The sequence below is a fragment of the Streptomyces sp. NPDC058653 genome (genome assembly GCF_042716895.1).
Lineage (GTDB): Bacteria > Actinomycetota > Actinomycetes > Streptomycetales > Streptomycetaceae > Streptomyces.
The window spans coordinates 57,672-114,344 of the sequence record NZ_JBHXRM010000025.1 but is presented as its reverse complement, the minus strand read 5'-3'; the positions used below and the strand labels follow the sequence as shown (position 1 = coordinate 114,344).

Sequence of the window (56,673 nt, the reverse complement as noted above, 5' to 3'; positions counted from 1 at the left end):
TGGCTGGAGACGAAGATCGTCCGGCCCTGGCTCGCGAGGGTCTTCATCAGATTGCGGATCCAGTGAATGCCCTCGGGGTCCAGACCGTTCACCGGCTCGTCGAACATCAGGATCTCGGGATCACCGAGAAGGGCCGCCGCGATACCGAGCCGCTGCCCCATACCGAGGGAGAAACCCTTCGACTTCTGCTTGGCCACGGCCGTCAGACCGACGGTGTCGAGGACCGCGTTGACCCGGCTCACCGGAATGCGGTTGCTCTGCGCGAGACAGAGGAGGTTGTTGTACGCGCTGCGCCCCCCGTGCATCGCCTTCGCGTCGAGCAGGGCGCCGATGTACTTCACGGGCTCCGCGAGTTCGCGGTAGTGCTTCCCGTCGATCCGGACCGACCCCCCGGTCGGGATGTCCAGATCGAGCATCATCCGCATGGTGGTCGACTTACCGGCCCCGTTGGGCCCCAGGAAACCCGTCACCACCCCCGGCCGGACCTGGAAGGAGAGGTGGTCGACCGCGAGTTTTTTCCCGAAACGTTTGGTGAGCCCTTCGACCTCGATCATGCCGACAACCTAGAGGCGCGCAAAGCCCCCCGCCACTCCACTGGCGGGGGGCTTGCACGATCGTTACTTACGGAACGAAGCCGTCAATCGGCCGTACACCGGCCGTCCACGAGGTGGCACCTAGCGCGACTGCTGCGCCGGGACCCCGCGCGAGATCGGCTCGTCCTCCGCCGGCGTACCCGCCGCGGCGACGGCCGCGCCGGTCAGCGTGGCCAGCATCTCGCGGACGTTGGTCAGCTGGGCGTTGATCGAGTCGCGGCGGTTGGTGAGCGCCGCCAGCTCGCGCTCCGATTCGCTGCGGATCCGGTCGGCCTTGGCGTTCGCGTCGGCGACGATGTCCTCCGCCTGGCGCTGCGCGGTCTCCACCGTCTGACGGGCGCGGCGCTCCGCGTCCGTACGGAGCTTCTCCGCCTCCAGCCGCAGCTGCTCGGCGCGGTGCTCGATCTCCGCCAGGCGCTTCTCGGCTTTCGCCTGACGCGAGGCCAGGTCACGCTCGGACTGCTCACGCCGCTTGGCGAGGTTCGTCTCGAAGTCCGCGGCGGCCTGGGCGGCCTTGGCGCGGGTCTCCTCGAAGAGCGCGTCGGCCTCCTCGCGCTTCTGCTGCGCGTCCTTCTGCGCCTCGGAGCGCAGGGTCTGGGCCTCGCCCTTCGCCTTCTCGACGATACGGACGCCCTCGTCCTCGGCCTTCGCCTTGCGCTCGGCGGAGAACGCCTCGGCGTCGTTCCGAACCTGCTGGGCCGCCGACTCGGCGAGCTCGCGGTGCTGTTCGGCCGCGCGACGGGCCTCTTCGCGCAGGTCCTTCGCCTCCTCCTCGGCGAGGCGGAGGATCTTCTCAACGCGCGCTCCCAGACCGGCGTACGACGGCTCCGCGTCGCTGACCTGGGCCTGGGCGTTCTGCGTCTCGAGGTGGAGTTCCTCGATGCGCTTCTCCAGTGCGGTGATCCGTGCGAGAGCGCTGTCACGGTCGGCGACGAGCTTGGTAATGCGGTCATCCACCTGACCGCGGTCGTAACCACGCCGCACGAGCTCGAAGCCGAATGGGGAGGAAGTGTCGCTCATGGGGTTCCTGTCGAATGAGACCGGTGAGGTGATAGGGGGAATCCTAGGGGCCAAAGCGGCGTGTCATCGAGCGGATGCAGGTTTGATCTGGAGAATGTCCAGCCTTTTGAGTGGCTAACTGTCGGACGCCTTGCCACCCGAACGGGTCACACCCGCCGCCGCACCTGCCTTGACGCTACTCCCGCCGGCCCCGCCACCGGACCCGGACTTACCACTCGCGCCCGGGGTCTCGAAGGATTCGAGCGCTTCCAGTACGTCCTGGACACGCGAGATCTCGGTCTGGATGTCCTCGCGCCTGCGCACCAGGACATCGAGTTCACGCCTGCCCTCCTCGACGATCCGCGCGGCCTCCGACTCGGCGTCGGCACGGAACTTCTCACCCTCACGGGTCAGTTCGGCCTTCTTCTGCTCCGCTTCCTTCAGCAGCGCCTCGGCCCTCTTCACCGCCGCGATCCGGACCTTGCTCGCCTCGGAACCCGCGTCCGCCACCAGGTCCTTGGCCTTCCGCTCGGCCTCCTGCTGCTGTTCGGTGGCCGCCTTGACGAGCTTGTCGACCCGTTCGCCGGCGTTCTTCATCTGCTCGGACGTCTCCCGGCGGGCCCGCTCGTGGAGTTGGTCGATCTCACCCTCGACCCGTGCCCGCAGCTCCTCGGTGCGCTCGCGGATCGCGGTGGCGTCCCGGCGCGCCCCGACGAGAAGTTCGTCGGCGTCCGTACGGGCCTTCTCCACCAGGGAGTTGCCCTCGACCGTCGCGTCGGCCTTGATCCGCGCCGCCTCCGAGCGCGCGGCGCCGACCATCGCGTCGGCCTGTGTCTCGGCCTCGGTGGCGGCGCGCAACGCCTCCTCCTGGGCCTTGTTGATGAGCTGGTCCGCCTGCTCGGCCGCGTCGCCACGGCGCTTGGACGCGTTCGCCCGCGCGTCGTCGAGCAGCCGGTCCGACTCCGTGATCGCGTCGCTGACGGTCCGTTCGGCCGACGCCTCGGCGTCCGACCTGATCTGCGCCGCCTCCGCGCGCAGCCGCTCGGCCGCCTGCTGGGCCGAGTTGACGGTCTCCGCGGCCTCGGCGCGCATCCGCTCCGACTCGCTCGTCGCCTCGCCGATGAGCCGGTCCGCCTGCTCCGCGGCGTCGCCCCGGATGCGGTTGGCGTCGTCGCGCGCCTCCTGGCGGGCACGGGACGCGTCCTGCTCGGCGGCGGCCAGCGAGTCCGACGCCTCGGTCCGTACGCGCTGCGCGTACTCGGCGCTCTCCGCGCGCAGCCGCTCCGCCTCCGCGACCGCCTCGCCCACGGTGCGCTCGGCCAGTGCCTGGGCGGCGTCCGTCTCCTCCTGGGCGCGGGCACGCAGCCGGGCCGCGTCCTCCGAGGCGCGCTCGCGCTCGGCGTACGCGTCGGCGCGGACCCGGTCGGACTCCTCCCGCGCCTCCGACTTCGTCCGCTCCGCGGCGTGTTCGGCGGCGGAGCGCAGTCCGGAGATCTCCTGCTCGGCCTGGTCGTGCAGTCCGGCGACCGCGTCCCGGACCTGCTGCGCGGTCTGCTCGGCGGCCGACACCATCTCGGTGGCGCGGAAGTCCGCCTCCTCGACCAGCCGCGCCGCCTCGGTCTGCGCCTCGTCGACCCTCTTACGGGCGGAGGCCAGCAACTCCTCGCTCTGCTCCCGGGCCCGCTCGCGCTCCTGGTCCGCCTCCGTACGGGCGGCGCTCAGCAGCTCCTCGGCCTCGCGGCGGCGGCGGGTCGCCTCCTCCTGCGCGGCGTCCAGCGCCTCGGCCGCCTCGGTCCCCACCCGCTCGGCCGCGGCGGCGGCCTCGGCGCGCAGCCGGTCCGCGCTCTCCTGGGCCTCGAACTTGATCCGCTCGGCCTCCTGCGTGGCCTCGTCCCGCAGCCGTACGGCGGTCGACTCGCCCTCCGCGCGCGACCGGCCGGCGTCCTCGGCCGCCTCGTCCCGCAGCCGCTCGGCCTCCTGCTCGGCCTGGGCCTGGAGCGTACGCAGCCGCTCGGCGGACTCCGCGCGCAGCCGCTCCGTCTCCTCGGCCGCCTCGCGACGGATCCGCTCGCTCTCGGCGCGGGCGTCGGTGAGGGCCGACTCGGCGCCGCTGAGGCGCTGTTCGGCCTCGCTGTGCAGCCGGGTCAGCTCGTCGGCCGCCTCCGTCCTGCGGGCCTCGACGCCGCGCTCGGTCTCCTCGCGCAGCTCGGCGGCGGCCCGCTCGGCGGCGGTCTTCACCGCCTCGGCCTGCTCCTCGCCCTCGGCGCGCAGCCGGTCCGCCTCGGCGCGGGTGCGCTCCAGGGTCTCCTCGGCCTGCTTGCGCAGGGTCGTGGCGCGCTCGATGGCCTCCGTACGGACCCGCTCGCTGTCCGTGGACGCGCTGGCGCGCATCTCGTCGGCGTCCGCGCGGGCCTTGGTGAGCAGATCCTCGGCGGTGCTGGCCGCCTCCTCGATCTGCTGGACGGCCTCACGGCGCGCCTCGCCGCGGATGCGCTCGCCCTCGGCGACGGCCTCGGACCGCAGCGTCTCGGCCTCGCCCCGCAGCCGGCGCGCCTCCTCCTGGAGCTCGACCGTCTTGGCGCGGTACTCCTTGGTGTCGTCCTTGGCCGCGCCCTTGAGCTGGTCGGCCTGCTCGGCCGCCTCGCCGCGCAGCCGGTCCGCCTCGGCCTCCGCCTCACGGCGGATCCGGTCGGCCTCCTCGCCCGCGGCGCGGGTGGTGGCCCTGGCGTCCTCGGACGCCTTCGTGAGGACTTCCTCGGCCGTGCGGGCGGCCTTCGCCAGCTGGGCGGCGGAGTCCTCGGAGGCGGCCGTACGCGCCTTCTCGGCGGCCTCGGCGACCATCTTCTCGGCCTCGGCGCGGGCGTCGGCGAGCGCCTGCTCGGCCTCCGCCTTCAGCGCCTCGGACTCCTTCGTCGCCTCGCCGACGAGCCGGGCGATCTCGGACTTGGCGGTACGGGTGCGCTGCTCGTACTGGGTCTCGGCGCCGGCCAGCCGCTTGACCGCGGTCTCCTTGGCCTCGGCGACGAGCTTCTCGGCCTCGGCGCGGGCCTCGCGCAGCCGCTCGTCCGCCTCCTGTATGCGCGCCTCGGCGGACCGGCTCAGCTCGCCCGCCTGCTGGCGCGCCTGGTCGGACTCGGCCGTCGTCGCCGAGCGGAGCTGCTCGGCGTGGCTGGTGGCCTCCTGCGCCTGTGTGGACGCGGCGTTGAGCAGCCGCTCGGCGTCCTTGCGGGCGCGCTGCAGAATCGCTTCGGCCTCGGCACGGGCGGTCTCCGCCTCGGCGCCGAGCCGGCGGCGGGCCTCCTCGGCGACCCGGGTGGCCTCGGCGCGGGCGGAGGCGAGGGACTTCTCGGCCTCGGCGCGGGACTCGTCCAGCAGCCTGCGGGCCTGTGTCTCCGTACGGCCGCGCAACTGCTCGGCCCACGCGACGTTCTCGTTGACGTGCGACTCGACGGTCTGACGGCGCTCCGCCAGCTCCTGGTCGAGCCGCTGACGGCGCTGGACGGCCTCGGCGTGCAGCTCGGCCTGGAGCCTGGCCTGGTGTTCGGCGTGCTCCTGGAGGATGCGCTGGGTCTGGGCGCGGGCGTCGCGCAGCTCGCGTTCGGCGTCGGTGCGCAGCTGGTCGGCCTGGATCTGCGCGTTGCGGAGCATCTGCTCGGCCTGATAGCCGATGTCGGCGTTGTCGTAGGAGGGCCGGGACGCCAGGTTCCGGCGCGCCTCGTGCAGTTTCGCGCGCAGTACTTCGACCTGGTAACCGAGGTCCTCGGCGTGCTGGACGGCCTTCTCCCGCGCGGTCTTCAGCCGATCCATCTCGGCTTCGAACCGCGAAAGGTGGTCGTCGTCAGCTCGGTGGCTCTCCTGGCGTTCGTAGCCCCGCACTGCGCGGTCCCATCCGTCCCCTGGTCGCAACTCAGCATTCGGTACCGCCCGACGGGCGAACGGCCCCCCGGGGAATGGTGACAGATCATCGGCCGAGGCGCCGCCCCGACCCGGCCCCGGCCCGGAGCGGCCCACTCTACCGGGCCGGGAATCGTTCGGGTCAGTGCTCCTGAGGCTTCGCGGCCGAGGTGACGAGTTCCGTCAGGACCCCGTGACAGTCCTTGGGGTGCAGAAACGTGATGCGGGACCCCATCGAGCCGATGCGCGGCTGCTCGTAGAGAACCCGTACACCCTTCTCCCGGATCGCCTCGGAGTCGCCGTCCACGTCGGCGGTCCCGAAGGCGATGTGGTGGACGCCCTCGCCGTTCTTGGCCAGCCATTTGCCCACGGCCGAGTCCTCGCGGATCGGTTCGAGCAGTTGCAGGTACGAGGCCCCGCCGTCGGACGTCTCGTTGATCTTGAGCATGGCCTCCCGTACGCCCTGCTCCTCGTTGATCTCGGTGTGGAAGACCTCGAATCCGTAGGTGGCCCGGTAGAACTCGACGGTCGCGTCGAGGTCGTGGCAGGCGATTCCGATGTGATCGATACGCGTCAGCATGCGCACAGTGCAGCGCCAACCGAGCGGTTACGCAACGTGCGCGCCGTCACACTCGCGGCCAGGTGACCCGGGACCTGTGCGCTCAGTACATTTGGTGAACCCTCGTTAACCATCGATCGTCAGGCAAAGGGGTCGCATCTCATGCCGGATTCGCACACCACCACTTCCGTCGTCGTCGCCGGGGCGCGTACGCCCATGGGCAGGCTGCTGGGATCGCTGAAGTCCTTCTCCGGCGCCGATCTCGGGGCCTTCGCCATCAAGGCGGCGCTGGAGCGGGCCGGCGTCACCGGCGAGCAGGTGCAGTACGTGATCATGGGCCAGGTGCTCCAGGCCGGGGCGGGGCAGATCCCCGCGCGGCAGGCGGCGGTCAAGGCCGGCATCCCGATGAGCGTCCCCGCGCTCACGATCAACAAGGTCTGTCTCTCCGGCCTCGACGCGATCGCGCTGGCGGACCAGCTGATCCGCGCGGGCGAGTTCGACATCGTGGTCGCCGGCGGCCAGGAGTCCATGACCAACGCGCCGCATCTGCTGCCGAAGTCCCGTGAGGGCTACAAGTACGGCGCGATCGAGATGCTCGACGCGATGGCCCACGACGGGCTGACCGACCCGTTCGAGTCCATCGCGATGGGCGCCTCCACCGAGAAGCACAACACCCGGCTCGCCATCGCCAGGCCCGAGCAGGACGAGGTCGCCGCCGCCTCCCACCAGCGGGCCGCCGCCGCACAGAAGAACGGATTCTTCGAGGCCGAGATCACCCCCGTCGAGATCCCGCAGCGCAAGGGCGACCCGGTCGTCCTCGACCGGGACGAGGGCATCCGCCCGGACACGACCGCCGAGTCCCTGGCCAAGCTGCGGCCCGCGTTCTCCAAGGACGGCACGATCACGGCCGGCTCCTCGTCGCAGATCTCCGACGGCGCCGCGGCCGTCGTGGTCATGAGCAAGGAGAAGGCGGTCGAGCTGGGCCTGGAGTGGATCGCGGAGATCGGCGCGCACGGCAACGTGGCGGGGCCGGACAACTCGCTCCAGTCGCAGCCCGCGAACGCGATCAGGCACGCCCTGAAGAAGGAGGGCATCGGCGTCGAGGACCTGGACCTCATCGAGATGAACGAGGCCTTCGCCGCGGTCGCCGTCCAGTCGACCAAGGAACTGGGTGTGTCGCCCGAAAAGGTGAACGTGAACGGCGGGGCCATCGCGCTCGGCCACCCGATCGGTATGTCCGGCGCCCGGCTGGTGCTGCATCTGGCCCTCGAACTGAAGCGGCGCGGCGGCGGCGTGGGGGCCGCGGCGCTGTGCGGCGGCGGCGGGCAGGGCGACGCGCTGATCGTGCGGGTGCCGAAGGCGTAGCCGCGCCGGCGGCGTCGGCAGGCAGGAAACCCCCAGCGAGCAGGAACGGAGCGCGGTACGGATGACGGTGGACGTCCCCCAGTTGGTGGCCCTGGCACGGGAGGGCCGGCCGAGGGCGGTGGCCCGGCTGATCTCACTGGTCGAAGGGGAGTCGCCGCAACTGCGCGAGGTGATGGCGGCGCTGGCGCCGCTGGCGGGCGGCGCGTACGTCGTCGGCCTCACCGGGTCCCCCGGGGTCGGCAAGTCGACGTCGACGTCCGCGCTGGTGGCCGCGTACCGGGCGATGGGCAAACGCGTCGCCGTGCTGGCCGTCGACCCGTCGTCCCCCTTCTCCGGGGGAGCGCTGCTGGGGGACCGGGTCCGGATGTCCGACCACGCGTCGGACCCCGGCGTCTACATCCGCTCCATGGCGACCCGCGGCCATCTCGGCGGGCTCGCCTGGTCGGCGCCGCAGGCCATCCGGGTGCTCGACGCGGCCGGCTTCGACCTGATCCTGGTGGAGACCGTGGGCGTCGGGCAGTCGGAGGTGGAGATCGCCTCGCAGGCCGACACCTCGGTGGTGCTGCTCGCGCCCGGAATGGGGGACGGCATCCAGGCGGCCAAGGCCGGAATCCTGGAGATCGGTGACCTCTACGTCGTCAACAAGGCGGACCGGGACGGCGCCGACGCGACCGTCCGCGAGCTGAACCACATGCTCGGCCTCGGCGAGGCCCGTGCCCCCGGCGACTGGCGCCCGCCCATCGTCAAGACCGTCGCCGCGCGGAGCGAAGGGATCGACGAGGTCGTCGACGCGCTCGACAAGCACCGCGCCTGGCTGGAGAAGAACGACGTCCTCACCGAACGGCGGGCCCGGCGCGCGGCCCGCGAGGTGGAGTCCATCGCGGTCACCGCGCTGCGCCGGCGCATCGGGGACCTGCGCGGCGACCGGCGCCTGGGAGCGCTGGCGCGGCGGATCGTCGCGGGTGAACTGGACCCGTACGCGGCGGCGGACGAGCTGGTGGCGGGGCTGACGGGCGGGTAGCGGACCGGCCCGGCGCGACGTGCCGGTGGCGGAGGAGGGGGTCGTCCTCCGCCACCGGCCGCCTCGCCCGGCCGCCCGGTGGCTCGCCCGGGCTTCGGGCGCGCGCTGCGGGACGTCAGTCGTCGTCCCCGTCGTCGTCACCCCCGCGGTCGTCGTCGTTGTCGTCGTCGGAGTCCCGGCCGTCGTCGTCGCCGTGGTCGTCGCCCCGGTCGTCGTCCTTGTCGTCGGCGCGGTCGTCCCGGCGGTCGTCCTTGCCGTCGTCGTCCCGGCCGTGGTCGTCCTTGCCCTCCACGCGGTCGTCCCGGTCGTCCCGGCCGCCGTCGTCGTCCCGGTCGTCGCTGTCGTCACCACGGGCCGCCGCGACCGCGCCGGAGGCCATGTCGACCGTCACCGCGTGCGTACGGCCGTCGTCCCCGCGCACCGTCACCTCCCAGTGGCCGGCCTTGCGGTCGTCGTCGTCCGCGTCGACCGAGGTCACGGCGCCGGGGTGCTTCCTGAGCGCCGCCGTGGCCGCCGCCGAGGCGTCCACCGCCGCGCCGTTCACGGCGGCGCGCTCGTGGTGGTCGTCGTCGCTGTCGTCATCGTCGTCGTCCACGCGGACCGAGCCGGTCGCGGCGTCGACCCGCAGCTCGTGCCACCTGCCGTCCTGGCCGATGATGTCGACCTCCCAGTGCCGGCGGACGGACGAGCCGTCGTCGTCGCCGTCGTCGTCCAGGTCGATGGACTCCACCTTGCCGGGGTGCCGCTTCAGCGCCGCCGCCGCGGCCTGCTCGGCGGTGAGCCTCGCCGTCGTCGCGGAGGTGTCGTCCTTGCCGTTGCCGTTGCCATTGCCGGTCCCGTCGTCCCGCCCGCCGTCGTCGTCCCGGTCGTCGTCACCTCCGCCCGCGCCGTTGACCGGAGAGGCCGAGGAGACCGGCTCCGGCACCGCGCCGTCGCCGGCTCCGGCGCCTCCGGCGACCGCGGTGTACGTACCACCGCAGATCAGGGCCGCGGTCGCGATGCTGGCGATGACAAGATTGCGCTTCATGAGGGTTCCTCCCCGTCGGGCCGTTTCGCTTGACCTCAATCTGGCCGAGGGAAGCTGAAGGCAGCCTGAAGCCACCTGAAGCTTTCTTCAGGTTCGGTTTGGGAGGCTGTGCGCATGCGCCTGTTGATTGTCGAGGACGAGAAACGGCTCGCGGTGTCGCTGGCCAAGGGCCTGCGGGCCGAGGGCTTCGCCGTGGACGTCGTGCACGACGGCCTCGAAGGGCTGCATCTGGCCGGTGAGGGCACCTACGACCTGATAGTGCTCGACATCATGCTGCCCGGCATGAACGGCTACCGCGTCTGCGCGGCCCTGCGCGCCGCGGGCAACGACGTACCGATCCTGATGCTGACGGCCAAGGACGGCGAGTACGACGAGGCCGAGGGCCTGGACACCGGCGCCGACGACTATCTGACCAAGCCGTTCTCGTACGTCGTGCTCGTCGCCCGGGTCAAGGCCCTGCTGCGCCGCCGGGGTTCGGCCGGCGCCTCGCCCGTGCTGCGCGTCGGCACCCTCACCGTGGACACCGCGACCCGCCGTGTCCACCGGGCGGACACCGAAGTCGCCCTCACCGCCAAGGAGTTCGCGGTTCTCGAACAGCTCGCGGTCCGGGCGGGGCAGATCGTGGGCAAGCCCGAGATCCTGGAGCACGTCTGGGACTTCGCGTACGACGGCGATCCCAACATCATCGAGGTCTACATCAGCGCGCTGCGCCGCAAGCTCGGTGCCGGGACGATCCAGACGGTGCGCGGCGCCGGTTACCGGCTGGTGGCCCTGTGAGCCGCCCGTTCTCCTCCGTACGGTCCCGGGCTTCCCTCGGGGCGACCGCCGTGGTGGCGGTGGCGCTGGTGGCGGCGGCGTTCGCCCTGCTCTTCGCGCTGCGCTCGAATCTGACCGGGCAGGCGGCGCGGGACGCCGACCAGTTCTCGCTGGAGGTCGCCCAGCAGATCGCGAACCGCGTAGCCCTCGCTGAAGTCGATCTGCAGGGCGGCCAGGACCACCCGACCCAGGTGCTCGACGGGAAGGGCCGGCTGGTCCTCGCGAGCGAGGACATGGAGAGGATCACCGGTACGGGTGTGGCCGCCGTGAGCCCCGTCCCGCCCCCGCCCACCGCGGCGCCGACCCCCACCCCCGCTCCCACGCCGACCGGTGACGACGACGATGACGACGGTGGTGACGACGACAGCGGCGGGGACGACGACAGCGGGGACGACCACGACGACGACAGCCAGGCCACCGGGACCCCGGCCGACGGCCTGGTCTCCCCTCCCGGGGACCACCGCACCGGAAGCGCCACCGTCGACGGCAGGTCCGGGGACTACATATTCTCCGAGCGCCGGGTCACCCGGCTTGAGGGCGGCCCGTACACCGTCCTCACCGGCTCCTCGCTCGGCCCGCAGGAGAGCGCCGTCCGCTTCGCCACGATCGCGATGAGCGTCGGCGTACCGGCCCTGCTGGTCGTCGTCGGCGGGGTGACCTGGCTGGTCACCCGGCGCGCGCTGCGGCCCGTGGAGGGCATCCGCCGGGAGATGGCCGCGATCACCGCGTCCGAGGACCTGACACGGCGGGTGCCCGAGCCGGCCACGCACGACGAGGTCGCCAAGCTGGCCCGTACGACGAACGAGACCCTCACCGCGCTCGAGGCCTCCGTCGACCGGCAGCGCCGGTTCGTCGCCGACGCCTCGCACGAGCTGCGCAGTCCGATCGCCTCGCTCCGCACCCAGCTCGAAGTGGGCGAGGCCCACCCGGAGTTGCTGGACGTGCCGGGCGCGGTCGCGGACACCGTACGGCTCCAGCAGCTCGCCGCCGACCTGCTGCTGCTCGCCCGTCTGGACGCGGGGGAGCACGCGGGCAGTACACGGCTCGATCTGGGCGCGCTGGTACGGGAGGAGGTCTCGCAGCGCTCGACCGACCGGATCCCGGTGACGCCGGACATCCGGGGCAGTGCCGAAGTGGCGGGCTCGCGGGGCCAGTTGGCGCGGGTGCTGGGCAATCTGCTGGACAACGCGCAGCGCCACGCGGCGGGAGAGGTACGCGCGACGGTGCGCCGCGAGGGCGGCCGGGTGGTCCTCGCGGTCTCCGACGACGGGGCGGGGGTGCCGGAGGCGGAGCGGGAGCGGATCTTCGAGCGGTTCGTACGCCTCGACGACGCCCGCAGCAGGGACGACGGCGGAGCGGGGCTCGGCCTCGCCATCGCCCGGGACGTGGCGCACCGGCACGGCGGCACGCTGGAGGTCGGACGCGCCGAGGCGGGCGGTGCCCGGTTCGAGCTGCGCCTGCCCGCCGTCGGCGGGGAGCCGGCCGGGCCGGTCCCCGCCCCCGCGTCAGCTCTTGGCGCGCCGCCCGCGCAGATGCTCGGCGACCGGCGTCAGTGACCTGTTCAGCGCGTCGAGCGCCTCGGGCGGCAGCAGGTCGATGAAGTGCGCCCGTACGGAGGCGACATGGTGCGGAGCGACCTCCTGCATCGTCTCCATGCCGTGGTCCGTCAGGACCGCGAAGAGGCCGCGGCGGTCGGACTCGCAGTTCTCACGGCGGACCAGGCCCGCGTTCTCCAGCCGGGTGATCTGGTGCGAGAGACGGCTCTTGGACTGGAGGGTGGCGGCGGCGAGGTCGCTCATGCGCAGCCGCCTCTCCTCCGCCTCGGAGAGGTTGACCAGGATCTCGTAGTCGTTGTTGGTCAGCCCGAAGGGCTGGAGGTCCTTCTCCAGCTGGTGCATCAGCAGCCTGCTGACGTCCAGATGGGTGCGCCACGTGCACTGTTCCGCGTCACTCAGCCAGCGGGTGGCCGTCTCGGTCTCCATATATGAATTCTACCTAAGAAGTTGAAAATTGGACGAAGTCGGCGAGTGTGACCCCGGGCACAGAAAAGGCGCACACGTTCGAGGTCACACTCCGCAGACTACCGCTCACAGCCCGAAGCGCCGCTGGAGGTCTCCCAGCTGTCCCGGCATCCTCGGGACACCGCCCGGCTGTCCGGCGGGCTGTCCACCACCGCCGCCGCCCGGTACACCGGGCTCGTTCGGCACCACACCGCGCGCCGTCTCCGCCATCAGGGCTTCGCTCGACTGGAGCAGCACCGTACCCGCCCCGACGAACTCGAACTGGTGCTCCTCGCCCGACGACCCGCCGAGCCCGCTCATCGCGCGCAGCCCGCCCATCACCCCGGTCATGTACGCGTGGTCGTAGTGGTGGCACGGCGAGGGGCAGTCGGCCCAGCCCACCAGCGCCTGCGGGTCCACCCGGATCGGCGGCTCCATGAAGACCACCGGGCCGTTCGACGCGGCCACGAACTTCCCCGTACCGATCAGGGTCAGAAAGCCCGGCACGATCGACTGCTTGAGCGCCAGCGACGGCTCGTACGCCAGCAGATTCCCGGACCGGACGGTCAGATTGCCGTTCTCCAGGTCGAAGGAGTTGACGTCGAAGGCGCGGTCGGCCAGCAGCATCTTGCCGCTGCCCTCCGCCACCACCCAGTCGCCCGCGTGCAGCGGCGAGTGGAAGCTGCTGCGCACCAGCCGGTCGAGCCGGCCGTGCCCGATCCCGTTGAAGTCGATCCGCCCGTAATAGGCGATCATCTTGCCCTTCTGGAGGAACCACTGGCTCCCTTTGAGTTCCACACAGAAGGTGTACGGGTTGACGTTGTCGTCGCTCGGCAGCGTCATCGGGTCAAGAACCACGGGCGTGCTCACAGCTTCTCCTCCGACGCCTGGACGTACACCGCACCGTTGCCGCTCAGCTCCAGCTGGAAGGCCTCGCCCGAGCCCCGGCCCACCATGTCGCGCCAGCCGACGGCGGTCGAGAGCTTGTTGCGGACGTCGCCGTGGTGGGCGACATAGGCCTGAGGGTCGACATGGACCGAACGGCCCTGGCCGATCGGCAGCTCGATGATCCCCCCGTGCGCCATCACGGCCGCCGAGCCATGGCCCTTGAGGGTCGTGGTGAACAGGCCCTGGCCCGTCACCTGGCCGCGCACCATGCCCATGACGCCGCCCTGCGCGCCCATGAACATCGTGCCCTGCTCCAGCGTCCCGTCGAAGGCGAGCAGCCGGTCGGCCTCCACGTACAGGGTGTCGCCGCTCAGCTCGATCACCTGGATGTGATGGCCGCCGTGACCGAACAGCACGGTGCCGGACGGGGTCCCCCCGGGGCCGCCGGGCCCGAGGGGAACCTCCACCGTCATCAGCGGGGCGGCCTCACCCGCCACGCGCCGGCCGATCATCGACATCAGACCGCCCTGGCCGCCCGCCGTGTTCGGCGTGAAGGTGACCTCGCCCCGGTAGGCGAGCATCGCGCCGCGCTGGCTGAACATCTTCTGGCCGGGCGCCACCGTCGCCTCGACCATCTTCGAGTTGATCTCCCGGAACGGCATCAGACATCGCCCCCGACGGTGTTGCGCTCGCTCGGCTGGACGTAGACGAGCCCGTCGCCCTCGAAGCGCAGCTGGAAGGCCTCGCCGCCGCCCTCGCCCATGACGGTCCGGAAGTTCACCCCGGACTGGAGATTCTGCTGGAGGTTGCCCTGGTGCGCCACGTACGCGCCGGGGTCGACGGAGAGCGGGTACTGGGGTGTCACCCGCAGCACCACGGCCGTGCCGTCGGACATGATCGCCGCCTGGCCCGTGCCCTCGACGGTCGTCGTGAACAGGCCGGTGCCGCTCGCGCCACCGCGCAGACCGTTGAAGCTGGTGCCGGTCCGCAGTCCGCCGTCCGTGCACAGGAGATTGCTCGCCTCCACGTACAGCTTGTCGCCGTGCAGCGAGACCAGACTGATCTGGCTCGCCCGGTCCGCGAAGAAGCAGGTGCCCTCCCCCTTCACCTCCATCATGACCATCTGTTCGCCGGTGAGGCGCCGGGTGACCATGCCCCGTATGCCCTCACCGCCACCGGACAACTTCTTGAACGCCATCCGGCCGTCGTAGGCGACCATCGAGCCGTTCTTCGCCCGCACGGAGTCGCCTGTCATCGAGACGGCGAGCACCTTGCTGCCTTGGAGTCGGAACTGAGCCACAGCACGAAGGTATCCGGGCCCGGATAAAAATCGGGCAAAGCCCGGTGTCACAATGGGACGTCGCTTGTGCGCGCGTTCACAAGATGATCATGCGCCCAGGGTGAGCCGCGGTGATCCCGCGCGCGCGGCGATCACGGTGATCACCCGGCGACGACCGCGACGCCCCCCGACGACGAAGGTGCCTGCCCCGTGGACATCAAGACCGCCTCATCCCTCCACCGTCTCCGCCTGGTATCGGCGCCGGAGGCCGTGTCGTTCCTGCTGCTGCTCGTCTGCTCCGTGCTCAAGCGCACGACGGACTTCAACGCCGTCCCGGTGATGGGCGCGATCCACGGGCTGCTCTTCGTCCTGTACGTGATCTTCTGGCTGGACGCCTGGAAGCGCGTCCGCTGGCCGCTCGGGACCGCCGCGCTCTACTTCGTGCTGTCGGTCCTGCCGACCGGCGGCTTCTTCGCGGACCGCAGGCTCAGGCGTGAGGCCGAGGACGAGGTCATCGCCTCCCGCGCCCGCCGCGAGGGTACGGTCAGCGCATGATCGTCGCCTTCTCCATCACGCCGCTCGGTGTGGGCGAGGACGTCGCGGAGTACGTCGCGGACGCCGTCCGCGTCGTACGCGAGTCCGGGCTGCCGAACCGCACCGACGCCATGTTCACCTCCGTCGAGGGCGAGTGGGACGAGGTGATGGACGTGGTCAAGCGGGCGGTCGCCGCCGTCGAGGCGCGCGCCCCGCGCGTCTCGCTCGTACTGAAGGCCGACGTACGGGCGGGGGTCACCGACGCCCTCGACTCCAAGGTCGAGTCGCTGGAACGGCACCTCGCCGGCTGACGGCGCCCGGGCGCCGGATCCGCCGTCAGATCCGCGATCCCCGCGGCCCCTTCGGCGCCCCTTACTGCCACTCGCACGGACGACTCCAGTCGACACGCCGAGGTATATCCACTTTTCTGGGGATATCGACCTCGCTCAGACGCTGGAGTTGCTGGAGGCACCGTGCGGCCGGAGGGCTACGACTACGACACGTACAGCTGTCTCGCCGGCCCGCTGACCGAGCCGGACCGGACGATCGCCTACCAGGTGCGGTACCGGAGTCTGCTCGCCCGGGAGCCCCACCGGGTGCGCGCGGTCGCGCTGATGGTCCTGGCCCCCCTGCTCTCCGGAGTGCTGCTGGTCTATCTCGTCTGGCCCACCCACTGGACCGAACGCGAGGGCGCCGCCCGCTGGCTCATCGCCTTCGACACCGTGATGCTCGTGTCGATCGGGCTCATCGCGTTCTTCATGCTCGTCAACGTCGCCTCCATCGCACACGCGACGCTCGTCGCCAGGGACCCGGTGCCGGTCGTCGCCGAGGTCGGCACCCGCGTCGCGTTCGTCACCACGTACGTCCCCGGCAAGGAACCGCTCTCCATGCTGCGGGGCACCCTCGAAGGAGCTGTACGGCTGCGGCACCGGGGCCCCCTCGACATCTGGCTGCTGGACGAGGGCGACGACCCGTCCGCCCGGGCGCTCTGCCGGGAGCTGGGGGTGCGTCACTTCAGCCGTCTGGGCGTACCGGAGTGGAACAGGAAGAAAGGCGTCCACAAGGCCCGTACCAAACACGGCAACTACAACGCCTGGCTCGCGATGTACGGCGACGACTACGACTTCTTCGCCTCCGTCGACACCGACCACGTCCCGCTGCCCAACTTCCTGGAGAGGATGCTGGGCTTCTTCCGTGACCCGGACGTCGCCTTCGTCGTCGGACCGCAGGTCTACGGCAACTACGACGCCGCCGTCACCAAGGCCGCCGAATCCCAGCAGTTCCTCTTCCACGCGCTGATCCAGCGGGCCGGCAACCGCTACCACGCGCCCATGTTCGTCGGCACCAACAACGCCGTACGGGTCACCGCCCTCAAGCAGGTCGGCGGCCTCTACGACTCGATCACCGAGGACATGGCCACCGGCTTCGAACTGCACCGCAGGAGGAACCCGCAGACCGGACGGTTCTGGCGGTCCGTCTACACCCCCGACGTCCTCGCCGTCGGCGAGGGCCCCGCCTCCTGGACCGACTTCTTCACCCAGCAGCTGCGCTGGTCACGGGGGACGTACGAGACCATCCTCCGGCAGTACGGCAAGGCGGTCTTCCGGGTCCCGCCCGGCCGGCTCCTCAGCTACACGCTGATGCTCGTCTACTACCCGATGACCGCCGTCAACTGGCTGCTCGGCATCCTCAGCTGCGTCCTGTTCCTGTGGCTCGGCGCCTCCGGCACACAGGTCTCCTCCTCGCTCTGGCTGATGCTCTACAGCGACGCCGCCGCCTGCCAGATCGGGCTCTACCTCTGGAACCGGCGGCACAACGTCTCGCCGCACGAGCCCAGCGGTTCCGGCGGGCTGGCGGGGATGGCCATGTCGGCGCTCTGCGCGCCGATCTATCTCATGTCGCTGGGCTCGGCGGTGCTGCGCACCAGCGGCCGCTTCGTGGTCACGCCGAAGGGCGGCGAGAGGAGCGCCGACCGCGTCATGACCTTCCGGGTGCACCTGTGCTGGGCCGCCGTGCTGACGGGTTCGCTCGCGGCGTCCGTGTACTTCGGCAACACCCATGCCGCGATGCGCACCTGGGCCGTACTGGCCCTGGTCATCTCGCTCGCCCCGGTCGCCGTCTGGGGCTGGACCACCCTGCGCGGGCGCCGCGACGCGGCCGGCATCCCGGTGCAGCCGATCGAAGACGGGCCGGAGCAGCCGGAGCCGGCACTCGCCACCACGACAGGAGGGAACTGACCCATGGCCTACCGGCCCTCGCACAAGTTCAAGAAGACGCTCCTCGGTGGCGGGGCGGTGGTGCTGCTGATGTCGCTCAACGCGCCGGCGGCCATCTCCTTCGCGGAGGACAAGTACCACGCGTACAAGATCGCGCAGCCCGGTTACAAGGCGCGCTACGGCTCCTGGGAGGTGCTCGACGTCCCGGAGGAGTACCGGACCAACGCCATCCACGCCGCGCTGCTGCGCACCGGCAAGGTGCTGCTGATCGCCGGGTCCGGGAACAGCCAGCAGAAGTTCGACGCGGGCACCTTCGACACCGTCCTGTGGGACCCGTCCGACAACTCGTACCGCAAGATCCCCACCCCGGAGGACTTCTTCTGCGCGGGCCACTCCCAACTGGCCGACGGGCGGCTGCTGGTGGCGGGCGGCACCGCGCGCTACGAGGTCCTCCGAGGGAAGGTCGACCGGGCCGGCGGCGGGATGCGGGTGAAGAACGAGAGCCCGGACCGGGCACGCACCTTCAAGAAGGGCACCCGCTTCCGCTCCCCGTCGGGGGTCGAGTACGTGAGCAAGTTCGATGTCACCGTGCCCAAGGCGAAGCGCGACTTCAAGATCACGTACGCCAAGGGCGGCCGGATGCTGCCCTGGAAGACCAAGGTCACCGCGGGCGAGGCGCGGGTCTTCGTGGAGGCCGTCGACAAGGGGCCCCGGGCACTGACGACGGAGGCCGCGCAGTACGAGATCGTCGGCCTCAGGGGCAAGGAGGCGGACAACTACTACGGTCTGGCGCAGAAGCTGACCACGGAGAAGCAGGACTTCCAGGGCATCAAGGCGGCGTACGAGTTCGACCCGGTGGCGGAGAGGTACATCCGGGTGGACCCGATGAAGGAGGCCCGCTGGTACCCGACGCTGGTCACCCTCCAGGACGGCCGGGTGCTCGCCGTCTCGGGTCTGGACGACGTCGGCGCCGTCCTCACCGGGGAGAACGAGATCTACGACCCCAAGTCCAAGAAGTGGTCCAAGGGCCCGACGCGCTACTTCCCCACGTATCCCGCGCTCTTCCTCACCAAGGGCGGCAAGATCTTCTACTCGGGGTCGAACGCGGGGTACGGCCCCGCCACGGCCGGCCGTCAGCCCGGCCTGTGGGACCTGCGGAGGAACATCTTCACGAAGGTCGACGGGCTCGGCCAGCTGGACCAGACGGAGACCTCGGCCTCACTGGTGCTGCCTCCCGCGCAGGACCAGAAGGTGATGGTGCTCGGCGGCGGCGGGGTCGGGGAGTCGTCGAAGTCCACGGCCCGTACGGCGATCGTGGATCTGAAGGAGGACAGTCCCGCCTTCCGGGCCGGGCCGGACCTGCCGCAGGGGACGCGCTATCTGAGCAGCGTGATCATGCCCGACGACACGGTCTTCACGAGCGGTGGTTCGTCCGACTACCGGGGGCGCAGCGCCAGCGACATCCTCAAGGCGCAGTTCTACGACCCGAGGACGAACACCTTCCGGAAGGCGGCCGACCCGACCGTGGGCCGCAACTACCACTCCGAGGCGCTGCTGCTGCCCGACGGACGGGTGGCGACCTTCGGCTCCGACCCGCTCTTCGACGACGCGGACAACACGAAACTCGGCAGGTTCGAGCAGCGGGTGGAGATCTACACCCCGCCCTCCCTGGAAGGCGAGGGCGCGAAGCGGCGGCCGGTGCTGGAGGAGGGGCCGGCGGAGCTCGACCAGAACGGGCGGGCCACCTTCCGTACGGACCGTCCGGACCGGATCGCGAAGGCGCGGCTGATGCGGCCGAGCGCCGTCACGCACAGCACGGACGTGGAGCAGCGGTCGATCGAGCTCGCGATGACCAAGCGGGGCGGCTCGCTGACGGTGGACGTGCCGTCCGACCCGACGCTGGTGCCGCCCGGCTGGTACATGCTGTTCGTGACGGACACGGCGGGGGTGTCGTCGGAGGCGCGGTGGATCCAGGTGAAGGAGGAGGCCGGGTCCTGAGTCCGCGTCCGACACCGCCGGGTCCGCCTCAGTTCCCGGCGCGGCGGGCGAGTCCGAGGGCGTAGTCCGGCCACCAGGTGCCGGCCGCGGGGCCGCCCCGGCAGGGGCCGTCCGAGTCGCCGGGCCGTTTGATCCACAGGTAGGCGTCGACCAGGGCGTCGCCGGTCTCGGTGGTCGGCGGCGTACCCAGCGATCTGCCCGGCGGGTTGCACCAGGCCTCGTCGCCCCCGTCGGTGAGGGGACCGGCGCCGTTGCGGCTGGTGTCGACGGTGAAGTGGGCGCCGTCGAGGAGTCCCGACAGCTTGGTGCCGAAGGCCTTGACCGCCTCGTCCGTCTGGAAGTTGGAGACGTTGAGGGAGAAGCCGTCCGCCCTCGCGACCCCGGCGGTGCGCAGCGGCTCGGCGATCTTCGCCGGTTGCTTGATCCAGGCCGGGTTGCCCGCGTCCAGATAGACCTTGGTGGCGGGCTGCCGCTTGAGCCGGTCGATCGCCTCGGAGAGCAGTCGGCTGCGCTCCCCGTGGTGCTCGGCGGGGGTGCAGCCGTCCACCAGATGGGAGACGGCGTCCGGTTCGAGGATCACCAGGGCGCGCGCCGTGCCGATGGCGTCGGCGAAGGAGTCGATCCAGGCGAGATAGGCCTGGCCGTCGCGGGCGCCGCCGGCGGAGTAGAGGCCGCAGTCACGGTGCGGGATGTTGTACGCGACGAGGACCACCGTGCGTTTTCCGGCGGCGCCCCGTACGGCCCTGCGGATCTCGGGCGCGGGGTCGTCACCGGCGGGCCAGTCCGCCACGGGGCGTTCGGAGATCCGCTTGAGGGCCTTGGCGTCCTCGGTACGGCCCTGGGCCCGCCACCGCTCGACCTGGCGCGCGGCATCGCTCCGGGGGTCGACCCAGAAGGGGGAACCGGCGGTCGGGGCGGCCTCGCCCCGTACGGCGGCGGCCCCCTCCTTGTCCCGTTCGGGCGCGTCGGAGCCGGAGGAACAGCCGGCGAGCGCGCATACGGCGGCGGTGGCGATGGAGACGAGGCGCGTGGTGCGGCTGGACATCCAGCCCCCTTGAACGACCGGAGAAGCACAGGACCGGGCAATCGTGGCATATCGGTCACCCTCCGTGGTGCTACGACACCGCCAGCGCGATCCCGAGTGGTGTCCGCTCGTACAGCACCTGGTGCGAGTGGCGCCGCGACGTCAGCAGGCCCGCGTCGCGCAGCACCGACAGATGGGCGGAGACGGAGGAGGGGGCGAGGCCGAGCCGGTGCGCGAGCGCGGTGGTCCCGGCGGGTTCGTCGAGCGCGCACAGGACATCGGCGCGGACCCGGCCGAGCAGCCGGGCGAGCGCGTCCGGCGTACGGTCGGCGGCCTCCGTCCACAGCCCGCCGATGCCGCGCGCCGGGTAGATGACGGCGGGCTGGTACGGCGGCTCGTGCCCGCCGATGATCTCGGGCCAGGTGAAGACGCTCGGTACGAGGACGAGCCCGCGCCCGTCGAGGACCCGGTCGTGGTCGCCGCGGGTGCCGAGAACGGTGAGGGTGGAGTCCGCCCAGACCAGCCGGGGGCTCAACTCGCCCAGCAGCCGCCCGAATCCGACCTCGGCGAGGCGTCGCGAGTGATACGCGATGTCGGCTTCGAGGAGCGCGCGCAGCCGGGGCCAGTCGGGCTCCACCAGCCGCCGCCAGACCTCCTCCAGCAGCCCGGCCAGCTCCCGCACCGCCCGCGCCGGGTCGGCCAGCATCGCGCGCCCGGCGTCGCTCCCGGCCGCGCCGGGCGTCTCGGCGAGCGTGAGGGCCAGGTCCCGGTGGGCGGCCCCCGGCCGCGTGGACCGTACGAGGGCGATCTCGTCCGCGAAGGTGGCGACGGGGCTCTCCGGCGGCGGGCAGAGGAAGTCCGGATTGTGGCCGGTCCGGGGCATCAGCAGCCGCAGGGGCCGCAGATCCAGCCCGTCGGCCGCCGCCCTGACCCGCCGCAGCCACGGCAGGTGGTACCCGTGCCGCTCGGGCCGCGCGAGGGTGCGTACGGCCTCCTGCGTCTCCCACAGGGGCGACAGGGCGAACCGGCACCGGAGCAGATCGCTCTCCCCGAAACGCAGCTGGAACACCATGGAGTCCCTCGCTCCCGTAGGCAAGATTCGGCTGGTGCCGAAAGTCTAGAGCCGGGACCCGGCCGCGACGACGCTGTGCCCATGCCGACGCCGGACCCCACCACCACCCCACCGCCCGCGCCGGGCCCCCGGCGCACACCGACGCCCGCACCTCCCGGGGGAGAGCACCCGGCCGGGGCCGGCGCCACCGACGGGGCGCCGCCCATCCCGCGCGGCTATCGCGCGGTCTTCGCCGTGCGCGAGTTCCGCGCCGTGTTCGCGGCGCACCTGCTCTCCCTTCTCGGGGTCGTCGTCACCGAGATCTCTCTCACCGTCCTCGTCTACGACCTCACCGGGTCGCCCCTGCTCAGCGCCCTCACCTTCGCGCTCGGGATGCTGCCGTACCTCTTCGGGGGGACGCTGCTCGCCGGGGTCGCCGACCGGTATCCGGCGCGGCGCGTGCTCGTCGTCTGCGATCTCGTCTGTGCCGCGTTCGTCGCCGTCATGGTGCTGCCCGGGACCCCGGTCCTCGGGCTGCTCGCCCTGCGGTGCGCCGTCGCCGCCGTCGCGCCCGTCTTCACCGGGACCCGGACGGCCGCGCTCGCCGACATCCTCGGGGAGGGGGACCTCTATGTCCTCGGGCGCTCCCTCCTGAGGATCGTCTCGCAGAGCTCGCTGCTCGCCGGGTTCGCCGTAGGCGGCGCGCTCCTCGCCGTCGTGCCCCCGCGCGGCGCGATCTCCCTCACCGTCCTCACCTTCCTGTGCTCCGCCGCAGTGCTGCGCCTCGGTACGAAGGACCGGCCCGCCCGCCTCCTCAAGAAGGACGGCGGCGCGAACCTGCTCCGGGACTCCCTCGGCGGCGCCCGGCTCGTCCTCGCCGACCGGCGGATCCGGGCGCTGATGCTGCTCTTCTGGGTGCCCGCGATGTTCCTGGTCGCGCCGGAGGCGCTCATGGCGCCGTACGCCGACCGGATCGGCGCCGGTCGGGCCGCGCTGGGGCTCATGATGTGCGCGATGCCGGTCGGGCAGATCGCGGCGGAGCTCGTCGCCGGCTCGGCGCTGAGCCCCCGCTCACGCTCGCGGATCGTGCTTCCCGCGGCCGCCGCCGGGCTGCTGCCGCTGCTCGTCTACGCCGTCACCCCCGGCATGACCCTGGCGCTGATCGCCCTCGCGCTCTCCGGGGCCGGCGCCGTGTACGTCATCGGCCTCGACCAGTGGTTCGTGGACGCCGTCCCCGACGAGCTCCGCGGCCGGGCCATGACCCTGATGACCGCGGGACTGATGACGATCCAGGGCCTCGGCATGGCACTGGCCGGTCTCGCCGCCGAGTTCCTCCCCGTCCACCAGGTCGTCGCCGGCTCCGGTCTGATCGGAACCCTCTGCTCCGTCCTTCTCGTACGCGAGGTGCGGCGAACCGGCCCGGGCAAACCGGGAGTAGGGGCAGACCGCCCCCTGACCACTGGGTAAGGTCGTCGGCGTGTCCAAGCCGCTCAGCCTCGCCTTCGATCCCATCGCCCGAGCCGACGAGCTCTGGCAGCAGCGCTGGGGGCCCGTGCCGTCGATGGGCGCGATCACCTCGATCATGCGGGCCCACCAGATCCTGCTCGCCGAGGTCGACGCGGTGGTCAAACCGTACGGACTGACCTTCGCCCGGTACGAGGCGCTGGTGCTGCTGACCTTCTCCAAGGCCGGTGAGCTGACCATGTCCAAGATCGGGGAGCGGCTGATGGTCCACCCGACGTCCGTCACGAACACGATCGATCGTCTCGTCAGATCCGGCCTGGTCGACAAACGCCCCAATCCGAACGACGGCCGGGGCACCCTCGCCTCCATCACCGACAAGGGCCGCGAGGTCGTCGAGGCCGCGACCCGTGACCTGATGGCGATGGAGTTCGGCCTCGGTGCGTACGACGCGGAGGAGTGCGCCGAGATCTTCGCGATACTGCGCCCGCTGCGCGTCTCGGCCCAGGATTTCGACGACAGCTGAGTCACCCGGTCGGCCCAGCCCCCGTCGTACCCCCGGCCCCTGGCGTCCGAGGGGATTTTTCGGGTCGTTACGCTCAGGGCATGAAACAGAGCATCCTGACCCGCTACCGGGTCATGGCGTACGTCACCGCCGTCTGGCTGCTGGTGTTCACCGTCGCCATCGTCATGAAGTACGGCTTCGACGCCGGCGACACCATGGTGATCTCCCAGATCCACGGTGTGCTCTTCATCGTCTACGTCGTCTTCGCCTTCGACCTGGGCTCCAAGGCGAAGTGGCCCTTCGGCAAGCTCCTGTGGGTGCTGGCCGCCGGCTGTATCCCGGTCGCCTCGTTCCTCGTGGAACCGAGGATCACCAAAGAGGTCCAGCCGCTGATCACGCCGGACGAGACCGCCACCGTCGAGGCCTGAGTCCCGGCTCCTCCCACCGCCGCGGGAAAACTCGTGGCGGTGAGCGTTCGACATTTACTAGGACGTCCAAGTAAATTCGGAGGCATGGACCCTCACGCGCACGCCGACACCGCAGGCATCGAGGAGGGCCGCCAGCGCTGGCAGGCCCGTTACGACAAGGCCCGCAAGCGGGACGCGGACTTCACCACGCTCTCCGGCGATCCCGTCGAGCCGGTCTACGGGCCCCGTCCGGGTGACACGTACGAGGGATTCGAGCGGATCGGCTGGCCGGGTGAGTATCCGTTCACCCGTGGTCTCCACGCGACCGGATACCGGGGCCGTACGTGGACGATCCGCCAGTTCGCCGGCTTCGGCAACGCGCGCCAGACGAACGAGCGCTACAAGACCATCCTCGCCAACGGCGGCGGCGGCCTCTCGGTGGCCTTCGACATGCCGACCCTCATGGGCCGCGACTCCGACGACCCGCGCTCGCTCGGCGAGGTCGGCCACTGCGGCGTCGCGATCGACTCCGCCGCCGACATGGAGATCCTCTTCGGCGGCCTCCCGCTCGGGGACGTCACGACGTCCATGACCATCAGCGGCCCCGCCGTCCCGGTCTTCTGCATGTACCTCGTCGCCGCCGAGCGCCAGGGCATCGACCCCGCCGTACTGAACGGCACGCTCCAGACGGACATCTTCAAGGAGTACATCGCCCAGAAGGAGTGGCTCTTCGAGCCCGAGCCCCATCTGCGGCTGATCGGCGACCTGATGGAGCACTGCGCGCGGTCCATCCCCGCGTACAAGCCGCTCTCGGTCTCCGGCTACCACATCCGCGAGGCCGGGGCCACGGCCGCGCAGGAGCTCGCCTACACCCTCGCCGACGGCTTCGGCTATGTGGAGCTGGGCCTCTCGCGCGGGATGGACGTCGACGTCTTCGCGCCCGGGCTCTCCTTCTTCTTCGACGCGCACCTCGACTTCTTCGAGGAGATCGCCAAGTTCCGCGCCGCGCGCCGGATCTGGGCGCGCTGGATGAGGGAGATGTACGGCGCCAGGACGGACAAGGCGCAGTGGCTGCGCTTCCACACCCAGACGGCCGGTGTCTCGCTCACCGCGCAGCAGCCGTACAACAACGTCGTACGGACCGCGGTCGAGGCCCTCTCGGCGGTCCTCGGCGGCACGAACTCGCTGCACACCAACGCCCTGGACGAGACCCTGGCGCTGCCCAGCGAGCAGGCCGCCGAGATCGCCCTGCGCACCCAGCAGGTGCTGATGGAGGAGACCGGCGTCGCCAATGTCGCCGACCCGCTGGGCGGTTCCTGGTACGTCGAGCAGCTCACGGACCGCATCGAGGCCGACGCGGAGAAGATCTTCGAGCAGATCAAGGAGCGCGGTCTGCGGGCACACCCCGACGGACAGCACCCCATCGGGCCCATCACGTCCGGCATTCTGCGCGGCATCGAGGACGGCTGGTTCACCGGCGAGATCGCGGAGTCCGCCTTCCAGTACCAGCGGGCGCTGGAGAAGGGCGAGAAGCGCGTGGTCGGCGTCAACGTCCACCACGGCTCCGTCACCGGCGACCTGGAGATCCTGCGCGTCAGCCACGAGGTCGAGCGCGACCAGGTGGCGGAGCTGGCGGACCGCAGGGCCGCGCGTGACGACGCCCGTGTCCGTACGGCCCTGGAGGCGATGCTGGTCTCCGCGCGCGACGGGTCGAACATGATAGGCCCGATGCTGGAGGCGGTCCGCGCGGAGGCGACGCTGGGCGAGATCTGCGGCGTCCTGCGGGACGAGTGGGGCACGTACACGGAGCCGCCCGGCTTCTGAACCGAGACGGCACCGCGCACGCCGGGCTGCTCAGCGGACGGTCCGCACCGCGCATGCCGGGCTGCTCAGCGGACCGTCCGGACGGTTCCGCCGGGGAGGTCGCTGTCGCCGCCCAGATTGTCGATCATGCGGCGCAGGACGTTCAGGGCCGCCGCGTACTCGTCGGGCGTGATGCCCCGGTGCACCTGGTCGTTCACCGCCGACAGCCGTTCCCGGGCGCGGAGCCGGCCCGCCTCGCCGTCCTCGGTGAGGACGAACGCGCCCGACTCCTCGGCCAGCCAGCCACGGGCGATCAGATCGGCGAACACGGCCTCGAAGTCGCTGTCCTGGTCGTCGTAGGGCGTGAGCCGCTCGGTGAGCCCTTCCCGGTCCCACGCCCCGGGCGCGCCCGCGACATGGTTGAGGGTCCACCAGTGCGGCTGGGTGAGGTCGTCGGTGGCCAGCTCCGCGCGGATACGGCCCACGACACGGCGCATCGTGGCGCCGCTCCAGTAGCCGATGGGCTGGGCGGCCAGTTCCTCGGTGGTGTGCTCCTGAACGGTCATGGCGGCGTCCTCCGGGGTGCGGGACCGTCTGCGCGATCCACGGGATCGGTACGGCCGCGAGGCTAGAACCCCAAGTCCCCTTGAGGTCAAGGGACTCATGAGCCCTGGATCGCCGCCAGCCCTCCCACCAGCAGCAGCGTGAAGCCGCGCGCCCAGTCCTCGTCCACCGGCTCCGCGCTCACGAGCGTGCGGTGGACCACCGCGCCCGCGATCACGTCGAAGATCAGGTCGGCGTTGCGCGCCGCCGTCCCGGGATCGCTCTCGTACGCCAACTCGCCCCGCTTCTGGGCCCGTTCACGGCCCTTGAGCACCAGCCCCTTCTGCCGGTCCACGATCGCCGTACGGATCCGGTCCCGCAGCGCGTCGTCCCGGGTGGACTCGGCGACCACCGCCATCAGCGCGGTCTTGGTCTCCGGCCGCTCCAGCAGGGCGGCGAACTGGAGCACGACGCCCTCGATGTCCGCGTCAAGGCTGCCCAGGTCGTGGATCTCGATCTCGTCGAATATGAGGGCGACCGCGTCGACCACCAGCTCGTACTTGCTCGCCCAGCGCCGGTACAGCGTCGTCTTGGCGACGCCCGCGCGCGCGGCGACATCCCCCATCGACAGCTTGGACCAGCCCAGTTCCACCAGTGCCGCCCGCGTCGCCAGCAGGATCGCGGTGTCGGCCGCGGCGCTGCGGGGACGGCCGGAGCGGGTGGGACTGTCGTGGCGGCGGCTCAGCATGCCCGCGACCATACCGGGCGGTAGGGAATCCGCTGTGAGTCAGTTCACCGGATGAATCTCACACGGACGGGGGACCTTCCGGTTACGCTACGACCCGTAGCGAAAGACCGTTTCTTCTCGGGCGGTTCTTGAGCGACGACCACTGGTACGGGGTGGGGACCCCGTACCGAACCCAGGTCCCTCACCGGGGACTTGCCCCGTACGTGTTCAGGTCATGCGCGGGGCGCGAAGAGGCGTGACGCCCGTGTCCGCCCGTACGCCCCGCGGCCTGCGGGGGGTACGGAGCCGGACACGGTTCTGTGTGGGCGGTACAAACTGTCCGATTGCTTTTCACTTGCGCGCGCGGAGAGGGGAGGATGTACTCATGCAGCCTAGGAACATGTCCATGAGCGGCGTCGTCGATCTCGCCGCGGTGAAGGCGGCCGGTGAGGCCAAGGCCAAGGCCGAGCAGGCCCGCGCCGAGGCGGCCCGTCGGGGCGACACCGGTGCCGTACCCCCCTCAAGTCTGGTGATCGACGTCGACGAGGCCGGCTTCGAGCGCGACGTCATCCAGCGCTCCGCCGAGGTCCCGGTCGTCATCGACTTCTGGGCCGAGTGGTGCGAGCCGTGCAAGCAGCTCAGCCCCGTTCTGGAGCGGCTGGCCCGTGACTACAACGGCCGGTTCGTTCTCGCCAAGGTCGACGTCGACGCCAACCAGATGCTGATGCAGCAGTTCGGGATCCAGGGCATCCCGGCGGTCTTCGCCGTGGTGGCCGGCCAGGCGCTGCCCCTCTTCCAGGGCGCGGCCCCGGAGGGCCAGATCCGCGAGACGCTGGACCAGCTGATCCAGGTCGGTGAGCAGCGCTTCGGACTCACCGGTCTCACCGTCGACGGGGAGGCCGGCGCGCAGGACGCGGACGCCGAGCCCGTGGAGCAGGCCGGGCCGTACGACGCGCTGCTCGAAGCCGCCGTACGGGCGCTGGACGCCAACGACTTCGGCGGCGCCGCGCAGGCGTACCGGAACGTGCTCGTCGACGACCCCGGCAACACGGAGGCCAAGCTCGGTCTCGCGCAGGCCGAACTGCTCGCCCGGGTCCAGGGGTTGGACCCGGGGCAGGTGCGCAAGGACGCGGCGGAGAAGCCCGACGACGTCCTCGCGCAGATCGCCGCCGCCGACCTCGATCTGGTCGGCGGTCATGTGGAGGACTCCTTCGGCCGGTTGGTCGAAGCCGTGCGGCGCACGGCGGGGGAGGACCGGGACATGGCGCGGCTGCGGCTGCTCGAACTCTTCGAGGTGATCGGCTCGGACGACCCCAGGGTGACCGCGGCGCGGTCCGCGCTCGCCAGGGTGTTGTTCTGACGTCCCATCCGCCCCGACCCCTCTTCCGGGGCGACACATAACAATTTGCCGACCCCCGGCACCACGACCCCGTTTTGCCAAAACTTGGTAAAGCGGGGTCGCTGTTACTGCGAGTAAATCAACCGGCTTGGTCTGTCCGGGTATTGGTGGTATTCGCGAGTTCTGTCGGGGCGGTTCGAGGCACCCTGTGTGCCCGCCCGGCGGCGCCCCGTCGCCCCTCGGCGGCCCGCCCATTACCAGCCAGTAACGAACCCCCTTGTGTCCCGGGCGCGAATACACCACGATCGTCCACGCTCGGTCCAACAGCGCACCGGCGCGGCGACCCGGCCGTGGCCACCGAAACGTTGGATCCCCACCGGGCGGGCCGGCGGAGCAGTGGCGCCGACCCACGGACAGGGGGGTTCCCGTCGACCGGCGGGGCCTGTCCGGCGGCCACGCACCGCGCGTGGTCCAGTGGTTGTCGCTCGGGGGTGATCGTCGGTGATTCTGACGCGGCCCTGTCCGCGTGAACGCACGGACGCTCTCCTTCCCGAGGACGTAGCACTTCTCCCATCCCAGGACGGGCCGAGGCCCGATCCGGAGATGTACGTCCGAGAAGGAGGAAAGTGATGGAGTCCCAAGCACGTGGCGGGACCAGATGGAAGCGGTTCGCCGTCGTCATGGTGCCGAGCGTGGCCGCGACGGCCGCGATAGGTGTCGCTCTCGCACAGGGCGCGCTCGCCGCGTCGTTCAGTGTGTCGGGGCAGAGTTTCAAGGTCTCGGCCGACCAGTTGGTGGGCCAGGACTTCGTTCAGTACGGCAGCCTGGCCGACGGCACCGATCTCAAGGGCAACAAGACCCTGCACCCGGTGGCCGTCTCGGGCTTCAGCTCGGCCACGATCAACAACATGTGCCAGTCGGTGGTCACTCCGGACGTCCCGATATTCGGGAGTGTCAGCCTTGAGCTGCGCGCCGGCCGGGACGCCCAGAAGCCGGTCAAGGCGACCAACCTGTATCTGGACGTCGCCCAGCTCGACGCCGACGCCAAGTTCAAGAACATCGACATCGGTGTGGCGGCCGGCGACACGCGGATCCAGCCGGGGACCGAGGGCAAGGTCAACAAATTCGGCTTCGCACAGCGCGCCGAAGAGGCGACGCTGACCGATGTGAAGCAGACGGCGTGGGCGACCACCGCCGGCACCTTCGAGCTCAGCGGTCTGAGTCTGAAGCTGCACAAGGGCGTCAAGGAGTGCTACTAGATCCTGACCGGGTCTTGAGCACGCCGCCCCCAGGGCGGGCGCGCCCCGTCTGACGCGGTCGCGTCCGCCCACTCCCAAATCTCTCACAGCAACACCGGTACCAGGGAGCTGTTTTCCATGAGCGCCGAGTCTTCGGAGCCCCGCGGCCGATTCACGTACTGGCGGCTGCGCTTCCGCGCCTGGCGGGGTACTCGGCCTTTCTGGGCGGGGCTTCTGACACTCCTCAGCGGAGTGCCGATCGCCTACTTCCCCTATGCCGAACTGAAGTTGGGCCATCTCACACTGACGATGGCCACCACGGCGGGCGCCGGCTCGCTGATCATCGGTGTCCTGCTCGCCACGCTGGGTCTGACGATGTGGTTCCAGAGCATCGTGCGGGTCTTCGCCGGCGTCGCCACGATCCTGCTGGGACTCGTCTCCATCCCCGTGTCCAACATCGGTGGATTCATGATGGGCGCGACGCTCGCCCTCATCGGCGGAGGTCTCTCCATAGCCTGGGCGCCGGGCCGACCGGTGGACCTGGACGACGAGCACGCCGCCGACGTCGGTGACGGCCGGCCGGCCGGGCACGCGGCGGTGCGGCGGCAGACGTTCAAGCCCGGCGGCGGAGCCGTCGATCAGGGGACTCCGGACGGGGGTGGGGACGACCCTTTTCTCCCCGGCCCGCATGACGGGCGCCCGAATCTGACGGACACGACTGCTCATGCCAACGGCGGGAGGAACAGTGCGGGGTGAGGACACGCGGTCGGAGACGGCCGGCGGCGGGCAGGCCCGCGAGAGAAGCGGCCCGCGCCACGCCGCCCCCAGGAAGTCGCTGCTGACGAAGCTCCAGATCCCGGCGGGCAAGGCGTTCGCGCTGGCCGCGATGCCCACGGCGGTCTTCGTCGGGATGGGGCTCACGCCCCGGCTCGCGCTCGCCGACGACACCAAGGACATTCCCTTCGCGCCGGGGCCGTGCGTCACGCGCTCCGACGAACCGCCGGAGGAGTCGGCCTCGCCGTCCGAGAAGCCCTCGGAGAAGCCGTCGGACGGAGCGTCCGAGGACCCGTCGGGGGATTCCACGGACGCGCCGAAGCCGCCGGAGGGCGCCGACGGGGACGACGACGGTCCCGAGCCCTCGCCCGGCGAGACGCCGCCCGCCGCCGATGCCGGCGAGTCCGCCCGGCCCAAGGAGCCCGCGCCCGGTCCGAGCACGTCGGAGTCCAGGGACCCGCTGGACCCGCTGGGTCTGGGAGACGCGCTGGGTGACCTTCTCGGCGTACCGGACAAGGAGAAGGACGAGCCGGCCGGCACGTCGACCGGGAAGCCCGGTGCCGGAGATCCGGCCGACTCGGACGCGGACGCGGACTCGGGGACCGACGGTGGGTCGGGGTCCGGCACGTCCGACAGCGACACACCGGATTCGGGATCGGATTCCGGTGCGGGCAAGGCCGACGACGACAGCGAGAACAGCGACGGGGACAGCGCCGCCGACCGCACCGAGGACGCCATCAGGGACGCCGCCGACAAGGCCGGCGCGAAGGTCGAGGAGCTGGACGAGGACGCCAAGGGCCTGGAGGCCCGTAAGGACGACGACATCCCCGAGGGCGCCGACGGCAAGCCGCGTTTCCCCTGCCCCGAGGCCGACCCGGAGGCGCTGGCCGCCGCCGAACTGGAGCCCGGCATCCCGCTGTTGCCGGACGACCCGTGGAAGCTGGAGAGCACCAAGCTCACGCTGCGGGGTCTGGACTACCACGGCATCGTCGAGGTGAAGACCGGCAGCGGAAAGATCAAGAAGGCGCTGAAGTTCACGGCCTCGGAGGTGGACATCAAGGACCTGCACCAGAAGGTCGTCTACCCCGAGGGCCGCACGGCGCACGTGGCGAGCAGGCCGGACTCGACGTCGACCATCCGCGACGGGCAGGTCACCATGTACACCGAGCAGTTGAAGGGCAATCTGTTCGGGCTGATCCCGATCGTGTTCAGCCCCGAGACCCCGCCGCCGCTCAACGTCCCGTTCGCCTTCTTCACCGAGGTCGAGGTCCTTCAGGCGGGCCAGTTCGGCGGCACACTCACCGTGCCGGGCCTCTCGAACTACATCACCGACTAGGGCGCGCCGGGAAGACGGCCCCGTTCCCCCCACGCATGACGACGGGCCGCACAGCTGACTGTGCGGCCCGCTCCGCGGCCGGTGTCACGGCCCTGGACGGGTGGTTCAGTCCTGGACGCGGGTGTCTCCCAGACGGTGCACACGGACCATGTTCGTGGTGCCGGGGACGCCGGGCGGGGAGCCGGCCGTGATGATCATCGTGTCCGACTCGTGGTAGCGCTGGAGCTTCAGCAGCTCCGCGTCCACGAGATCGACCATCGCGTCCGTGGTGTTCACATGCGGTACGACGAAGGACTCGACGCCCCAGCTCAGCGAGAGCTGGTTCCGGGTCGCGGGGTCCGAGGTGAAGGCGAGGATCGGCTGAAGGGTGCGGTAGCGCGAGAGCCGGCGGGCGGTGTCTCCGGACTGGGTGAAGGCGACCAGCGCCTTGCCGTCCAGGAAGTCCGCGATCTCGCACGCCGCGCGGGCGACCGAACCGCCCTGCGTACGGGGCTTCTTGCCCGCCACGAGCGGCTGGAGGCCCTTGGAGAGCAGCTCGGTCTCGGCCGCGACGACGATCTTCGACATCGTCTTGACCGTCTCGACCGGATAGGCGCCGACGGAGGACTCCGCCGACAGCATGACCGCGTCGGCCCCGTCGAGGATCGCGTTCGCCACGTCCGACGCCTCGGCGCGCGTGGGGCGGGAGTTGGTGATCATCGACTCCATCATCTGGGTCGCCACGATCACCGGCTTGGCGTTGCGGCGGCACAGCTCGATGAGGCGCTTCTGCACCATCGGGACCTTTTCGAGCGGGTACTCGACCGCCAGGTCGCCACGGGCCACCATGACGCTGTCGAACGCGGCGACGACAGCCTCCATGTTGGCGACGGCCTGCGGCTTCTCGACCTTCGCGATGACGGGGACCCGGCGGCCCTCCTCGTCCATGATCTTGTGCACGTCGTTGATGTCGTCCGCGTCGCGCACGAAGGACAGCGCGATCATGTCGCAGCCCATCCGCAGCGCGAAGCGCAGGTCGTCGACGTCCTTCTCGGACAGGGCCGGCACATTGACCGCCGTACCCGGCAGGTTGATGCCCTTGTGGTCGGAGATGACCCCACCCTCGACGACCAGCGACTTGACCCTCGGGCCGTCGACGTCGGTCACCCGCAGCTCGACGTTGCCGTCGTTGATCAGGATCTGGTCGCCCTTGGCGACGTCACCCGGCAGGCCCTTGTAGGTGGTGCCGCAGATGCCCTTGTCGCCCGGGACATCCTCGGTGGTGATGATGAACTCGTCACCGCGCTCCAGTTCGACGGGACCCTCGGCGAAGGTCTCCAGACGGATCTTCGGGCCCTGGAGGTCGACGAGCACGCCCACGGCCCGGCCGGTGGCCTCGGCCGCCTTCCGGACGCGGTGGTAACGCTCCTCGTGCTCGGGATGGGACCCGTGGCTCATATTCAGTCGGGCCACGTTCATACCGGCCTCGATGAGCGCTTTCAGCTGCTCGTAGGAGTCGACGGCGGGGCCAAGTGTGCAGACAATTTTGGAACGGCGCATAGGGCGGATCCTATCGGTTTGTTTCAGCACGGAATATTCCGGCTGGCGGAAAGTACAAATGGGCGGGGTGGCGCTCAGGCGTCGACCAGATCGAAGGTCTGGCGGGCGATCTCCATTTCCTCATCCGTCGGTACGACGGCGACGGCGACGCGCGCGTGGTCCGGCGATACGAGACGCGGCTCGCCGGACCGTACGGCGTTGAGCTCCGCGTCCACGACCAGCCCCAACTCACCGAGACCGGCGATCGCGGCCTCCCGCACCGGCGCCGCGTTCTCCCCGACGCCGGCGGTGAACACCACCGCGTCCACCCGGCCGAGCACCGCGTAATAGGCGCCGATGTATTTCCTCAGCCGGTGGATGTAGATGTCGAAGGCCAGCCGGGCGCGTTCGTCGCCCTCGTCGACCCGCCGGCGGATCTCCCGCATGTCGTTGTCGCCGCAGAGCCCCATCAGCCCGCTCCTCTTGTTGAGCAGCGCGTCGATCTCGTCGGTGTCCATTCCGGCGACCCGCTCCAGATGGAAGACCACCGCCGGATCGATGTCTCCCGAGCGCGTACCCATGACCAGCCCCTCCAAGGGGGTCAGTCCCATCGAGGTGTCCACACAGCGCCCGCCCGCGACCGCCGACGCCGACGCCCCGTTGCCCAGGTGCAGCACGATCAGATTCAGCTCCTCCGGCGCCCGGCCCAGCAGCTGGGCCGCGCGCCGGGAGACGTACGCGTGCGACGTGCCGTGGAACCCGTAGCGCCGGATCCGGTGCGCGTCGGCCGTCTCGACGTCGATCGCGTAACGCGCCGCGTGCTCCGGCATCGTCGTGTGGAACGCGGTGTCGAAGACCGCGACCTGCGGCAGATCGGGGCGCAGCGCCCGCGCCGTTCTGATGCCGGTGATGTTCGCCGGGTTGTGCAGGGGCGCCACCGGCACCAGCCGCTCGATCTCCGCGAGCACGGCGTCGTCGATCACCGTGGGGGCGCTGAACTCCAGCCCGCCGTGCACCACGCGGTGGCCGATCGCCGCCAGTTCGGGGGAGTCGAGGCCGACGCCGTCCTGGGCCAGTTCCCGGGCGACGGCCCGCAGCGCCTCCTCGTGGTCGGCGATCCGCTCCGTACGCTCGCGCCTCGCGGCGCCCTCGCCCGACGGGGTGTGCACCAGGCGCGACGCGCCCTCGCCGATGCGCTCGACGAGGCCGACGGCCAGCCGGGTGGAGTCGCGCATGTCCAGCAGCTGGTACTTCACCGACGAGGAGCCGGAGTTGAGTACGAGGACTCGGGTGGCCTGCGAGGTCACGGGCGGGACGCCTTTCGGAGAGGGAGCGGTGTGCGGGAGCGGCGCGGACGCGCGCTCACGCGTCGCCGCCCTGCGCCTGGACGGCCGTGATGGCGACCGTGTTCACGATGTCCTGGACGAGGGCGCCGCGCGACAGGTCGTTCACCGGCTTGCGCAGCCCCTGCATCACCGGGCCCACCGCCACCGCGCCCGCCGAACGCTGCACGGCCTTGTACGTGTTGTTGCCGGTGTTCAGGTCCGGGAAGATCAGCACCGTCGCGCGCCCCGCCACCTCCGAGTCCGGCAGCTTCGTCGCGGCGACGCTCGGCTCCACGGCGGCGTCGTACTGGATCGGTCCCTCGATCCTCAGTTCGGGCCGTGCCGCGCGCACCAGCCTCGTCGCCTCGCGCACCTTGTCGACGTCCGCGCCGGAGCCGGAGGTCCCCGTCGAGTACGACAGCATCGCGATCCGGGGCTCCACCCCGAACCTGGCTGCGGTCGCGGCGGCCTGCACCGCGATGTCCGCGAGCTGCCGGGCGTCCGGGTCGGGGATGACCGCGCAGTCGCCGTAGACCAGCACCTTGTCCGCCAGGCACATGAAGAAGACCGAGGAGACGCTCGACGTCGCGGTCGGTGTCTCCACCGCCTTGATGATCTCGAACGCCGGGCGGATCGTGGCCGCCGTCGAGTGGACGGACCCCGAGACCATGCCGTCGGCCAGGCCCGCGTCGACCATCAGGGTGCCGAAGTAGTTCACGTCGGCGACCACGTCGTACGCCAGCTCCACCGTCACTCCCCGGTGCGCGCGCAGCTCCGCGTACCGCACGGCGAACCGCTGCCGCAGCTCGTCCGTCGCCGGGTCGATCAGCTGGGTGCCCGCCAGGTCGATGCCGAGATCGGCGGCCTTCTTGCCGATGACGTCGACGTCCCCGAGGAGGGTGAGGTCGCAGACGTCGCGGCGCAACAGAACATCGGCCGCGCGCAGCACCCGGTCCTCCGTGCCCTCCGGCAGGACCACCCGGCGCCGTACGGCACGGGCCTGCTCCAGCAGGTCGTGCTCGAACATCATCGGCGTCACCCGGGAGCTGCGCACCACCGACATCCGTGCCAGCAGATCGCCCGTGTCCACGTACCGCTCGAAGAGCCCCAGCGCCGTCTCCGCCTTGCGCGGTGTGTCGGCGTTCAACTTCCCTTCCAGCGCGAAGAGTTCACCCGCCGTCGGAAAGGATCCCGCGACCACCGAGACGACGGGTGTGCCGGGGGCCAGTTTCGAGGCGAGGGTGAGCACCGAGTCGGCCGGCCGCTCGTTCAGGGTCAGCAGCACGCCCGCGATGGGCGGCGTCCCGGCCGAGTGCGCGGCGAGCGCGCCGACCACCAGGTCCGCCCGGTCGCCCGGTGTCACCAGCAGACAGCCCGGCGTCAGCGCGTTCAGCATGTTCGGCAGCATCGCCCCGCCGAAGACGAAGTCGAGCGCGTCGCGCGCCAGCCCCGCCTCGTCCCCGAGCAGCACCGTGCCGCCGAGGGCGCGGGTGATCTGCGCGACGGTCGGGGCGGCCAGCGCCGCCTCGTCGGGGAGCGTGTAGCAGGGCACCGGCAGCTGCTCCCCGAGCTGCGCGTCGATCGCGTCGCGGTCCTCGGGGGCGACCCGGTTCACGACCATCGCGAGGATGTCGCAGCCCAGCACGGCGTACGCCCGGTGGGCGTTGCGCGCCTCTGCCTGGACGGAGTCGGCGGGCTGGCCCTTCCCGCCGACCACCGGTATGACCGAGGCGCCGAACTCGTTCGCCAGCCGCGCGTTGAGCGCCAGCTCGTCGGGGAGCTGGGTGTCGGCGAAGTCGGTGCCGAGGACGAGGACCACCTCGTAGTCCCGGGCGACCTCGTGGAAGCGCCGCACGAGCTGCTGGACCAGCTCGTCCGTACCGCCGTCGGCCTGGATCGCGGCGGCCTCCGCGTACCCGAGGCCGTAACCCGACGCGGGGTCCTGGGAGAGGCGGTAGCGGGCGCGCAGCAGATCGAAGAGGCGGTCGGGGCCGTTCGCGTGGACCAGCGGGCGGAAGACGCCCACCCGGTCCACCTGGCGGGTCAGAACCTCCATGACCCCCAGCTCGACGACCTGGCGGCCGTCTCCCCGGTCGATCCCGGTCACGTACACGCTGCGTGTCACGCGCGCTCTCCTGTTCGACGAAGATGGTGGAGGTGGTGCGGACCGGCAGCGGTGGGGAGCGAGGAAATTCCTGTTTCTGCCGTTAGGCCCGTTAGGGTGGCACAGCCCTCTTGACAATACCTTTGGGGGTGGGTACGGCGCCTCCGAGACAGGACCTGGGTGGGCCACGTGGCCCGGCCCGCACCGGAACACATCCTCAGCGAGCAGGAGACACAGCGCGATGCGTATCGGAGTTCTCACCGCAGGCGGCGACTGTCCCGGCCTGAACGCCGTGATCCGTTCGGTCGTCCACCGCGCCGTGACCGGGCACGGGGACGAGGTCATCGGCTTCGAGGACGGCTTCAAGGGGCTGCTCGACGGCCACTTCCGTCCCCTGGACCTCGACTCCGTCAGCGGCATCCTGGCGCGCGGCGGCACGATCCTCGGCTCGGCCAGGCTGGAGCGCGGGCGGCTGCGGGAAGCCGCCGAGAGCGCGGACGAGCTGGGCCGTGAGTACGGCATCGACGCGCTCATCCCGATCGGCGGCGAGGGCACGCTCACGGCGGCCCGGATGCTCTCCGACGCGGGGATGCCCGTGGTGGGCGTGCCGAAGACGATCGACAACGACATCTCCTCCACCGACCGCACCTTCGGCTTCGACACGGCCGTGATGGTCGCGACGGAGGCCATCGACCGGCTGAAGACCACGGCCGAGTCGCACCAGCGGGTGATGGTCGTCGAGGTCATGGGCCGGCACGCCGGCTGGATCGCGCTGGAGTCGGGCATGGCGGGCGGCGCGCACGGCATCTGTCTGCCGGAGCGGCCCTTCGAGGTCGACAGCATCGTGAAGATGGTCGAGGAGCGGTTCGCGCGCGGGAAGAAGTTCGCGGTCATCTGCGTCGCCGAGGGCGCGCACCCGGCGGAGGGCTCGATGCACTACGTGAAGGGCGAGATCGACCAGTTCGGCCACGAACGCTTCCAGGGCATCGGCAACCGCCTCGCGGGCGAGCTGGAGCGGCGCATGGGCAAGGAGGCCAGGCCGGTCATCCTCGGACATGTGCAGCGCGGGGGCACGCCGACGGCGTACGACCGGGTGCTGGCGACGCGCTTCGGCTGGCACGCGGTGGAGGCGGTGCACAACGGCGAGTTCGGCAAGATGACGGCGCTGCACGGGACGTCGGTGGCGATGGTGCCCCTGGCGGAGGCGGTCACCCGCCTCAAGACGGTCCCGGAGAACCGGATGTTCGAGGCGGAGTCGGTCTTCTAGGGCGGGTCCGCGGCGCCCTTCGCGCGCGGGGCGGGGTGCGCGGTGCCGGGGGAGCGCGATCACCAGGCGCCCCGGGCTCCCCGCCCCGGGCGCCGCCTCTAGCCCTTCACCGCGCCGCCGAGTGCGAAGCCCCCTCCCAGCCGGCGGGAGATCAGGATGTAGAGCAGCAGCACCGGCGTGGAGTACAGGATCGAGAACGCCGCGAGCTGCCCGTAGATCACCGAGCCGTAGTTGCCGAAGAACGTGAAGATCGAGACCGATGCCGGGAGTTGGTCGGGGGTGAGCAGCAGCATGAAGGGGACGAAGAAGTTCCCCCAGAGCTGGATGAACGTGTAGATCATCACGACCGTCATGCCCGGCCCCATCAGCGGCAGCACGATCCGGGTCAGCGTCTGGAGCATCGACGCCCCGTCCGTCCACGCCGCCTCCTCCAGGACGGTCGGCACCCCGTCCATGAAGTTCTTCATCAGCCAGATGGAGAAGGGGAGTTGGGAGGTGGCGAGGAAGAGCGCCGTGCCGTACATCGTGTCGACCAGATTGACCTGGACGAAGAGGCCGTACACCGGGACCATGATCGCGGTGATCGGCAGACACGTCGTGAACAGGATGGTCAGCAGATACGGGCGGCTGAACCGCGACCGGTAGCGGGAGAGCGGGTACGCCGCCAGCGCCGCGCACACCACCGTCAGCAGGGTGGCGCTGCCGCACAGCAGCAGGCTGTTGAGCATCGGCGTGAAGGTGATCTCGTCGGTGAGGACGGCGCTGAAGTTCTCCGTCGTCGGCGACGACGGCAGCCGTACCCGCAGATCCGCCTCCGCGTCGAGCGAGGACAGCACCAGCCACAGCAGCGGCAGCAGGAAGGCCGCGGCCACCACGACCAGGGCGGCGTCCGAGGCGAGCCGGACGCGAGTGGCGCGCTTCATCACACCTCCACCTTCAGCAGGCGTATGTAGACGATCGAGAACAGCGCGCCCACCAGAAGCAGCAGCAGCGCCACCGCCGTGCCGTAACCGATCAGGCTCTTGAGGAACGCCTGGTCGTACATGAACACCGGCAGGGTCTGGCTGCGGTTGCCCGGCCCGCCGCGGGTCATCGCCCAGATCAGTCCGAAGACCGAGAGCGTGGAGAGGGTGTTGAGCATCAGATTGGTGCCGATGGAACGACGGATCATCGGCAGCGTGATGTGCCACAGCCTGCGCACCCCGTTCGCGCCGTCGACCTCCGCGGCCTCGGTGATGTCCTTCGGGATCTCGGAGAGCGCGGCGGAGTAGATCAGCATGGAGAACGCCGTGCCGCGCCAGACGTTGGCGAACGACACCGCCAGGATCGGCAGGGTGAACAGCCAGTTCTGGGACGGCAGATGGAGCCAGTCCAGGATCGCGTTGAGCGTCCCCTCGCGGCGGAAGAACGCGTACAGCAGAAACGCCGCGACGATCTCCGGCAGCACCCACGCCGCGATCACGACCGCGCCCGTCACGGTGCGCACCGGCCGGGACGCGGCGCGCATCAGGCCGGCCAGCGCCAGCCCGATCGTGTTCTGGCCGACGATCGAGGACACGAAGGTGAAGACGAGCGTCAGCCAGACCGCGTTACGGAAGTTGTCGTCCGCGAAGGCCCGGCGGAAGTTGTCCAGGCCCACGAAGTCCGATGTCGAGGAGCCGGTCAACTGCGTGTTGGTGAAGGCGATCCAGACGCAGTAGCCGATCGGGCCGGCGAGGAAGAGGAGCAGCAGCACCGTCGCCGGGGCCAGCGGCAGCCAGCGCAACGGCCGCGCCCCGCGGCCGCCGCGAGGCTCACGGCCCTTGCGGCCGCCCCGGTCCGGGCGCTTGTCGAGCGGCACGGCGGGCCCGCCCGCGCCGCCCGGCAGTTCGCCGACCGCCCCGCCGTCCGTGGCGCCCACCGTGCTCACGGCGCCGACTCCGTCACCGCCGACGCGCCCGCCGTGTGTGCGGTGCTCACTTCTCGACCACCGCGCCGTCGGCGATGGTCTTCAACTGCTCGTCGTACGCCTTGGCCGCCTCGGCCGCGGACGAGTCCCCCGTCGTCACCGACTCCATCGCCTCGCCGATGGCGGACGACACCTGGGGGTAGACCGGCAGCGCGGGCCGGTAGTTGGTGACCTCGACGAGCTTGGTGAAGAAGTCGATACCGGGCATCGACTTCAGATACCTCGGATCGGCCGCCACATCCTTACGGACGGCGATCTGCGCGCCGACGACGTCCCACTCGACGGCGTTCTCCTTCGTCTGCTGCGTCTTGATGAACTCGAAGGCGAGATCCGGGTTCTGGGCCTTCTGCGGAATCGACCAGGCCCAGCCGCCGGACATCGACACGCTGCCCGGCTCCTGCCCGTTCTGCGTCGGCATCGGTGCCTGGGCCAGCTCCGTGGACCACTCGGGCCACTCCTTGGGGCCCTTGTTGATCCAGTTCTGCCCCATCCAGGACCCGTCGAGGGAGATCGCCAGCTTCCCCTCCGGGAAGAACTCCGTGGCGACGCGCGTGCCGATGTTGGGGTCCAGCGCGTCGGAGACGTCGGGCCCGAGCTTCTCCGAGTACACCGTCCTCACGAAGTCGAGCGCGTCCACGAAGCCCTTGGTGCCCGCCACCCACTTCTTCGACGCCGGGTCGTAGAGCGGGTCCGCGCCCGTGCCGTACAGCAGCATCTCGAAGCCCTGCATCACCGCGGCCTCGCCGGGGCCCTTGCCGGTGTAGACGTTCAGCGGGATGGCGTCCGGGACCTCGCGCTTGACCGTGCGCGCCGCGTCCAGGACCTCGGCCCAGTTCTTGGGCTGCCAGTCGGCGGGCAGCCCCGCCTCGGCGAAGATCTTCTTGTTGAACCAGAGGCCGCGGGTGTCGGTGCCGTCCGGTACGCCGTACGTCTTGCCGTCCTCCGCCTTGGCGGCCGACTTCGCCGTCTCGACGAACTGGTCCCAGGCGTCCCACTTGTTCAGATACTCGTCCAACGGGCGCAGATAGCCGGCCTTGATGTCGGAGTTGATCCGGAAGGTGTCCTCGTAGACCAGGTCGGGCGCGGTCTTCGGGGAGCGCATCATCTGCTGCGCCTTGGTGGCGTAGTCGTTGTCGGGGGCCTGGATCGGTATCAGTTCGACCTTCTTGCCGGGATTGGCCTTCTCGAACTGCTTCTTCACGGACTGGAGATAGTTGTCCTTGAAGCGGATCTTGTTGTCCGTCGATCTGTTGTAGGCCACCTTGATGGTGTCCGGATCACTGCCGGACCCGCCGCCGCACGCGGTGAGCGTGCCGGCGGCCAGGACCGTGACGAGGATCAGTGGGGCGGTGGGGCGCACGGGCACGACCTCCTCTTTTAGCCGCGATGGGCTGCCCGGCGACCGTAGGACCGGGTCAATCTGAAGGTCAATCCCCGTGCACCGCTCACTCCGTACGGGGCACCAGCGGGCGGACCTCGGCGGCCGTGAAACGTACGAAGCCCTCCGGGTCCGGTTCGTCGGCGGTCGGCTGGAGCACCACGGTGTCCGCGCCGGCCTCCGCGAGCGCCCGTACGGCCCCGGCGACGGCCTCGGCCGGCCCCGCGATTCCGTACGGTCCCTCCGGTCCCCAGGTGTCGCCCAGGGCGTCCAGCTCGGCCCGCAGCCGCGCTTCCGCGTCCGGGCCGGTCGCCGTGTGGAGATAGACCACGACGGGGTGGTCCCCGGTACGCCCGGCCGACTCCCGCCCCTGCGCGATGAGTTGGCGGGAGCGCCGTACGGCGTCGGGCGAGGTGCCGCCCGTCAGGATGGTGCCGTCGGCCGCCTCGCCCGTCAGACGCATCGTGCGCGGGCCGGTGGCGCCGGCGTACACGGCGGGCGGCGCGGGGGTGGTGGACGGCGGCCAGTCGAGGGCGACGGCGTCCAGCTTCACGTAACGCCCGTCGGTGGTCACCCGCTCGCCGGCCAGCAGCGCGCGCAGCGCCACGAGGTGCTCACGCAGCAGCGTCACGGGAGACTCGACGCGCGAACCGGTCTGTCCCATCCAGTCCTGGACACCGTGGCCGATCCCGAGCAGGGCGCGCCCCGGGAAGAGCCGGTGCAGGGTCGCGGCCTCCATGGCCGTCAGGGCGACGTTGCGCAGGGGTACGGGGAGCAGCCCGACGCCGACGCGCAGCCGCTCGGTCCAGGCGAGGGCGGCGGCGATGGTGGCGATCCCGCTCTCCAGGAAGCAGTCCTCCCAGAGCCACAGCTCGTCCAGACCGGCGTCGTCCGCGGTGCGGGCGATGTCGCGGAGTCGTTCGGGGGGCAGTTGGGGGCGGAACACGGCGCCGAGAACAGTCATGACCGCATTGTTCACCGGTGTGCGCGGCGCCCACCAGCGGGCCTCCGGGCCACCTGCCGTCGCGCGGCCGGGCTCCCGGTCCACCGGCCGCCCGGTCCACCGCCCCGCCTATCGGGCGGAGACGATCCAGCGGTACTGGAGCTCCGGGCGCCCGATCTGACCGTACTGGGGGCTGCGGTCCGCCTGCCCCGCGACCACCAGATGCTCCAGATAGCGCCGCGCGGTGATCCGGGAGATACCGAGCCCGGCGGCAGCCTCCGTGGCGGTCAGCCCCTCCGGCGCGTCGCGCAGCGCCCGCGTCACCGACTCCAGTGTCGGACCGCTGAGCCCCTTCGGCAGCGAGGCGGGCTGCGGCGCCCGCAGCGCGCCGAGGGCCCGGTCCACCTCGTCCTGGCCACTGGCCTCGCCGGCGGCGGCCCGGAACTCGGCGTAACGGCTCAGCCGGTCCCGGAGCGTGGCGAAGGCGAAGGGCTTCAGCACGTACTGCACGACGCCCAGCGACACCCCTTCCCGTACGACGGCGAGATCGCGCGCCGACGTGACGGCGATGACGTCCGCGTGGTGGCCGACTGCCCGCAGACTGCGCAGCAGTTGGAGCCCGTGGCCGTCCGGCAGATAGAGGTCGAGGAGGATCAGGTCGACGTCCGTACGCTCCAGCGCGCGGCCGGCCTCGACCCGGGAGTGCGCGACCCCGGCCACCTCGAAGCCGGGCACGCGGCCCACGTACAGCTGGTGGGCGTCGGCGGCGACGGGGTCGTCCTCGACGACGAGTACGCGGATGGGGCGCGGGGCGCCGTCGCCGGTCCCGGTCATGATCCGCCCTTCTTCCCGCCGTCGGCCGTGGCACCGGCCATTGGCCCCGCAGCACCGGCATCCGTATCCGTCGTCACACTGGCGCCCGCGCCGGCACTCGCGCCGGGTCCCGCACCCGGGCGCGCGAGCGCCCCGTCCCGCTCGCCCAGCGGCAGCCGTACGGTGAACTCCGCCCCGCCGTCCCGCCCCGGCGAAAGCTCCACCGTGCCGCGCGCCCGGTGCACCGCCTGGCGTACGAGTGCCAGGCCGAGCCCGCGCCCCGCGCCCCTGGTCGACCAGCCGCGCCGGAACACCTCCTCGATGTCACCGGGCGCCACGCCCGGCCCCGTGTCCCGTACCCGCAGCAACAGCTCCCCGTTCTCGACCAGCGCCGTGACCGTGACCCGCGCGCCGTCCGTGCCCTGCGCCGCGTCCACCCCGTTGTCGATCAGATTGCCGAGCATGGTCACCAGATCGCGGGCGGCCAGCGACGGCGGCAGCACCCCGTCGTCGATCCGGCTGTCCTCGGCGAGCACCAGCTCCACACCGCGTTCGTTCGCCTGCGCCGCCTTGCCCAGCAGCAGCGCCGCCAGGACCGGCTCGGCCACCGCGCCGACCACCCGGTCCGTGAGCACCTGCGCCAGCTCCAGCTCCGCGGTGGCGAACTCCACCGCCTCGTCCACACGCCCCATCTCGATCAGCGACACCACCGTGTGCAACCGGTTCGCCGCCTCGTGCGCCTGCGAGCGAAGGGCGTGCGTGAAGCCGCGCTCGGAGTCCAACTCGCCCGACAGTGCCTGGATTTCGGTGTGGTCGCGGAGCGTGGCGACCGTACCGCGCCGCTCGCCGCCGATCACCGGACGGGTGCTGACGACGACGATCCGCTCGGCGGTCATATGGACCTCGTCCACGCGCGGCTCCGACGCCAGAAGCGCCCCGACGAGCGGGGCGGGCAGCCCGAGCTCGTCGATGTTGCGGCCCACCGCGCCGTCGTCCAGGCCGAGGAGTTCCTGCCCGCCGTCGTTGATCAGCGCGATCCTGCGCCGGCCGTCGAGCATGAGCAGCCCCTCGCGCACGGCGTGCAGCGCGGCCTCGTGGTAGTCGTGCATCCGGCTCAGCTCGGCCGCGTTCATGCCGTGGGTGTGCCGGCGCAGCCGCGCGTTGATCACATACGTGCCCACACCGCCCAGCGCGAGCGCGCCCCCGGCCGCCAGCGCCAGGACCTGCACCTGCTCCTCCAGCTGGCTGGAGATCCGGTCGACGGTGATACCGACACTGATCAGCCCGGTGATCCGCCCGTCGTCCTTGACCGGGGTCACCGCCCTGGTCGAGGGGCCGAGCGTCCCCGTATAGGTCTCGGTGAAGGTCTTGCCGAGCAGCGCGGGCTCCGTCGTGCCGATGAAGGGCAGCCCTATCAGCTGGGGATCCGGATGCGTCCAGCGCGTCCCGTCCGGCTGCATGATCGTGACGAAGTCGACGCCCGTGTCGACCCGCACCCGCTCCGCGTAGGGCTGGAGCGTGGCCGACGGGTCGTCGGACCTGATGGCCTCCCGTACGGACGGGGAGTCGGCCATCGCCCGCGCCGTCGCCGTCACCTGGCGCTTCGCGGTCTCCTCGGCCTGTGCCCGGTCGGTGAAGTACGCGAACAGCGCACATCCGGCCACGACGGCCGCGACCAGCACGACCTGCATCGCGAAGAGCTGGCCCGCGAGGCTGCGGGGACGGGGTAGCTGCATGTCGCAAGTCTGCCTGGCCGAAATCGTATGAACGAAATGCACGTAAGGGTGACCGGGGTCACAGCCTGGTGGATAGTCGCCGGGACCCCCTCGGGACGGGAGGGTCACGCAGGGACATACGAGTCAAGGAGGACCCGTGGCCGCTACTCGGGACCGTACCCATTATCTGTATCTGGCCGTGATCGTCGCGGTGGTTCTCGGAATCACCGTCGGTTTCGCAGCCCCGGGGGTGGCCGTCGAGCTGAAGCCCATCGGGACCGGCTTCGTCAACCTCATCAAGATGATGATTTCCCCGATCATCTTCTGCACCATCGTGCTGGGCGTCGGATCCGTCCGCAAGGCCGCCAAGGTCGGCGCCGTCGGCGGTCTGGCCCTCGGCTACTTCATGGTCATGTCGACCGTCGCCCTGGCCATCGGCCTCGTCGTCGGCAACATCCTGGAGCCCGGCGCGGGGCTGCACATCACCGAGGCCACGGCCGACGCCGGCGCCGCGCAGGTGAACGGCGACGCCGAGTCCACCGCCGAGTTCCTGGTCGGCATCATCCCGACGACGCTCGTCTCCGCCTTCACCGAGGGCGAGGTGCTCCAGACGCTGCTGGTCGCGCTGCTGGCCGGCTTCGCGCTCCAGGCGATGGGCTCCACCGGTGAGCCGATCCTGCGCGGCATCGGGCACATCCAGCGCCTGGTCTTCCGCATCCTCGCGATGATCATGTGGGCGGCCCCGGTCGGTGCCTTCGGCGCCATCGCGGCGGTGGTCGGCGAGACCGGCGTGGACGCGCTGAAGTCGCTGGCGGTCATCATGATCGGCTTCTACATCACCTGCGCGCTGTTCGTCTTCGTCATCCTCGGCGCCCTGCTCAAGGTGATCACCGGGATCAACCTCTTCTCGCTGCTGAAGTACCTGGCGCGCGAATTCCTGCTGATCCTCTCCACCTCCTCGTCGGAGTCGGCGCTGCCGCGGCTGATCGCGAAGATGGAGCACCTGGGTGTGAGCAAGCCCGTCGTCGGTATCACCGTGCCGACCGGCTACTCCTTCAACCTCGACGGCACGGCCATCTACCTCACGATGGCGTCGCTCTTCATCGCCGAGGCGATGGGCGACCCGCTCTCCATCGGTGAGCAGATCGGGCTCCTGGTCTTCATGATCATCGCGTCGAAGGGCGCGGCGGGTGTCACCGGCGCCGGCCTCGCGACCCTGGCGGGCGGCCTTCAGTCGCACCGTCCCGAGCTGGTCGACGGTGTCGGTCTGATCGTGGGCATCGACCGCTTCATGAGCGAGGCGCGCGCCCTGACGAACTTCGCGGGCAACGCCGTCGCCACGGTCCTCGTCGGTACGTGGACGAAGGAGATCGACCGGACCAGGGTGGACGAGGTCCTCTCGGGCCGGCTCCCGTTCGACGAGAAGATGCTGGTCGACGACCACGCGCCGCACGGCGGCGACGGCGACGGGCCCAGCCTCACGAAGGAGTCGGACGTCCCCGCCGAGCGCGCGTCGGACGTACCGGAGACGCGCGACGCCGACGGAACGCCGGCGAAGGTCTGACCCGAAGCGGCTGAGCCGGCCGGTCGCCCCGACCGGCCCGGCCCCGATACCCCGGCCGGGGGTTGATCCCCCAACTCCCCGGCCTTGCGAAAGACCGGCCCGTACGGAGACGTCCGTACGGGCCGGTCATTTTTCTGTCCGCCCTCTCTCCGGCTTCTGTCCGTTCTCTGTTCTCTGTTCTTTGTTCTCCCTCCGCGGACCGGCTTTCGTGCGGTTCCGCGCGTGTTGCGGTGTCAAAAGGCGCGGCGGGGATTGCCGTGGTGGAGAATCCCGCTCCGAAGGGTCTCCTTGTCAGCCGTATTCAGGGGTGGGCGGTCGGCCGCGGGTCTTTCTTCCAGCAAATCCGCCACACACAGGGAAAGGCTGAGCGCTGTGATCGGACCGGCACGTGCCCCGGTGTCCATGAAGGTGAACGGCGACGTTCACGAGATCGAACTGGAACCCCGAGTCAGTCTTCTGGACGCCCTGCGGGACCATCTGAGCCTCACCGGCTCCAAGAAGGGGTGCGACCAGGGAACCTGCGGCGCCTGCACGGTCTGGATCGACGACCGGCGCGTGCTCGCCTGTCTGACGCTGGCGGTGGCGTGCGAGGGCCATGAGATCACCACGATCGAGGGGCTCGCCACGGGCGACGAGCTGCACCCCCTGCAGAGCGCGTTCATCGAGCGCGACGCGTTCCAGTGCGGCTACTGCACATCGGGACAGCTCATGTCGGCGGTCGCTCTGCTCGGAGAGGGAAACGCCTCGACGGACGAGGAAATCGCCGAACACATGAGTGGCAATCTCTGTCGCTGCGCCGCCTATCCGAATATCCGGGCCGCGATCCGCGATATCCGCGACGCGAACGCGGACGCGGACGTGAAGGCGCACGCGGACGTGAAGGCGCACGCGAACGCGAAGGCGCACGCCTCGGCCACGGCGAACGGGCGGTCCTGACATGCGCCCTCTCAGCTATACGCGGGTGAGCACCGTCGACGAGGCCGTCGAAACGGTCGGCGCCGATTCCTCCAGCGCGTTCCTGGCCGGCGGCACCACCGAGATCGACCTCATCCGGCTCGGCGTGACCCGCCCCGATGTTCTCGTGGACATCAACTCCCTGCCGCTGAAGGAGATCGAGTACACGCCCGACGCCGGTCTGCGGATCGGGTCGCTCGCGAGGATGACCGATGTGGCGCGCTCCGCCGAGGTCGTCCGGCGGTTCCCGGTGATCTCGCAGTCCCTGCTCCTCGGCGCGTCGGAGCAACTGCGCAACATGGCCTCCATGGGCGGAAACCTCTGCCAGCGCACCCGCTGTTCGTACTTCCGCGACGGTGTCTCCCCCTGCAACAAACGCGAGCCGGGGACCGGCTGTTCGGCCCTCGACGGCCTCAACCGCGGGCACGCGGTGCTCGGCACCGGCGACGACTGCATCGCCGTCCACCCCTCCGACGTCGGCGTCGCGCTCGTCGCACTCGACGCGGTCGTCCACACGGTCGGGCCGTCCGGCGCGCGCGCCATCCCGATCGACGACTTCTATCTGCTCCCGGGGAGCACGCCCGAGGTGGAGCACCCCCTGGAGCGCGGGGAGCTCATCGTCGCGATCGAGGTGCCGCCGACACCGCTCGCCGAACGCTCGCTGTATCTGAAGTTCCGCGACCGGCAGTCCTACGAGTTCGCCCTGGTCTCCGTCGCGGTGGCCGTCGATGTGACGGAGGGACGGATCGCCGACGTGCGGATCGCTCTCGGCGGCGTCGGTACGAAACCGTGGCGGGCCGGTCGCGCGGAGGCCGCGCTGACCGGCGGCCCGGCGACCCGCGAGGCGTTCGCGGACGCCGCGGCCGTCGAGATGGAACCCGCGAGTCCGCGTACGGGCAACGCGTTCAAGATCCCCATGGCGCGGCGGGCGATCGTGCGCGCGCTGGACCAGGCCGTGAACGGAGAGGCACGATGAGCAACGCGGTCGGCAAGCCCATCAGCCGGGTCGACGGTCGGCGGAAGGTCACCGGAGCGGCCCGCTACACCGCCGAGATCGAGCTGCCGCACCTGATGCACGCCGCCGTCGTGGGCGCGAGCGTGCCCAGCGGCCGGGTCCTGGCGATCGACGAGAAGCGGGTGCACGACGCGGACGGCGTCCTGGCCGTCCTCACCCATGACAATCTGACCCGGATCGCCTCACAGCCTCCCCTCCTTCCCTCCCTCGCGGGCGGCCCGGCGCCCGGTGAGACGTTCTTCCCCATGCAGGACGACACCGTCCACTACGCCGGGCAGCCGGTGGCCATGGTGGTCGCCGACAGCCATGAACGCGCCCAGTACGCCGCCTCGCTGCTGGACATCACCTACGAGCGCGCCGACTCCGTCACCACGATCAAGGAGGGACGGGCGGCGGCGTACGAGGCGGGGACCCTGTTCGGCGGTCTGATGCCCGGCCGGAACGAACGCGGTGACGTCGAGACCGCGCTCGACCGGGCTCCCGTACGGGTGGACGTCGCCCACCACTACGCGGCGAACCACCACAACACCCTGGAACCCTCCGCCACCACCGCCGTCTGGGACGGGGAGCGGCTGACCCTGTACGACTCCACGATGGGGGTACGGGCCACCCAGCTCACCGTCGCCCAGCTCCTCGGCATCCCCATCGCCCATGTCCGGGTCATCACCGAATTCGTCGGCGGCGGCTTCGGCGGAAAGGCGATGACCTGGCCGCATGTCACCCTCGCCGCCATGGCGGCCCGGCATGTCGGCAGACCGGTACGGCTCTCCCTGACCCGCCCCCAGACCTACACCTCCCACGGACACCGGGAGGAGCAGGAGCAGCGGCTCTCCATCGGGGCGACGAAGGACGGGCTGCTCACCGCGCTGCGCCACGAGAAGCTGTCGGTCACCTCGCCGTTCGACGACTGGGCCGAGCCCGCCACCGGCGTCACCTCACAGCTCTACCGCTGCGAGAACTACCTCGGTGTGCACCGGCTGATCCGCGGCAACGTCATGACGCCCACGTTCATGCGCGCGCCGGGCGAGTCGCTGGGCGTCTCCACGATGGAAGTGGCGATGGACAAGCTCGCCTACGCCACCGGGGTGGACCCCGTCGAACTGCGCCTGCGCAACCGCGCGTCCGTCGACGAGCGGGGCAACCCCTGGTCCAGCGACGGCCTGGAGGAATGTCTGCGCACCGGCGCGCGCCTCTTCGGCTGGGAGCGGCGGGACCCCGAGCCGCGCTCACGGCGCGAGGGGAACTGGCTCATCGGTTCCGGGATGGCCGTGGCCGGCTACCCCATGGCGTTCATGATGCCGCCGCAGCAGGCCCGGGTGCGGATCTACGCCGACGGCAGTGCCGTCATGCAGTGCGGCACCCAGGAGTTCGGCACCGGCTGCACCACGGCGATGACCCAGGTCGCCGCCGACGGCCTGGGCATGGACATGGACGACGTCACCTTCGAGGCGGGCGACAGCGATCTGCCCAACGCGAGCGCGTCGGTCGGTTCCATGGGCGCCTCCATGGTCAGCGCCGCGGTGCACAACGCGGCGATCGAGCTGCGCCGCCAACTGGTCGCCATGGCGGTGGCGGACGCCGGTTCCCCGCTGCACGGCGCGGACGCCGCGGCCGTCGTGGTCGAGGGCGGCCGGATGAGCCTGCGCGAGGGATCGGACACCGGTGAGACCTACGGCGAGATGATGCGCCGCAACCGTCTGAGCATGACCGACGCCATCGGCGACTGGACGCCCCCGCCGATGGACACCCCGCACGGGATGCTCACCTTCGGGGCCCACTTCGCCGAGGTCGCCGTCGACCCGGACTTCGGTCTCGTACGCGTACGGCGGCTGGTCGGCGTCTTCGCCCCCGGACGGGTGCTCAATCCCAAGCTCGCCCGCAGCCAGCTCATGGGCGGGATGCTCTGGGGAATGAGCCAGGCCCTGCTGGAGGGCAACCGGATGGATCCGCGTTACGGGCGCTGGGGAGCCACCAACCTCGGCGAGTACCTCGTCCCCGTCAACGCGGACGCCCCCGATGTCACCGTCGAGTTCGTCGACGTCACCGACGAGGTCGCCGGCCCGCTCGGCGTCAAGGGCGTCGGCGAGATCGGCCAGGTCGCCATGGCGGGGGCGCTGATGAACGCCGTCTTCCACGCGACCGGACGCCGGGTGGAGGCACTGCCGATGGCCGCCGAGCTGGTGATGGACCCCGCCGGCACTCCGGCATGACGCCCCCGCCGAGCGCGGGCCACCGGCGGACCGGGGGCGACGCACTGCCCGAGCGGCCGGTCATCAGCACCCCTCCCCGGCTGCACGGTGCCGGATTCCGGAGAGCCGAGCGGGAACGCCTCGCCCGGCAGCCGGGGCTGGGGCTGGCCGGTCTGCTGCTCGTCGTCCCCGTCGCCGCGCTGTTCGCGTTCGGCGCGGGCGGCGCGGCGGACTCGGTGACCCTGTTCGGGCCGCTGATCACCTTCGCTCTCCCCGCGGTGGCCATGGTGGCGTTCTGGTGGCAGGACTGGCCGGGCTCGCGTCTGCGCCCCGGCTGGTCGGGCCTGACCGACACCCTCTTCATCGCCGCGACCGCCGTCCTCCTGGCCATGGCAGGGCAGGTGTTCATCGGCCGTCTCGACTTCGACGGCATCTTCGACCCGACTCCGGGGCCGGGCCACGCCGCGCTGTACCCGGCGTCCCTGCCGCTCGCCGGCGGCGCGTTCGTGGCGATGCTCCAGCTCACCCTCGTCTGCGAACGCCGACCGCTGCGACGCCTGCCGCCCATCTGGGCGGGCATCGCGGCGCTGGTGGTCTCCTGGGGTGCGGGGATCGTCCTGTACGCCGTGGCCGTGGACTTCCGGGCACCCCCGGGATCGGGTCTCACCAGCGCGAGCGGCCCGGTGCCCGGCGCCGAACTGGGCGCGGTGCTCGTCCTGTTCGGCGCCTGGCAGGTCTGGCTCTTCGTCGTCTGGAGGGGGTGGCCCTTCTCGGAATCGGGGCGGAGCCGGCTGCGTATCGTCTCGGCCAACGTCGTGGTGGTCGGAGGGGCACTGCTGACCTACGTACTGATCCACGGGCCCGGCGGCGTCAGCCCGGCGGTCGTCAACGCCGGGGCGGGGTGCTTCGTCGCGGCGGGGCTGACCGTCGGCATGCTCTTCGAAGGGGTGTTCCGGAGCCGTCTGGGCCCGGGGCCCGAACGCCTCGCGACGCTGGCGGCCACGGCGGTTCTCGCGACGGCCCTGTACGCGGCGCTGACCGCCTACGCCGACACCCTCGACTGGACGAGGCCCACCAGCCAGGAGTGGGTGGGGCACACCGCGCTCAACGCGATCGGTCTGTCGATCATCCTCCATGTCGCCGTGGGCCGCCGCTGGCCGTTCGGCGACAACACGGCGCCCTCGAACGGTGCGGAGTAGTCCGGCGACTGCGGGCCCCACAGAGCCTCTGTGGGGCCCGAGTCGTCGGATCACGCGGCGGTCGGGGAGCTACCGCGCCGGTCAGCCGTACGGGATACGGACCACCGACTGGTTGCCGATGCCGAGAGTGCTGGCGCCGTTGCCGATGGCGTTCCAGACCTCGATCCGCACCTTGCCGTTGACCAGGTCGCCGTGCGAGCCGGTCGACGCCTTCAGCCCCCCGGCCTGGGTGTAGTGCTCGAAGCCGGGCACCGGGTCCGTCGCGAAGTAGGAGTACGTCTCCGTACGGTCCCAGGAGCCGTCGCCCGTACGGTCGTAACTCACCCTCACCTGCTGGCCGTTGCCCACCGAGGTCCCCGCGTCGACGAGGAGATCGAACTGGGTCGCACCGCCGTTGTGGGCGCGGGTGATCGCGCCGGAGGTGAAGACCTGCGGGTTGGTCGGCACACCGTCGCGGTTGGCGCCGCCGGCCGAGGTGAGCGTGGCGTTCGCGCCGGACGCGGCGGCGTCACCGAGACCGCCGCCGGTGCGCGCGTACAGCTGCGAGGAGGACGGCGGATCGGTCGGCGGGTCCGTCGGTCCGGAGCCGCCACCACGGGTCCAGACGCCGACGTAGTCGACCAGCATCGGCCGCCCCGGCACGGTGGCCGGCGTCGGCGTCGGTCCGCCGAGCGCGTCGGGGAACGCGCCGCCGATCGCGACGTTGAGCAGGATGAAGTACCCCGCGTGCTCGGTCATGTTGGCCCACGTCGTCGCGTCCAACTGGCTCTGGGTGACGGTGTGGTAGAGCTGGTCGTCCACATACCAGCGCAGCGCGTTGGGCGAGCTGGAGCGGTCCCACTCGAAGCGGTACGTGTGGAAGGCCGACTGGCAACTCGAACCGGGGCAGGGGCGGCTGGCGCCGAGGCCGGTGGTCTCGTTGCAGGGGCCGCCCGGGTTGACGCCGCAGTGCAGCACCGCCCAGACGGAGTTGATCCCGTTGACGTTCTCCATGATGTCGAACTCGCCGATGGCGGGCCAGTTCCAGTAGTTGCCCCGGTAGGGCGCGCCCAGTGCCCAGAAGGCGGGCCAGTAGCCGGCCGCGGCGGCGCCGGTCACGTTCGGCATCTGAATCCGGCCCTCGATACGCAGGGTGCCGCCGGCCGGTGCCTTGAAGTCGGCCCGCTTCGTCTCGACGCGGGCGGAGGTCCAGTTGCCCGCGCCGTCCCTGAGCGGGGTGATCCTCAGGTTGCCGTTGCCGTCGAGGCTCAGGTTCTGGGCGTTGGCGGTGTAGTTCTGGATCTCGCCGGTGCCCCAGTTGCCCGGACCGCCGGGGTATCCGTGGCCGGTGTCGACCTGCCAGTCGGCGGCGGACGGCGGGGCGCCGTTGCCGCCGTTGAAGTCGTCGCTCCACTGGAGGTTCCAGCCGGGCGCGGGCGGTACGTCGCCCCGTGCGCTGCCGGCGCCGGTGAGGCCGACGAAGCCGACGACGGCGACGGACATCGCGAGGAGGACGGCGATGAGCGGGGTTCGGGGCGCGTGGCGTGCGCCGGTCGTGCGGGGTGTGTCTCCGGTGCGGCTCGTTCTCAAGGAACACCTCCGGTGCGGATGGTGCCGAGATAGATCCGGCTGCTTCTGCGGGGGGTTGAGAGCGCTCTCGCCACTGTTGTCTAGATGAACCCCGAAGGCCCGTCAATGACCCCGGCGCGTTGAGTTCCCGAAGCCCCGGATCAGCTCCGCGTCCTGCGGCGGACGTAGAGGGCGGCCACGGAGTGGGTGACGGCGGCGAGCGTGCGCATGTACTCGTACGCGTGCAGCGGCGGTGTGTCACCGTCCGGCCGCCCGTGCCGGTCGAGCAGCCGGTAGGCGATCCGGTGCAGGTCCCGGACCGGCGCGGGGTCCGTGTCCCCGAGGTCCTCCAGCAGCAACAGGCTCAGCTGCCCGAGGAGCTGCCCCGTGGTCGCGTCCACCCACGACCGCTCGGGGAGGACCAGCGACGGCGCGAGAGCGCGCTCCACGGTGCGGGAGATGGTCGCGAGGTCGACGGGCGGCACCACGTCTCGGCTCTCGTTCACCCCGGGCCTCCCGTCTGTGAGGAGTGGTACGGCTCCAAGGCCATCCTCACTCAACTTCCCCTCCCGCGGGTGTCGGCCGCACGAGTGAACGGCAGCACTTAGGCTGCCGCCATGAGCGCGTTGAGTCACGACCGCCGCTGCGCCGAACTCGCCACGCAGACCCGCCTGTTGCGGTCCCGCGTCGAGGGCGCGGACCTGACGGTCCCCGTACCCACCTGTCCCGGCTGGACACTCGGCCAATTGCTGCGCCACGTCGGCGGTACCCACCACTGGGCCGAGACGGTCGTACGCACCCGGGCCACCGGCCCCGTACCGGAAGATCTGGTCGACGACGTCTCCGGCTACGCGGCCCCGGACCCCGACGCGATGGACGCCTGGGTGGCCGAGGGCGCTGCGGGGCTGGCCGACGCGCTGCGCGCCGCCGGACCGGGGGAGCGGGTGTGGACGCCGGGGCCGGGCGGGACGACGGCGTTCTGGGCGCGCCGCATGCTCTTCGAGGCGGTGGTCCATCGCGCGGACGCCACCTGGGCCGTCGGGGCGGAGTTCGAGGTCGACGACGACCTCGCCGTCGACGGCATCGACGAGTGGATGGGCTTCGGCACCGTCCCGGAGGTCGTCGAGCCCCACCCCGGGGTGCCCCCGCTGCTGGGCCCCGGCCGCACCCTGCACTTCGGCGGGCCGGGCGCGGCACCGGGCTGGCTGGTCGACCTCACGGGAGAGGCGGTCGTCTGCCGCCGCGCGGACGGCCCGGCCCCCGAGACCACGACGACCGCGGTCCGCGGCCCTCTGTCCGACCTCCTCCTTCTCCTCTACGGCCGCCGCCCGCCGAAGCCCGCCCCCGTCGAGATCACCGGCGACGCGGGTCTGCTGGCGCTGTGGGTGGAGCGGTCGGGGTTCTGGCTCCGGGAGTGATGGCCGCCGCTCGTTGCCTTGACGTCGGCGTCAAGGATTACCGTCGGGGACATGCGCATCGGCGAGCTGGCGGAGCGGGCGGGAACGAGTACCCGGACTCTGCGCTACTACGAGTCCCGCGGGCTGCTGCCCGCACGGCGCGCGGGGAACGGCTACCGCACGTACGACGAGGACGATCTGCGGCTGATCCAGCAGATCCGGACCCTTCAGGACTTCGGGTTCGAGCTGGAGGAGACGCGGCCGTTCGTCGAGTGCCTGCGGGCCGGGCATCCGTCCGGGGACTCCTGTCCCGCCTCCCTCGATGTGTACCGGGGCAAGCTCGCCGAACTGGACGAGCTGATCGGCCGGCTCGGGTCGATCCGCGCCCAGGTCGGCGAGCAGCTCGCGCGGGCCGAGGCCGCCGGGTCCGTGGAGCCGCCCGAGCCGCTGTGCGAGCTGAGCCATGTGGCCACGACCGGAGAGCCCCTTCCGGGGCTCCGGGAAGGAGAAGACAGATGATCCAGGCCGAGGGCGTCGCCGAGGTGACGGACGAGAGCTTCGAACGCGAGGTACTGAACGCCGAACTTCCCGTGCTGGTGGAGTTCACCGCGGACTGGTGCCCGCCCTGCCGCCAGCTCGCGCCGGTGCTCAGCGCCGTCGCCCGGGAGGAGGCCGCGCGGCTCAAGGTCGTACAGCTGGACGTGGACACGAACCCGGAGACGATGAACCGCTACGGCGTCCTCGCGATGCCGACCCTGCTGGTGTTCCGCGCCGGCGAGCCGGTGAAGTCGATGGTCGGCGCGCGCCCCAAGCGCCGGCTGCTCCAGGAGCTGGAGGACGTCGTCTAGAGCCGGACTCCAGGGCCCCTCCGCCCCTTCCGACCCGGCGCACAAAAATACCCCGGCACCGAATTGACGGCCGGGGTATTGCTCTGCGTATATTGGGTGTTTCGGCTTTCCTTCTCCCGGACTTCCTTGAATCCTGAGTGGAAAGCTGAAATCAACTTACTGGGGTCAGCGTATCGGACAGGGGCTGAATTGTCAACCGAGGAATTGCAGAGCGAACAGCAATTCGTCTCGCTCCTCCATGAGCGTCTCGATGCGCTCAGGGAGCAGGCCGAGGCCGCGGTGCTCACATCGATCGGGCAGGTCAGCACCGGTCGGCAGGCCATGGTGGAGCGGGACATCCGGGTCGCCGAACACTCCACCACCGTCACCACACTGAATGCCGTGGAGACCGGGCTCTGTTTCGGCCGTATCGATCTCATGGACGGTGTCACCCACCACATCGGGCGAATCGGAATGCGGCTCGACGACATGGAACGCACCCCGATGCTCATCGACTGGCGCGCTCCCGTCGCCCGTCCTTTCTATCTCGCCACCGGTTATTCGACGATGGGTCTGCGCCGCCGCCGGCACATCACCACCGAGGGCCGGCGGGTCACCGCGCTGCACGACGAGATCATGGATCTCAGCGACACCACCCGCACCGGCCACGAGGACCCGGACGGCGACGCCGTCCTGCTCGCCGCGCTCGACTCGGCCCGCACCGGCCGGATGACCGACATCGTGCGGACCATCCAGGCCGAGCAGGACCGCGTCATCCGCGCCCCGCACCGCGGCGTTCTCGTCGTGGAGGGCGGGCCCGGCACCGGCAAGACCGCCGTCGCGCTGCACCGGGCCGCGTATCTGCTGTACGCGCACCGTGAGCGACTGGCCCGGCGCGCCGTGCTGATCGTCGGCCCCAACCCCGCGTTCCTCGGCTACATCGGCGAGGTGCTGCCCTCCCTCGGCGAGACCGGTGTGCTGCTCGCCACGACCGGTGAACTCTTCCCCGGCGTACGGGCGACCGCGACGGACACCCCGGCCGCCGCGGCCGTCAAGGGGCGGGCCGAGATGGCGGGCGCGCTGGCCGCCGCGCTGCGGGACCGCCAGCGGGTCCCCGATCCGCACATCGAGATCGAGCACGACGACGGAACGCTCTACCTCGACCGGGCGATGGCGGAGGACGCGCGCGCCGCCGCCCGCAACGCGGACCTGCCGCACAATCTCGCCCGGGCGCACTTCGCCTTCGCCGTCATCGACTCGCTCACGGAACAGCTCACCGAGCGGCTCGGGGCCGACCCGTACGGCGGTCCGAACCATCTCGACACCACCGACATCGCGCAGTTGGGCAAGGCGATCGCCACCAGCCCGGCCGTGCAGGCCGCCGTCGACGAGCTCTGGCCCACCCTCACCCCCCAGGACCTCGTCGCCGATTATCTGGCCGAGCCCAGCCATCTCCCCGACGGCGACGGCGAGTTGATCCGGCGTCCGGCCGGCGGCGCCGACGACTGGACCCCCGCCGACGTCCCCCTGCTGGACGAGGCCGCGGAGCTGCTCGGCGAGGACGGCACCGCC

50 protein-coding genes (2 of these 50 running past the window's edge) are annotated in these 56,673 nt (G+C 71.0%); 26 read left to right on the top strand and 24 right to left on the bottom strand.

Features of this window, described 5'->3' with window-relative positions; all coding sequences use genetic code 11:
* From ACFWU9_RS21830 to mce, 4 genes are all read right to left on the bottom strand, one after another.
* A protein-coding gene (locus ACFWU9_RS21830) for an ATP-binding cassette domain-containing protein (protein WP_384320814.1) crosses the window boundary here: on the bottom strand, positions 1–554 show its 5' portion. 433 nt of this gene lie to the left of the window's left edge; the window shows 554 of its 987 coding nt (coding positions 1–554); its start codon is at positions 552–554; its stop codon lies beyond the left edge, outside the window.
* A gap of 120 nt (positions 555–674) precedes the next feature.
* Positions 675–1,613 carry a cellulose-binding protein gene (locus tag ACFWU9_RS21825; RefSeq protein WP_384320812.1) on the bottom strand — a complete coding sequence of 313 codons (939 nt, stop codon included), beginning with the start codon at positions 1,611–1,613 and terminating at the stop codon, positions 675–677.
* Positions 1,614–1,727: 114 nt separating this feature from the next.
* Positions 1,728–5,468 carry a polarized growth protein Scy gene (scy, locus tag ACFWU9_RS21820; protein ID WP_384320810.1) on the bottom strand — a complete coding sequence of 1,247 codons (3,741 nt, stop codon included), beginning with the start codon at positions 5,466–5,468 and terminating at the stop codon, positions 1,728–1,730.
* A 160-nt stretch (positions 5,469–5,628) separates the two neighbouring features.
* Complete coding sequence (gene mce, locus ACFWU9_RS21815) at positions 5,629–6,066, bottom strand: methylmalonyl-CoA epimerase (protein ID WP_384320808.1); 438 nt, start codon at positions 6,064–6,066, stop codon at positions 5,629–5,631.
* A 141-nt stretch (positions 6,067–6,207) separates the two neighbouring features.
* Here mce and ACFWU9_RS21810 point away from each other — a divergent pair, with 141 nt between their 5' ends.
* Together ACFWU9_RS21810 and meaB are read left to right on the top strand one after the other, a co-directional pair.
* A complete protein-coding gene (locus ACFWU9_RS21810; RefSeq protein ID WP_384320806.1) occupies positions 6,208–7,410 on the top strand; it encodes an acetyl-CoA C-acetyltransferase in 1,203 nt (400 codons plus the stop codon).
* A 61-nt stretch (positions 7,411–7,471) separates the two neighbouring features.
* The gene (gene meaB / locus ACFWU9_RS21805; protein WP_384320804.1) at positions 7,472–8,431 is read left to right on the top strand and encodes a methylmalonyl Co-A mutase-associated GTPase MeaB; all 960 of its coding nucleotides are present in this window, start codon (positions 7,472–7,474) and stop codon (positions 8,429–8,431) included.
* Positions 8,432–8,546: 115 nt separating this feature from the next.
* Here meaB and ACFWU9_RS21800 read toward each other — a convergent pair whose 3' ends face one another.
* Positions 8,547–9,458, bottom strand: a complete 912-nt coding sequence (locus ACFWU9_RS21800; RefSeq protein WP_384320803.1) for a PepSY domain-containing protein — start codon at positions 9,456–9,458, stop codon at positions 8,547–8,549.
* A gap of 114 nt (positions 9,459–9,572) precedes the next feature.
* Between ACFWU9_RS21800 and ACFWU9_RS21795 the strand changes: the two genes are divergently transcribed.
* A complete protein-coding gene (locus ACFWU9_RS21795) occupies positions 9,573–10,235 on the top strand; it encodes a response regulator transcription factor (protein WP_384320801.1) in 663 nt (220 codons plus the stop codon).
* Entirely contained in the window at positions 10,232–11,830 is a 1,599-nt protein-coding gene (locus ACFWU9_RS21790; RefSeq protein ID WP_384320799.1) for an ATP-binding protein, read from the top strand. The genes ACFWU9_RS21795 and ACFWU9_RS21790 overlap by 4 nt, the downstream gene beginning before the upstream one ends.
* Here the strand turns inward: ACFWU9_RS21790 and ACFWU9_RS21785 are convergent.
* The 4 genes from ACFWU9_RS21785 to ACFWU9_RS21770 form a co-directional block, all read right to left on the bottom strand.
* Complete coding sequence (locus tag ACFWU9_RS21785) at positions 11,780–12,256, bottom strand: MarR family winged helix-turn-helix transcriptional regulator (protein ID WP_384320797.1); 477 nt, start codon at positions 12,254–12,256, stop codon at positions 11,780–11,782. The genes ACFWU9_RS21790 and ACFWU9_RS21785 overlap by 51 nt on opposite strands.
* Positions 12,257–12,361: 105 nt before the next feature.
* Positions 12,362–13,144 (bottom strand): AIM24 family protein, encoded by a 783-nt coding sequence (locus ACFWU9_RS21780; protein WP_384320795.1) that lies wholly within the window; start codon positions 13,142–13,144, stop codon positions 12,362–12,364.
* Positions 13,141–13,824 carry an AIM24 family protein gene (locus tag ACFWU9_RS21775; protein ID WP_384320793.1) on the bottom strand — a complete coding sequence of 228 codons (684 nt, stop codon included), beginning with the start codon at positions 13,822–13,824 and terminating at the stop codon, positions 13,141–13,143. Before ACFWU9_RS21775 ends, ACFWU9_RS21780 begins: the two co-directional genes overlap by 4 nt.
* Entirely contained in the window at positions 13,824–14,462 is a 639-nt protein-coding gene (locus tag ACFWU9_RS21770; RefSeq protein WP_384320791.1) for an AIM24 family protein, read from the bottom strand. Before ACFWU9_RS21770 ends, ACFWU9_RS21775 begins: the two co-directional genes overlap by 1 nt.
* Positions 14,463–14,651: 189 nt before the next feature.
* Here ACFWU9_RS21770 and ACFWU9_RS21765 point away from each other — a divergent pair, with 189 nt between their 5' ends.
* The 4 genes from ACFWU9_RS21765 (at position 14,652) to ACFWU9_RS21750 (ending at position 19,189) form a co-directional block, all read left to right on the top strand.
* Positions 14,652–14,996, top strand: a complete 345-nt coding sequence (locus ACFWU9_RS21765; RefSeq protein WP_384320789.1) for a DUF3817 domain-containing protein — start codon at positions 14,652–14,654, stop codon at positions 14,994–14,996.
* Positions 14,993–15,286, top strand: a complete 294-nt coding sequence (locus tag ACFWU9_RS21760) for an MTH1187 family thiamine-binding protein (RefSeq protein WP_384320787.1) — start codon at positions 14,993–14,995, stop codon at positions 15,284–15,286. Before ACFWU9_RS21765 ends, ACFWU9_RS21760 begins: the two co-directional genes overlap by 4 nt.
* A gap of 162 nt (positions 15,287–15,448) precedes the next feature.
* The gene (locus tag ACFWU9_RS21755) at positions 15,449–17,212 is read left to right on the top strand and encodes a glycosyltransferase family 2 protein (protein ID WP_384320785.1); all 1,764 of its coding nucleotides are present in this window, start codon (positions 15,449–15,451) and stop codon (positions 17,210–17,212) included.
* A 3-nt stretch (positions 17,213–17,215) separates the two neighbouring features.
* A complete protein-coding gene (locus ACFWU9_RS21750; protein WP_384320783.1) occupies positions 17,216–19,189 on the top strand; it encodes a galactose oxidase-like domain-containing protein in 1,974 nt (657 codons plus the stop codon).
* A 28-nt stretch (positions 19,190–19,217) separates the two neighbouring features.
* Here ACFWU9_RS21750 and ACFWU9_RS21745 read toward each other — a convergent pair whose 3' ends face one another.
* Together ACFWU9_RS21745 and ACFWU9_RS21740 are read right to left on the bottom strand one after the other, a co-directional pair.
* Complete coding sequence (locus ACFWU9_RS21745; protein ID WP_384320781.1) at positions 19,218–20,234, bottom strand: glycoside hydrolase family 6 protein; 1,017 nt, start codon at positions 20,232–20,234, stop codon at positions 19,218–19,220.
* Positions 20,235–20,304: 70 nt separating this feature from the next.
* Positions 20,305–21,285, bottom strand: coding sequence for a DUF5937 family protein (locus ACFWU9_RS21740; RefSeq protein WP_384320779.1), 981 nt, complete (start codon positions 21,283–21,285; stop codon positions 20,305–20,307).
* An 81-nt stretch (positions 21,286–21,366) separates the two neighbouring features.
* On the opposite strand from ACFWU9_RS21740, the gene ACFWU9_RS21735 reads away from it, so the two are divergent.
* The 4 genes from ACFWU9_RS21735 (at position 21,367) to ACFWU9_RS21720 (ending at position 25,461) form a co-directional block, all read left to right on the top strand.
* Positions 21,367–22,731: an MFS transporter gene (locus ACFWU9_RS21735; protein WP_384320777.1), complete on the top strand. Its 1,365-nt coding sequence runs from the start codon at positions 21,367–21,369 to the stop codon at positions 22,729–22,731.
* 10 nt (positions 22,732–22,741) lie between these two features.
* Entirely contained in the window at positions 22,742–23,251 is a 510-nt protein-coding gene (locus ACFWU9_RS21730) for a MarR family winged helix-turn-helix transcriptional regulator (protein WP_384320775.1), read from the top strand.
* A gap of 80 nt (positions 23,252–23,331) precedes the next feature.
* A complete protein-coding gene (locus ACFWU9_RS21725) occupies positions 23,332–23,658 on the top strand; it encodes a DUF3817 domain-containing protein (protein ID WP_384320773.1) in 327 nt (108 codons plus the stop codon).
* 84 nt (positions 23,659–23,742) lie between these two features.
* Positions 23,743–25,461: a methylmalonyl-CoA mutase gene (locus tag ACFWU9_RS21720; RefSeq protein WP_384320770.1), complete on the top strand. Its 1,719-nt coding sequence runs from the start codon at positions 23,743–23,745 to the stop codon at positions 25,459–25,461.
* Between the two features lie 65 nt (positions 25,462–25,526).
* On the opposite strand, the gene ACFWU9_RS21715 is transcribed toward ACFWU9_RS21720, so the two are convergent.
* Positions 25,527–26,006, bottom strand: coding sequence for a MarR family transcriptional regulator (locus ACFWU9_RS21715; protein ID WP_384320767.1), 480 nt, complete (start codon positions 26,004–26,006; stop codon positions 25,527–25,529).
* Positions 26,007–26,101: 95 nt separating this feature from the next.
* Positions 26,102–26,731, bottom strand: coding sequence for a TetR/AcrR family transcriptional regulator (locus ACFWU9_RS21710; RefSeq protein ID WP_384320765.1), 630 nt, complete (start codon positions 26,729–26,731; stop codon positions 26,102–26,104).
* 364 nt (positions 26,732–27,095) lie between these two features.
* Between ACFWU9_RS21710 and ACFWU9_RS21705 the strand changes: the two genes are divergently transcribed.
* From ACFWU9_RS21705 to ACFWU9_RS21690, 4 genes are all read left to right on the top strand, one after another.
* Positions 27,096–28,070 (top strand): tetratricopeptide repeat protein, encoded by a 975-nt coding sequence (locus ACFWU9_RS21705; RefSeq protein WP_384320764.1) that lies wholly within the window; start codon positions 27,096–27,098, stop codon positions 28,068–28,070.
* A 608-nt stretch (positions 28,071–28,678) separates the two neighbouring features.
* The gene (locus ACFWU9_RS21700) at positions 28,679–29,308 is read left to right on the top strand and encodes a DUF6230 family protein (protein ID WP_384320762.1); all 630 of its coding nucleotides are present in this window, start codon (positions 28,679–28,681) and stop codon (positions 29,306–29,308) included.
* 117 nt (positions 29,309–29,425) lie between these two features.
* Complete coding sequence (locus ACFWU9_RS21695) at positions 29,426–30,043, top strand: DUF6114 domain-containing protein (protein WP_384320760.1); 618 nt, start codon at positions 29,426–29,428, stop codon at positions 30,041–30,043.
* Positions 30,033–31,397 carry a hypothetical protein gene (locus tag ACFWU9_RS21690; protein WP_384320758.1) on the top strand — a complete coding sequence of 455 codons (1,365 nt, stop codon included), beginning with the start codon at positions 30,033–30,035 and terminating at the stop codon, positions 31,395–31,397. The genes ACFWU9_RS21695 and ACFWU9_RS21690 overlap by 11 nt, the downstream gene beginning before the upstream one ends.
* Before the next feature lie 105 nt (positions 31,398–31,502).
* On the opposite strand, the gene pyk is transcribed toward ACFWU9_RS21690, so the two are convergent.
* From pyk to pta, 3 genes are all read right to left on the bottom strand, one after another.
* The gene (gene pyk, locus ACFWU9_RS21685; protein ID WP_384320756.1) at positions 31,503–32,936 is read right to left on the bottom strand and encodes a pyruvate kinase; all 1,434 of its coding nucleotides are present in this window, start codon (positions 32,934–32,936) and stop codon (positions 31,503–31,505) included.
* Between the two features lie 74 nt (positions 32,937–33,010).
* Positions 33,011–34,222, bottom strand: coding sequence for an acetate kinase (locus ACFWU9_RS21680; RefSeq protein ID WP_384320754.1), 1,212 nt, complete (start codon positions 34,220–34,222; stop codon positions 33,011–33,013).
* Between the two features lie 55 nt (positions 34,223–34,277).
* Positions 34,278–36,365: a phosphate acetyltransferase gene (gene pta / locus ACFWU9_RS21675; protein WP_384320752.1), complete on the bottom strand. Its 2,088-nt coding sequence runs from the start codon at positions 36,363–36,365 to the stop codon at positions 34,278–34,280.
* Between the two features lie 220 nt (positions 36,366–36,585).
* Between pta and ACFWU9_RS21670 the strand changes: the two genes are divergently transcribed.
* A complete protein-coding gene (locus tag ACFWU9_RS21670; RefSeq protein WP_384320750.1) occupies positions 36,586–37,611 on the top strand; it encodes an ATP-dependent 6-phosphofructokinase in 1,026 nt (341 codons plus the stop codon).
* A gap of 98 nt (positions 37,612–37,709) precedes the next feature.
* On the opposite strand, the gene ACFWU9_RS21665 is transcribed toward ACFWU9_RS21670, so the two are convergent.
* From ACFWU9_RS21665 to ACFWU9_RS21640, 6 genes are all read right to left on the bottom strand, one after another.
* On the bottom strand, positions 37,710–38,534 hold the full coding sequence (locus tag ACFWU9_RS21665) for a carbohydrate ABC transporter permease (protein ID WP_384320748.1): 825 nt from the start codon (positions 38,532–38,534) through the stop codon (positions 37,710–37,712).
* Complete coding sequence (locus ACFWU9_RS21660) at positions 38,534–39,376, bottom strand: carbohydrate ABC transporter permease (protein ID WP_384320845.1); 843 nt, start codon at positions 39,374–39,376, stop codon at positions 38,534–38,536. The genes ACFWU9_RS21665 and ACFWU9_RS21660 overlap by 1 nt, the downstream gene beginning before the upstream one ends.
* A gap of 190 nt (positions 39,377–39,566) precedes the next feature.
* On the bottom strand, positions 39,567–40,919 hold the full coding sequence (locus tag ACFWU9_RS21655; protein WP_384320744.1) for an ABC transporter substrate-binding protein: 1,353 nt from the start codon (positions 40,917–40,919) through the stop codon (positions 39,567–39,569).
* 85 nt (positions 40,920–41,004) lie between these two features.
* On the bottom strand, positions 41,005–41,901 hold the full coding sequence (locus ACFWU9_RS21650; RefSeq protein WP_384320741.1) for an LLM class flavin-dependent oxidoreductase: 897 nt from the start codon (positions 41,899–41,901) through the stop codon (positions 41,005–41,007).
* 108 nt (positions 41,902–42,009) lie between these two features.
* Positions 42,010–42,714, bottom strand: a complete 705-nt coding sequence (locus ACFWU9_RS21645; protein WP_384320739.1) for a response regulator — start codon at positions 42,712–42,714, stop codon at positions 42,010–42,012.
* Positions 42,711–44,429, bottom strand: coding sequence for an ATP-binding protein (locus ACFWU9_RS21640; RefSeq protein WP_384320737.1), 1,719 nt, complete (start codon positions 44,427–44,429; stop codon positions 42,711–42,713). Before ACFWU9_RS21640 ends, ACFWU9_RS21645 begins: the two co-directional genes overlap by 4 nt.
* 136 nt (positions 44,430–44,565) lie before the next feature.
* On the opposite strand from ACFWU9_RS21640, the gene ACFWU9_RS21635 reads away from it, so the two are divergent.
* The 5 genes from ACFWU9_RS21635 to ACFWU9_RS21615 all read left to right on the top strand — a co-directional run bounded on the left by ACFWU9_RS21635 (position 44,566) and on the right by ACFWU9_RS21615 (position 51,329).
* The gene (locus ACFWU9_RS21635; RefSeq protein ID WP_384320735.1) at positions 44,566–45,972 is read left to right on the top strand and encodes a cation:dicarboxylate symporter family transporter; all 1,407 of its coding nucleotides are present in this window, start codon (positions 44,566–44,568) and stop codon (positions 45,970–45,972) included.
* 402 nt (positions 45,973–46,374) lie between these two features.
* Positions 46,375–46,908 carry a (2Fe-2S)-binding protein gene (locus tag ACFWU9_RS21630; RefSeq protein ID WP_384320843.1) on the top strand — a complete coding sequence of 178 codons (534 nt, stop codon included), beginning with the start codon at positions 46,375–46,377 and terminating at the stop codon, positions 46,906–46,908.
* Between the two features lies 1 nt (position 46,909).
* Positions 46,910–47,902, top strand: a complete 993-nt coding sequence (locus ACFWU9_RS21625; protein ID WP_384320733.1) for an FAD binding domain-containing protein — start codon at positions 46,910–46,912, stop codon at positions 47,900–47,902.
* Positions 47,899–50,151, top strand: a complete 2,253-nt coding sequence (locus ACFWU9_RS21620; protein WP_384320731.1) for a xanthine dehydrogenase family protein molybdopterin-binding subunit — start codon at positions 47,899–47,901, stop codon at positions 50,149–50,151. Before ACFWU9_RS21625 ends, ACFWU9_RS21620 begins: the two co-directional genes overlap by 4 nt.
* The gene (locus tag ACFWU9_RS21615) at positions 50,148–51,329 is read left to right on the top strand and encodes a hypothetical protein (protein ID WP_384320729.1); all 1,182 of its coding nucleotides are present in this window, start codon (positions 50,148–50,150) and stop codon (positions 51,327–51,329) included. The genes ACFWU9_RS21620 and ACFWU9_RS21615 overlap by 4 nt, the downstream gene beginning before the upstream one ends.
* An 81-nt stretch (positions 51,330–51,410) precedes the next feature.
* Here ACFWU9_RS21615 and ACFWU9_RS21610 read toward each other — a convergent pair whose 3' ends face one another.
* On the bottom strand, positions 51,411–52,811 hold the full coding sequence (locus tag ACFWU9_RS21610) for a glycoside hydrolase family 16 protein (RefSeq protein WP_384320841.1): 1,401 nt from the start codon (positions 52,809–52,811) through the stop codon (positions 51,411–51,413).
* Positions 52,812–53,038: 227 nt separating this feature from the next.
* The gene (locus ACFWU9_RS21605; RefSeq protein ID WP_384320727.1) at positions 53,039–53,383 is read right to left on the bottom strand and encodes a hypothetical protein; all 345 of its coding nucleotides are present in this window, start codon (positions 53,381–53,383) and stop codon (positions 53,039–53,041) included.
* Between the two features lie 111 nt (positions 53,384–53,494).
* Here ACFWU9_RS21605 and ACFWU9_RS21600 point away from each other — a divergent pair, with 111 nt between their 5' ends.
* From ACFWU9_RS21600 to ACFWU9_RS21585, 4 genes are all read left to right on the top strand, one after another.
* Complete coding sequence (locus ACFWU9_RS21600) at positions 53,495–54,295, top strand: maleylpyruvate isomerase N-terminal domain-containing protein (RefSeq protein WP_384320725.1); 801 nt, start codon at positions 53,495–53,497, stop codon at positions 54,293–54,295.
* A gap of 51 nt (positions 54,296–54,346) precedes the next feature.
* Positions 54,347–54,793, top strand: coding sequence for a MerR family transcriptional regulator (locus tag ACFWU9_RS21595; RefSeq protein WP_384320723.1), 447 nt, complete (start codon positions 54,347–54,349; stop codon positions 54,791–54,793).
* Entirely contained in the window at positions 54,790–55,122 is a 333-nt protein-coding gene (gene trxA, locus ACFWU9_RS21590) for a thioredoxin (RefSeq protein WP_384320721.1), read from the top strand. The genes ACFWU9_RS21595 and trxA overlap by 4 nt, the downstream gene beginning before the upstream one ends.
* A gap of 204 nt (positions 55,123–55,326) precedes the next feature.
* Positions 55,327–56,673, top strand: partial view of a HelD family protein gene (locus tag ACFWU9_RS21585; protein WP_384320839.1) — the 5' portion only. The gene runs 945 nt beyond the window's last position; only the first 1,347 of its 2,292 coding nucleotides appear in the window; it begins with the start codon at positions 55,327–55,329; the stop codon falls past the right edge of the window.

Bases quoted from the DNA above. Each gene is read 5' to 3' on its own strand.
- ACFWU9_RS21825 (WP_384320812.1), bottom strand. From the start codon at position 1,613: ATGAGCGACACTTCCTCCCCATTCGGCTTCGAGCTCGTGCGGCGTGGT.
- mce (WP_384320808.1), bottom strand. From the start codon at position 6,066: ATGCTGACGCGTATCGATCACATCGGAATCGCCTGCCACGACCTCGAC.
- ACFWU9_RS21810 (WP_384320806.1), top strand. From the start codon at position 6,208: ATGCCGGATTCGCACACCACCACTTCCGTCGTCGTCGCCGGGGCGCGT.
- meaB (WP_384320804.1), top strand. From the start codon at position 7,472: ATGACGGTGGACGTCCCCCAGTTGGTGGCCCTGGCACGGGAGGGCCGG.
- ACFWU9_RS21800 (WP_384320803.1), bottom strand. From the start codon at position 9,458: ATGAAGCGCAATCTTGTCATCGCCAGCATCGCGACCGCGGCCCTGATC.
- ACFWU9_RS21795 (WP_384320801.1), top strand. From the start codon at position 9,573: ATGCGCCTGTTGATTGTCGAGGACGAGAAACGGCTCGCGGTGTCGCTG.
- ACFWU9_RS21785 (WP_384320797.1), bottom strand. From the start codon at position 12,256: ATGGAGACCGAGACGGCCACCCGCTGGCTGAGTGACGCGGAACAGTGC.
- ACFWU9_RS21775 (WP_384320793.1), bottom strand. From the start codon at position 13,824: ATGCCGTTCCGGGAGATCAACTCGAAGATGGTCGAGGCGACGGTGGCG.
- ACFWU9_RS21760 (WP_384320787.1), top strand. From the start codon at position 14,993: ATGATCGTCGCCTTCTCCATCACGCCGCTCGGTGTGGGCGAGGACGTC.
- ACFWU9_RS21750 (WP_384320783.1), top strand. From the start codon at position 17,216: ATGGCCTACCGGCCCTCGCACAAGTTCAAGAAGACGCTCCTCGGTGGC.
- ACFWU9_RS21745 (WP_384320781.1), bottom strand. From the start codon at position 20,234: ATGTCCAGCCGCACCACGCGCCTCGTCTCCATCGCCACCGCCGCCGTA.
- ACFWU9_RS21740 (WP_384320779.1), bottom strand. From the start codon at position 21,285: ATGGTGTTCCAGCTGCGTTTCGGGGAGAGCGATCTGCTCCGGTGCCGG.
- ACFWU9_RS21735 (WP_384320777.1), top strand. From the start codon at position 21,367: ATGCCGACGCCGGACCCCACCACCACCCCACCGCCCGCGCCGGGCCCC.
- ACFWU9_RS21725 (WP_384320773.1), top strand. From the start codon at position 23,332: ATGAAACAGAGCATCCTGACCCGCTACCGGGTCATGGCGTACGTCACC.
- ACFWU9_RS21720 (WP_384320770.1), top strand. From the start codon at position 23,743: ATGGACCCTCACGCGCACGCCGACACCGCAGGCATCGAGGAGGGCCGC.
- ACFWU9_RS21715 (WP_384320767.1), bottom strand. From the start codon at position 26,006: ATGACCGTTCAGGAGCACACCACCGAGGAACTGGCCGCCCAGCCCATC.
- ACFWU9_RS21710 (WP_384320765.1), bottom strand. From the start codon at position 26,731: ATGCTGAGCCGCCGCCACGACAGTCCCACCCGCTCCGGCCGTCCCCGC.
- ACFWU9_RS21705 (WP_384320764.1), top strand. From the start codon at position 27,096: ATGCAGCCTAGGAACATGTCCATGAGCGGCGTCGTCGATCTCGCCGCG.
- ACFWU9_RS21700 (WP_384320762.1), top strand. From the start codon at position 28,679: ATGGAGTCCCAAGCACGTGGCGGGACCAGATGGAAGCGGTTCGCCGTC.
- ACFWU9_RS21695 (WP_384320760.1), top strand. From the start codon at position 29,426: ATGAGCGCCGAGTCTTCGGAGCCCCGCGGCCGATTCACGTACTGGCGG.
- pyk (WP_384320756.1), bottom strand. From the start codon at position 32,936: ATGCGCCGTTCCAAAATTGTCTGCACACTTGGCCCCGCCGTCGACTCC.
- ACFWU9_RS21670 (WP_384320750.1), top strand. From the start codon at position 36,586: ATGCGTATCGGAGTTCTCACCGCAGGCGGCGACTGTCCCGGCCTGAAC.
- ACFWU9_RS21665 (WP_384320748.1), bottom strand. From the start codon at position 38,534: ATGAAGCGCGCCACTCGCGTCCGGCTCGCCTCGGACGCCGCCCTGGTC.
- ACFWU9_RS21650 (WP_384320741.1), bottom strand. From the start codon at position 41,901: ATGACTGTTCTCGGCGCCGTGTTCCGCCCCCAACTGCCCCCCGAACGA.
- ACFWU9_RS21645 (WP_384320739.1), bottom strand. From the start codon at position 42,714: ATGACCGGGACCGGCGACGGCGCCCCGCGCCCCATCCGCGTACTCGTC.
- ACFWU9_RS21640 (WP_384320737.1), bottom strand. From the start codon at position 44,429: ATGCAGCTACCCCGTCCCCGCAGCCTCGCGGGCCAGCTCTTCGCGATG.
- ACFWU9_RS21630 (WP_384320843.1), top strand. From the start codon at position 46,375: ATGAAGGTGAACGGCGACGTTCACGAGATCGAACTGGAACCCCGAGTC.
- ACFWU9_RS21625 (WP_384320733.1), top strand. From the start codon at position 46,910: ATGCGCCCTCTCAGCTATACGCGGGTGAGCACCGTCGACGAGGCCGTC.
- ACFWU9_RS21620 (WP_384320731.1), top strand. From the start codon at position 47,899: ATGAGCAACGCGGTCGGCAAGCCCATCAGCCGGGTCGACGGTCGGCGG.
- ACFWU9_RS21615 (WP_384320729.1), top strand. From the start codon at position 50,148: ATGACGCCCCCGCCGAGCGCGGGCCACCGGCGGACCGGGGGCGACGCA.
- ACFWU9_RS21610 (WP_384320841.1), bottom strand. From the start codon at position 52,811: ATGTCCGTCGCCGTCGTCGGCTTCGTCGGCCTCACCGGCGCCGGCAGC.
- ACFWU9_RS21600 (WP_384320725.1), top strand. From the start codon at position 53,495: ATGAGCGCGTTGAGTCACGACCGCCGCTGCGCCGAACTCGCCACGCAG.
- ACFWU9_RS21595 (WP_384320723.1), top strand. From the start codon at position 54,347: ATGCGCATCGGCGAGCTGGCGGAGCGGGCGGGAACGAGTACCCGGACT.
- trxA (WP_384320721.1), top strand. From the start codon at position 54,790: ATGATCCAGGCCGAGGGCGTCGCCGAGGTGACGGACGAGAGCTTCGAA.